42 protein-coding genes and 2 pseudogenes are annotated in these 50,129 nt (G+C 65.2%); 31 read left to right on the top strand and 13 right to left on the bottom strand.

What is annotated here, in order from left to right; genetic code table 11:
• Nucleotides 1-482, top strand: a pseudogene (locus tag RHODMAR_RS27085) (hypothetical protein); the annotation flags it as partial.
• Nucleotides 479-748, top strand: a complete 270-nt coding sequence (locus RHODMAR_RS20105; protein ID WP_042939951.1) for a hypothetical protein — start codon at nt 479-481, stop codon at nt 746-748. The pseudogene RHODMAR_RS27085 and the gene RHODMAR_RS20105, both read left to right, overlap by 4 nt.
• Nucleotides 749-770: 22 nt before the next feature.
• On the opposite strand, the gene RHODMAR_RS20100 is transcribed toward RHODMAR_RS20105, so the two are convergent.
• Nucleotides 771-1,631 (bottom strand): dienelactone hydrolase family protein, encoded by an 861-nt coding sequence (locus RHODMAR_RS20100; protein ID WP_042939960.1) that lies wholly within the window; start codon nt 1,629-1,631, stop codon nt 771-773.
• Between the two features lie 100 nt (nt 1,632-1,731).
• Between RHODMAR_RS20100 and glmS the strand changes: the two genes are divergently transcribed.
• From glmS to tsaD, 8 genes and pseudogenes are all read left to right on the top strand, one after another.
• The gene (gene glmS / locus RHODMAR_RS20095; protein WP_008718169.1) at nt 1,732-3,594 is read left to right on the top strand and encodes a glutamine--fructose-6-phosphate transaminase (isomerizing); all 1,863 of its coding nucleotides are present in this window, start codon (nt 1,732-1,734) and stop codon (nt 3,592-3,594) included.
• Between the two features lie 132 nt (nt 3,595-3,726).
• Nucleotides 3,727-5,168: pseudogene (locus RHODMAR_RS20090) on the top strand (NAD(P)H-hydrate dehydratase).
• Nucleotides 5,169-5,259: 91 nt separating this feature from the next.
• Nucleotides 5,260-6,432 (top strand): alanine racemase, encoded by a 1,173-nt coding sequence (gene alr, locus RHODMAR_RS28735; protein WP_232433725.1) that lies wholly within the window; start codon nt 5,260-5,262, stop codon nt 6,430-6,432.
• A gap of 3 nt (nt 6,433-6,435) precedes the next feature.
• Complete coding sequence (locus RHODMAR_RS28730; protein ID WP_008718164.1) at nt 6,436-7,455, top strand: alpha/beta fold hydrolase; 1,020 nt, start codon at nt 6,436-6,438, stop codon at nt 7,453-7,455.
• On the top strand, nt 7,448-7,945 hold the full coding sequence (gene tsaE, locus RHODMAR_RS20075) for a tRNA (adenosine(37)-N6)-threonylcarbamoyltransferase complex ATPase subunit type 1 TsaE (protein WP_008718161.1): 498 nt from the start codon (nt 7,448-7,450) through the stop codon (nt 7,943-7,945). The genes RHODMAR_RS28730 and tsaE overlap by 8 nt, the downstream gene beginning before the upstream one ends.
• 63 nt (nt 7,946-8,008) lie before the next feature.
• Nucleotides 8,009-8,689 (top strand): tRNA (adenosine(37)-N6)-threonylcarbamoyltransferase complex dimerization subunit type 1 TsaB, encoded by a 681-nt coding sequence (gene tsaB, locus RHODMAR_RS20070; protein WP_042939950.1) that lies wholly within the window; start codon nt 8,009-8,011, stop codon nt 8,687-8,689.
• Entirely contained in the window at nt 8,686-9,177 is a 492-nt protein-coding gene (gene rimI, locus RHODMAR_RS20065; protein ID WP_008718155.1) for a ribosomal protein S18-alanine N-acetyltransferase, read from the top strand. The genes tsaB and rimI overlap by 4 nt, the downstream gene beginning before the upstream one ends.
• Nucleotides 9,174-10,211, top strand: a complete 1,038-nt coding sequence (gene tsaD, locus RHODMAR_RS20060; protein ID WP_008718153.1) for a tRNA (adenosine(37)-N6)-threonylcarbamoyltransferase complex transferase subunit TsaD — start codon at nt 9,174-9,176, stop codon at nt 10,209-10,211. Before rimI ends, tsaD begins: the two co-directional genes overlap by 4 nt.
• Here tsaD and RHODMAR_RS27080 read toward each other — a convergent pair.
• On the bottom strand, nt 10,196-11,851 hold the full coding sequence (locus RHODMAR_RS27080) for an Hsp70 family protein (RefSeq protein WP_157226151.1): 1,656 nt from the start codon (nt 11,849-11,851) through the stop codon (nt 10,196-10,198). The genes tsaD and RHODMAR_RS27080 overlap by 16 nt on opposite strands.
• Nucleotides 11,852-12,416: 565 nt before the next feature.
• On the opposite strand from RHODMAR_RS27080, the gene groES reads away from it, so the two are divergent.
• Both groES and groL read left to right on the top strand, forming a co-directional pair.
• Nucleotides 12,417-12,716 (top strand): co-chaperone GroES, encoded by a 300-nt coding sequence (groES, locus tag RHODMAR_RS20050; protein ID WP_008718149.1) that lies wholly within the window; start codon nt 12,417-12,419, stop codon nt 12,714-12,716.
• A gap of 97 nt (nt 12,717-12,813) precedes the next feature.
• Nucleotides 12,814-14,427, top strand: coding sequence for a chaperonin GroEL (gene groL, locus RHODMAR_RS20045; RefSeq protein WP_008718147.1), 1,614 nt, complete (start codon nt 12,814-12,816; stop codon nt 14,425-14,427).
• Nucleotides 14,428-14,496: 69 nt separating this feature from the next.
• Here groL and RHODMAR_RS20040 read toward each other — a convergent pair whose 3' ends face one another.
• On the bottom strand, nt 14,497-14,790 hold the full coding sequence (locus RHODMAR_RS20040; protein ID WP_008718144.1) for a WhiB family transcriptional regulator: 294 nt from the start codon (nt 14,788-14,790) through the stop codon (nt 14,497-14,499).
• A gap of 753 nt (nt 14,791-15,543) precedes the next feature.
• Here RHODMAR_RS20040 and RHODMAR_RS20035 point away from each other — a divergent pair.
• The 3 genes from RHODMAR_RS20035 to RHODMAR_RS20025 all read left to right on the top strand — a co-directional run bounded on the left by RHODMAR_RS20035 (nt 15,544) and on the right by RHODMAR_RS20025 (nt 18,098).
• Nucleotides 15,544-16,371 carry a hypothetical protein gene (locus tag RHODMAR_RS20035; protein ID WP_232433723.1) on the top strand — a complete coding sequence of 276 codons (828 nt, stop codon included), beginning with the start codon at nt 15,544-15,546 and terminating at the stop codon, nt 16,369-16,371.
• Nucleotides 16,372-16,507: 136 nt separating this feature from the next.
• Complete coding sequence (locus tag RHODMAR_RS20030; RefSeq protein ID WP_008718139.1) at nt 16,508-17,086, top strand: sigma-70 family RNA polymerase sigma factor; 579 nt, start codon at nt 16,508-16,510, stop codon at nt 17,084-17,086.
• On the top strand, nt 17,079-18,098 hold the full coding sequence (locus tag RHODMAR_RS20025; protein WP_008718138.1) for an anti-sigma-D factor RsdA: 1,020 nt from the start codon (nt 17,079-17,081) through the stop codon (nt 18,096-18,098). The genes RHODMAR_RS20030 and RHODMAR_RS20025 overlap by 8 nt, the downstream gene beginning before the upstream one ends.
• A gap of 111 nt (nt 18,099-18,209) precedes the next feature.
• On the opposite strand, the gene RHODMAR_RS20020 is transcribed toward RHODMAR_RS20025, so the two are convergent.
• On the bottom strand, nt 18,210-18,614 hold the full coding sequence (locus RHODMAR_RS20020) for a DUF5319 domain-containing protein (protein WP_032378069.1): 405 nt from the start codon (nt 18,612-18,614) through the stop codon (nt 18,210-18,212).
• Between the two features lie 300 nt (nt 18,615-18,914).
• Between RHODMAR_RS20020 and guaB the strand changes: the two genes are divergently transcribed.
• From guaB to guaA, 4 genes are all read left to right on the top strand, one after another.
• On the top strand, nt 18,915-20,438 hold the full coding sequence (gene guaB, locus RHODMAR_RS20015) for an IMP dehydrogenase (RefSeq protein WP_008718133.1): 1,524 nt from the start codon (nt 18,915-18,917) through the stop codon (nt 20,436-20,438).
• Between the two features lie 57 nt (nt 20,439-20,495).
• Nucleotides 20,496-21,635, top strand: coding sequence for a GuaB3 family IMP dehydrogenase-related protein (locus RHODMAR_RS20010; RefSeq protein WP_008718131.1), 1,140 nt, complete (start codon nt 20,496-20,498; stop codon nt 21,633-21,635).
• Nucleotides 21,636-21,848: 213 nt separating this feature from the next.
• Complete coding sequence (locus RHODMAR_RS20005; protein WP_008718129.1) at nt 21,849-23,603, top strand: FAD-dependent oxidoreductase; 1,755 nt, start codon at nt 21,849-21,851, stop codon at nt 23,601-23,603.
• A 30-nt stretch (nt 23,604-23,633) separates the two neighbouring features.
• Nucleotides 23,634-25,223: a glutamine-hydrolyzing GMP synthase gene (gene guaA, locus RHODMAR_RS20000; RefSeq protein WP_008718127.1), complete on the top strand. Its 1,590-nt coding sequence runs from the start codon at nt 23,634-23,636 to the stop codon at nt 25,221-25,223.
• A 5-nt stretch (nt 25,224-25,228) separates the two neighbouring features.
• On the opposite strand, the gene RHODMAR_RS19995 is transcribed toward guaA, so the two are convergent.
• Together RHODMAR_RS19995 and RHODMAR_RS19990 are read right to left on the bottom strand one after the other, a co-directional pair.
• A complete protein-coding gene (locus RHODMAR_RS19995; RefSeq protein ID WP_442970079.1) occupies nt 25,229-25,489 on the bottom strand; it encodes a hypothetical protein in 261 nt (86 codons plus the stop codon).
• Nucleotides 25,486-26,856, bottom strand: coding sequence for a PspC domain-containing protein (locus RHODMAR_RS19990; protein ID WP_042939949.1), 1,371 nt, complete (start codon nt 26,854-26,856; stop codon nt 25,486-25,488). Before RHODMAR_RS19990 ends, RHODMAR_RS19995 begins: the two co-directional genes overlap by 4 nt.
• A gap of 166 nt (nt 26,857-27,022) precedes the next feature.
• Here RHODMAR_RS19990 and RHODMAR_RS19985 point away from each other — a divergent pair, with 166 nt between their 5' ends.
• Genes RHODMAR_RS19985 through RHODMAR_RS19975 form a run of 3 tightly spaced genes read left to right on the top strand, consistent with a single transcriptional unit; the run spans nt 27,023 to nt 30,136 of the window.
• The gene (locus RHODMAR_RS19985; protein ID WP_008718122.1) at nt 27,023-28,432 is read left to right on the top strand and encodes a sensor histidine kinase; all 1,410 of its coding nucleotides are present in this window, start codon (nt 27,023-27,025) and stop codon (nt 28,430-28,432) included.
• Nucleotides 28,429-29,076 carry a response regulator gene (locus RHODMAR_RS19980; protein WP_008718120.1) on the top strand — a complete coding sequence of 216 codons (648 nt, stop codon included), beginning with the start codon at nt 28,429-28,431 and terminating at the stop codon, nt 29,074-29,076. The genes RHODMAR_RS19985 and RHODMAR_RS19980 overlap by 4 nt, the downstream gene beginning before the upstream one ends.
• 52 nt (nt 29,077-29,128) lie before the next feature.
• Nucleotides 29,129-30,136 (top strand): DNA polymerase III subunit beta family protein, encoded by a 1,008-nt coding sequence (locus tag RHODMAR_RS19975; RefSeq protein WP_008718117.1) that lies wholly within the window; start codon nt 29,129-29,131, stop codon nt 30,134-30,136.
• Nucleotides 30,137-30,163: 27 nt separating this feature from the next.
• On the opposite strand, the gene RHODMAR_RS19970 is transcribed toward RHODMAR_RS19975, so the two are convergent.
• The gene (locus RHODMAR_RS19970; protein ID WP_008718114.1) at nt 30,164-31,390 is read right to left on the bottom strand and encodes a serine/threonine-protein kinase; all 1,227 of its coding nucleotides are present in this window, start codon (nt 31,388-31,390) and stop codon (nt 30,164-30,166) included.
• 200 nt (nt 31,391-31,590) lie between these two features.
• Between RHODMAR_RS19970 and RHODMAR_RS19965 the strand changes: the two genes are divergently transcribed.
• The 4 genes from RHODMAR_RS19965 to RHODMAR_RS19950 are packed head-to-tail and all read left to right on the top strand — an operon-like array spanning nt 31,591 to nt 35,315.
• The gene (locus RHODMAR_RS19965; RefSeq protein WP_008718112.1) at nt 31,591-32,436 is read left to right on the top strand and encodes a hypothetical protein; all 846 of its coding nucleotides are present in this window, start codon (nt 31,591-31,593) and stop codon (nt 32,434-32,436) included.
• Complete coding sequence (locus RHODMAR_RS19960) at nt 32,433-34,007, top strand: DNA polymerase Y family protein (RefSeq protein WP_008718110.1); 1,575 nt, start codon at nt 32,433-32,435, stop codon at nt 34,005-34,007. The genes RHODMAR_RS19965 and RHODMAR_RS19960 overlap by 4 nt, the downstream gene beginning before the upstream one ends.
• A gap of 22 nt (nt 34,008-34,029) precedes the next feature.
• Entirely contained in the window at nt 34,030-34,794 is a 765-nt protein-coding gene (locus RHODMAR_RS19955; protein WP_042939947.1) for an alpha/beta fold hydrolase, read from the top strand.
• Nucleotides 34,795-34,805: 11 nt separating this feature from the next.
• The gene (locus RHODMAR_RS19950; RefSeq protein ID WP_008718107.1) at nt 34,806-35,315 is read left to right on the top strand and encodes a hypothetical protein; all 510 of its coding nucleotides are present in this window, start codon (nt 34,806-34,808) and stop codon (nt 35,313-35,315) included.
• Between the two features lie 20 nt (nt 35,316-35,335).
• Here RHODMAR_RS19950 and RHODMAR_RS19945 read toward each other — a convergent pair whose 3' ends face one another.
• A complete protein-coding gene (locus tag RHODMAR_RS19945) occupies nt 35,336-36,295 on the bottom strand; it encodes an ArsR/SmtB family transcription factor (protein WP_042939954.1) in 960 nt (319 codons plus the stop codon).
• A 55-nt stretch (nt 36,296-36,350) separates the two neighbouring features.
• Here RHODMAR_RS19945 and RHODMAR_RS19940 point away from each other — a divergent pair, with 55 nt between their 5' ends.
• The gene (locus RHODMAR_RS19940; RefSeq protein ID WP_008718101.1) at nt 36,351-37,115 is read left to right on the top strand and encodes a class I SAM-dependent methyltransferase; all 765 of its coding nucleotides are present in this window, start codon (nt 36,351-36,353) and stop codon (nt 37,113-37,115) included.
• 146 nt (nt 37,116-37,261) lie between these two features.
• Here the strand turns inward: RHODMAR_RS19940 and RHODMAR_RS19935 are convergent, their stop codons facing one another.
• Nucleotides 37,262-39,262 carry an SDR family oxidoreductase gene (locus RHODMAR_RS19935; protein WP_008718099.1) on the bottom strand — a complete coding sequence of 667 codons (2,001 nt, stop codon included), beginning with the start codon at nt 39,260-39,262 and terminating at the stop codon, nt 37,262-37,264.
• Nucleotides 39,263-39,296: 34 nt separating this feature from the next.
• Complete coding sequence (locus tag RHODMAR_RS19930) at nt 39,297-41,426, bottom strand: MMPL family transporter (RefSeq protein WP_008718096.1); 2,130 nt, start codon at nt 41,424-41,426, stop codon at nt 39,297-39,299.
• 144 nt (nt 41,427-41,570) lie between these two features.
• Between RHODMAR_RS19930 and RHODMAR_RS19925 the strand changes: the two genes are divergently transcribed.
• Both RHODMAR_RS19925 and RHODMAR_RS19920 read left to right on the top strand, forming a co-directional pair.
• A complete protein-coding gene (locus RHODMAR_RS19925; protein WP_008718095.1) occupies nt 41,571-44,846 on the top strand; it encodes an error-prone DNA polymerase in 3,276 nt (1,091 codons plus the stop codon).
• A gap of 35 nt (nt 44,847-44,881) precedes the next feature.
• Entirely contained in the window at nt 44,882-45,388 is a 507-nt protein-coding gene (locus tag RHODMAR_RS19920; protein WP_008718092.1) for a metallophosphoesterase family protein, read from the top strand.
• Nucleotides 45,389-45,397: 9 nt separating this feature from the next.
• On the opposite strand, the gene RHODMAR_RS19915 is transcribed toward RHODMAR_RS19920, so the two are convergent.
• Entirely contained in the window at nt 45,398-46,123 is a 726-nt protein-coding gene (locus RHODMAR_RS19915) for an SDR family NAD(P)-dependent oxidoreductase (RefSeq protein WP_042939946.1), read from the bottom strand.
• Between the two features lie 75 nt (nt 46,124-46,198).
• Between RHODMAR_RS19915 and RHODMAR_RS19910 the strand changes: the two genes are divergently transcribed.
• A complete protein-coding gene (locus RHODMAR_RS19910; RefSeq protein ID WP_008718088.1) occupies nt 46,199-47,038 on the top strand; it encodes a helix-turn-helix transcriptional regulator in 840 nt (279 codons plus the stop codon).
• A 111-nt stretch (nt 47,039-47,149) separates the two neighbouring features.
• A complete protein-coding gene (locus RHODMAR_RS19905; protein WP_008718085.1) occupies nt 47,150-48,079 on the top strand; it encodes an SDR family oxidoreductase in 930 nt (309 codons plus the stop codon).
• Nucleotides 48,080-48,120: 41 nt separating this feature from the next.
• Here the strand turns inward: RHODMAR_RS19905 and RHODMAR_RS19900 are convergent, their stop codons facing one another.
• Nucleotides 48,121-49,089, bottom strand: a complete 969-nt coding sequence (locus tag RHODMAR_RS19900; RefSeq protein WP_008718083.1) for a HAMP domain-containing protein — start codon at nt 49,087-49,089, stop codon at nt 48,121-48,123.
• Between the two features lie 107 nt (nt 49,090-49,196).
• Nucleotides 49,197-50,129, bottom strand: a 933-nt coding sequence (locus RHODMAR_RS27075) for an HNH endonuclease signature motif containing protein (protein ID WP_008718082.1), incomplete at its 5' end; no start/stop codon positions are given.

Genomic DNA, 50,129 nt, shown 5'->3' with positions numbered 1-50,129 from the left:
TTCGCTCGTTCGAGCTCCGAATCGGTCCGTTCGGCCTGCCCGAGATCGTCGAGATTCCCGATGCTGCTGACAGCTTCGAAACACAGCATGCGGACGCACCGCAGGCACCGACGTCTGCCGCCGCTGTGCCGGTAGAGGACGTGCCGGTCGAACCCGTGCCTGAGCCCGAGACGGCACAGGAAGGCGACTCGGATCCAGCGGCCGAGTCGGCATCGACCGAACGTGCACCGACCGAATCGGCACCGGGCAGTGTGACGACCGATGCGGTGGTGGATGCACAGGAGCAGTGCCTGGCCGATTCAGCAGGGGAGGCGCGGCCCGTCGAAGCTGTCTCGGTTGAGGAGCCTGCCGAGGACGAACCGCCTGCAGGCGGGCATCCGGTATCCGCAGATCGCCACCTACCCGAAGATCAGCCCAACCCGGATGCGCCGCGACCCGAGCCGGGTACCGGTGCCGGGCTGAGCGAAGCGGGGACACTGTGAGCATCGACAGCGGTTGGCGACGAGAGCTGCACCGGATACGCGACGATCATCGACGTGCGATGGCGCGCGCGGCCGACATGGTCGGCCGGGCCCAGACTCCCACAGCTGTTGTGGACCGACGCACATCCGGCACCGCGAACCGACCCGATGGCGAGGGCGGTCCGATTCGCGGCTCGGTGCTACAGCCTGCTCACCTGGACCGGCGAGAGCCCACACAGCAGGTGGAGACCGAACCCGAAGACCGGCCGCGATCGTGGCTGGTCTGACGCCGGACGGCGTCGAGCAGGGTCAGCCGCGGCCGAGCATGGCCTTGATCGACGCGGTCGCCTTCGGTTTGGGCTGCGCGTCGAGTGGGGCGTGGGGATCGACCGCTCTGGTGCCGTCGATCTCTCCGGTCGATCCGGCCAGCTCCTCGTAGTCGGAGTCACCGGTCAGGTGGAACAGCAGGAACGCGGTGAGTACGGCTCGCGCGCGCTGCTGCGTCTTGCGATCGGGTTTGTTGATGCCGAGTCTGCTGAGGATTCGCCTGCCCTCGACGAATCCGTCCGCGGTAGAGCCGTCGACTCGGCGCAGGATCGATGGTCCGTGCCAGGCTTGCGCAAGAGCGAGCGAGTTGTCGGTGAGCGAATCGGCGTTCGAGTTGTCGCCGACGACGAGCCCGGGCGCGGTCAGACCGGCAGCGGCGTCCTCGGACGAGGGTGCTGTCGGGGCCGGGAACAGCGCGGCGACGGCCTTGATGTCCGATCGTCCGGATGCAGCGAGAACAGCGGTGCCGGCACCCATTGCATGACCGGCTGTGGCGAGTTTGTCCGGATGCACGCTGATGTTGCCTGGGCCGAGCCGCACGCCGGTCATGATGTCGAGCACAGTCCCGAGATCGGTGGCGAGTCCGCGATGCGAGGGAACGAGGCCGCGTTCGGAATCCGGCGCTGCAACGACCATGCCCCAGGACGCCAAGTGCTTCAGAGTGTCGGTGTAGTTGCCGGGTCGCAGCATCCAGCCGTGTGCGAAGGCCACGCCGGGCAGGCCGAAGCCCTCGGCGGGGGTGTACACGACGCCGGGTTGCCCGGCGAGGGCCAGGTTGCCTCGGAGCACCTTGTGCGGGCCACGCTTGGAGAGAGCAGATGCCAGCTTCTTCGGTTTCGCCACGGGAGATGACGCTACCGAACGCCGGCGACTCAGGGGGACACCGGACACGTCCACCCGAGCGAATGGGTCGTGCGGGTCGTGCCGAGTACCCTGAATCACCATGTGCGGAATCGTGGGTTACGTCGGCCACCGCCCAGCTCTGGGTGTGGTGGTCGAAGCGCTTCGGCGTATGGAATATCGGGGCTACGACTCTGCGGGGATCGCGATTCTCGATGGAGCGGGAGCGAGTGCGGTCGAGCGCAAAGCGGGCCGGCTGGCGAATCTGGAAGCCGAGCTGGACGACATCGGCACCGACACGTTCGTCGGCACCACCGGAATGGGCCACACCCGGTGGGCGACGCACGGGCGGCCTACCGATCGCAACGCCCATCCCCATCAGGATGCGTCGGGCACGGTCGCGGTGGTGCACAACGGCATCATCGAGAACTTCGGTCCGCTGCGCGCCGAACTCGAAGCAGCCGGTATCGAGTTCCTGTCCGATACCGACACCGAGGTCGCAGTGCACATGGTCTCGCGTGCCTACTCCGACGGCCCGACGGCGGGCGACTTCGTAGCCAGCGCGAAAGCAGTTCTGCGTCGACTCGAAGGCGCATTCACCCTGGTGTTCACCCATTCCGATCACGCGGACACGATCGTCGCGGCGCGCCGCTCGACGCCACTGGTGCTCGGGGTCGGTGACGGTGAGATGTTCCTGGGATCCGATGTTGCCGCGTTCATCGAGCACACCCGCGACGCCGTCGAGCTCGGCCAGGATCAGGTCGTGGTGATCACCGCCGACGGATACGACATCACCGACTTCGACGGTAACGAGGCGAAGGGGCGTCCGTTCCGAATCGACTGGGATCTGGCAGCCGCCGAGAAGGGCGGCCACGACTACTTCATGCTCAAGGAGATCCAGGAGCAACCCGCCGCCGTGGCGGACACGCTGCTCGGTCACTTCGCCAACGGTCGAATCGTGCTCGACGAGCAGCGTCTGTCCGATCAGGAACTGCGCGATGTGGACAAGGTGTTCGTCGTGGCCTGCGGCAGCGCATATCACTCGGGTCTGCTCGCGAAGTACGCGATCGAGCATTGGACCAGGCTCCCCGTCGAGGTGGAATTGGCCAGCGAGTTCCGCTATCGCGACCCGGTTCTGGATCGATCGACCCTGGTCGTCGCCATCTCCCAGTCCGGCGAGACCGCCGACACACTCGAGGCCGTGCGGCACGCCAAGGATCAGAAGGCGCGCGTTCTGGCCGTGTGCAACACCAACGGCTCGCAGATTCCTCGCGAAGCCGACGCCGTTCTCTACACCCGGGCAGGTCCGGAAATCGGGGTGGCCTCGACCAAGGCTTTTCTCGCCCAGGTGACTGCGAACTACCTGGTCGGTCTTGCGTTGGCGCAGGCCCGAGGCACCAAGTATCCCGACGAGGTCGCCCGTGAATTCGCCGAACTCGAGGCCATGCCCGAGTTGGTGCAACGGGTTCTCGAGACAGTCGAGCCGGTTCGAGCGCTCGCACGCGAGCTCTCGACGGCCACGACCATTCTGTTCCTCGGCCGCCACGTCGGGTATCCGGTCGCGCTCGAAGGCGCGCTCAAGCTCAAGGAACTCGCCTACATGCATGCAGAAGGATTTGCGGCGGGCGAGCTCAAGCACGGACCTATCGCGCTCATCGAGGACGGTGTGCCGGTGATCATCGTGATGCCGTCGCCGAAGGGTCGCGCGGTGCTGCATTCGAAGATGCTGAGCAACATTCGTGAGATCCAGGCGCGCGGTGCGCGAACGGTCGTCATCGCCGAGGAAGGCGACGAGGCAGTGCGTCCCTTCGCAGACGATCTGATCGAGATTCCGGCCGCGTCCACGCTGTTGCAGCCGCTGTTGTCCACGATCCCGCTGCAGGTGTTCGCGGCCGAGGTCGCCCAGGCGCGTGGCTACGACGTGGACAAGCCGCGCAACCTGGCCAAGTCCGTCACCGTCGAGTAGCGCGCGGACATTCGACGACTACTGCACCCTTCATCGCGGATGGAGGGTGCAGTAGTCGTTGTGCGCAGAGTCGGTCGAAGATCTCCACGTAGGCTCGGGGTCCACCTCAGCAGGAAACGAGAGGACGTAGGCATGCGCGGCTACTACACCCCGGAGCAGATTCGGAATGCGGAAGCGCCGCTGCTGGACTCCTTGCCGAACGGGGTGCTCATGCGCCGCGCCGCGTACGGCTTGGCCGCCATCGTGGCGGGCGAGCTGGCTGCGCGCACGGGTGGCGTAGCGGGGCGGCAAGTGACGATCCTGGTGGGCACGGGTGACAACGGCGGCGACGGCCTCTGGGCGGGGACGTATCTGCGTCGTCGGGGAGTGTCGGTGTCTGCGCTTCTACTCGACCCGGAGCGGGCTCATGCCGAAGGGCTCGAGGCCCTGCGCGCGTCGGGCGGGCGGGTGGTGACACGGTGCGGACCGGCCGACATCGTCGTCGACGCCATCGTGGGAATTTCCGGCACGGGTCCGCTGCGGCCCGATGCCGCCGCGATCGTCCGGCAGATCACCGCGCCGATCGTGGCGGTGGATGTGCCCAGTGGAGTCGACGCCGAGACTGGGGCCGCGCCGGGTCCGGCGGTGACGGCCGACGTGACGGTCACGTTCGGTGCCCGCAAACCAGTTCACGTTCTCGCCGTGCCTCGTTGTGGCCGAGTCGAACTGGTCGATATCGGGCTCGAGCTCTCGGCTCCGGCGATGATGTCGTGGGAGCCGGCCGACGTAGGTCGGGTCTGGCCGATCCCTACTGCCTCGGACGACAAGTACTCGCAGGGAGTCATCGGTGTCCTGGCCGGTAGCTCGACGTTCCCCGGTGCCGCTCTGCTCTGTGTCGGAGCTGCGGTTGCGGCCACCTCCGGAATGGTCCGCTATGTGGGAAGCGCAGGTGCAGAGGTTGTTTCGCACCACCCGGAAGTGGTGGTCGCCCCGGATCTCGAATCGGCAGGGAGAGTTCAGGCCTGGGTGGTCGGTCCAGGCTTCGGCACCGACGAGGACTCGGCAGACATCGTGCGGAGGGTCCTGGAAACGGATCTGCCGGTCGTCGTGGACGCGGACGCACTGACGGTCCTCGCACGCAACGAACACTGGGTCGCCGGGCGTACGGCACCGACTCTGCTGACCCCGCACGCCGGCGAATTCGCACGCCTGACCGGATCGGACCCCGGCCGCGACCGCGTGGGAGCGGTTCGAGATCTCGCCGAACGATGGGGGGTGACCGTGCTGCTCAAGGGCCGCGCAACGATCATCGCCGATGCCGACCGCACCACCTTCGTCAGTGACGCGGGGGATCGGCCGCATCGACCGCCGGGTCCGGTGATGTTCTTTCGGGCATCCTCGGGGCCTTGCTCGCCTCGGGAATGTCACCGTCGAACGCGGCCGCCTGTGGGGCGAGGGTGCACGCACTGGCCGCCGCCCGAGCCGCGCACGGGCTCGGCGGGGAATTCGCGGCACCCATTTCGGCGAGCCCGCTGTGTGCGTCCATCCCGGACGCGATCCGCACTGTGCGCTCACTCACAGACGGGCAGCGATAGTTTCGGACTTCACTCGAGGCGTCGGGGTGTGTCACGAGTTGTGCCACCCTGATCCGTCGTATGCCCGGCTCGGATGGCACTATCGAATGTTGTGAGTATCGGCTGTGGTGACGAGAGGATCGATTCGGGTGCGGTAGCGTCCGTCGATCTTGACGCAGTGGCCCACAACGTTCGCGAGTTGCAGCAGTTCGCCGGCGACGCCGCCGTGATGGCGGTTGTCAAAGCCGATGGATACAACCACGGCGGCGTCGAGGTCGCGCGTGCCGCGATCGCGGCAGGAGCGCACGAGCTCGGTGTCACCACCATCGGTGAGGCCCTCGAACTTCGCGCAGCGGGGATCACCGTCCCCATGCTGGCGTGGCTGCACCGAACGGATTCGGACTTCGCTGCTGCCATCGACGAGCAGGTGGGAATCGCAGTATCCACAGCCGGTCAGCTCGACGCCGTGGTGGAGGCCGCACGCCGCGTCGGGCGAACCGCCGATCTCTCGCTCAAGATCGATACCGGTCTCAATCGCAACGGCGTCGCGGAAGCCGACCTCGATGCAGTCCTCGACGCGACGGCAGCTGCCGTCGCGTCCGGCAGTGTTCGGCTGACCGGCATGTTCTCGCACCTGGCCTGTGCCGATGAACCCGAACACCCCGCCAACGATGCGCAGGCCGAGCGGCTTCGCGATGCAGTCGGTCGCGCCGCCCGCCGCGGAACGCCTCCCGGTGTCGTCCACCTGTCCAACTCCGCGGCCACGCTGACCAGGCCCGACCTCGGTTTCGACATGGTTCGTCCGGGTATCGCTCTCTATGGCATGTCACCGATACCCGACCTGGGAACGTTCGGATTGCGTCCGGTGATGACATTGTCTGCTCAGGTGGCGAACATCAAGAAGGTGAGCGAAGGTGAGTCGGTGTCCTACGGTTACACCTGGACCGCCCCTGCCGACACCGTGGTCGCTCTCATCGCTCTCGGATATGCCGACGGTGTGGTCCGCCGACTCGGCGGGCGATTCGAGGTGACGATCGCAGGCCGACGCTATCCATCAGTGGGCCGAGTGTGCATGGATCAATTCGTCGTCGATCTCGGCGGTGACTCCTCGGGTGTCGCGGTCGGCGACGAAGCACTACTGTTCGGGCCGGGGGACAGGGGAGAGGCGAACGCTCAGGATTGGGCGGATGCGCTCGAGACCATCAGCTACGAGGTCGTCACCGGCATTCGTGGACGTGTTCGACGACGCTTCGTCGGCGCGCGCTCAGGGGAGGCGGCACACTAGATCATGCTTGGATTGCTGGAGAGTATTGCAATTGTGACGCGTGAAACGCTGTTCCGGTCCAACAAGGACCCGCTGGCCACCGAGAATCTCGACCTCATGGACGCCGACCGCGGCAGCATCGTCACCGCGGACGACGGTGTGCCGCTGGCCGTACGCGAGGTCGGCCCGTCGGACGCCGACCTGACCGTGATCTTCGTGCACGGGTACTGCCTGCGCACGTCGTCCTGGCATTTTCAGCGTCGCTCACTCGAACAACAGTGGGGTTCGACGGTGCGCATGGTGTTCTACGACCAGCGCGGGCACGGACGCTCGGGTGTGCCGAGCCCGGAGAGCTGCACCATCGGCCAACTCGGCCTCGATCTGGACGCAGTGATTCGATCGGTGGTACCGAAGGGGCGCATCGTGTTGGTCGGGCACTCGATGGGTGGGATGTCGATTCTGTCCATGGCGCGGCAACGAGCGGACGTGCTGCGCGATCGCGTGATCGGTGCCGTGCTGATCTCGACGACCGCTGCGGGTCTGGCTCGGTCCGGCGTGGGTCGGAGTCTGCAGAACCCGGTGGTCGATGCGTTCCGGCTCGCGGTACGCACTTCTCCCGGTGTCGTGCAATTCGGCCGCGGCGCGGTGCGCGCGATCATCTCGCCTGTACTGCGCGCGGCTTCCTACGGCACCAGGGTCTCGCCTCGATTGGTCGAGTTCTCCCAGTCGATGATCGACGACACGTCCGTCGTCACCATCGTCAACTTTCTCGAGACACTCGAGTTGCACGACGAGTCCGAGGCGCTGCTGGAATTCGAGAACATTCCGGTGTCGGTGGTGTGCGGCGACGAGGATTGGATCATTCCGTTCACCAGTTCGGATGCGTTGGCTCAGGCCTTGCCTCGGTCGGAGATGGTGCGGGTCCGTCAGGGCGGGCATCTGGTCCAGCTCGAATTCCCGGAGCAGGTCAACGGCGCAATCGTGCGGCTGGTGGCTCGGGCCTCGGAAGCCGCGGGCAAGAAGCGCCGGTGGGGCGTTGTCTGACGAGCGGCTGACCTTGCCGTTGAATGCAGACCTGGCCACCGCCGCAGACACCGCTGCGTTCGGTGCGCGACTGGCGGATGTTCTGGTCGCCGGCGACCTGGTGATTCTCGACGGTCCGTTGGGGGCCGGTAAGACGGCCATGACCAAAGGCATTGCAGCCGGCCTCGGTGTACAGGGGCGGGTGACCTCGCCCACATTCGTCATTGCCCGTGAGCATAGGCCCGGACCACGGCCGCATGGGTTGCCGCCGGTTGCGCTGGTCCACGTCGATGCCTATCGACTCGGATCGACCGGACAGTCGGCACTCGACGAACTCGATGCCCTCGACCTCGACACCGACCTCACCGACGCCGTCGTCGTCGTCGAGTGGGGCGAGGGACTGGTGGAGAAGCTGACGGATCGGCATGTGTCTGTTCGGTTGACGCGAGACCCGGATTCCGATGTTCGACGCGTGATCGCGCGTCGGGTCGGCAGCGGTTCTTCCCCGTAGGACATGCGCTGATCCGGTACCGGGTGCACGGACCTATCGCTGTCGACGGTAATCTGAAACATCGTGCTTGTACTTGCCGTCGACACCTCGACCCCCGCTGTCACCGCAGGTCTTGTGCGCCTGACCGAGTCGACCGACGCCACCCCCGGCTCCGTTACCACGACTCTCGCGACGAGGGTTCGGGTGGATGCGCGCTCCCACGCGGAGATTTTGACCCCGAACATTCTCGAGTGCCTCGACGAAGCCGGCATCACCGCCGCCGATCTCGACGCGGTCGTCGTCGGTATCGGGCCCGGCCCGTACACCGGGTTGCGGGTGGGAATGGCGACTGCGGCGGCGTTCGGCGACGCACTCGGCTTGCCGGTGTACGGCGTCTGCAGCCTCGACGCCATCTCGGCCGATGTGTCCGAACCCGGGTCCCTGCTGGTGGTGACCGATGCTCGTCGACGCGAAATCTACTGGGCACGTTATGAAGCTGGAGTTCGCGTCGCCGGTCCCGATGTGATCGCTCCGGCCGAGCTGGGCCATGGCGGGGTCGATGTGGTCGCCGGGTCCGGTCCGCATGCGGCGGCGTTCGGGCTTCCGGTTCGCGATGTGCAGGCACCGTCTCCGGCAGGCTTGGTCACGGTCGCCGCCGCCGATATCGAGAGCCGAGTCGTTCCCGGTCCGCTCGTCCCGCTCTACCTGCGCCGTCCCGACGCCAAAACGCTCGACGAGCGTGCGGCAGCGAAGGCTCGGCCGTGACACTGTCGATCGAGCCCATGACGGTGCAGGACGCTCCTCGGTGTGCCTACCTCGAGACGGTGCTCTTCGAGGGCGACGACCCGTGGTCCGAGGGTGCATTTGTCGCGGAACTGGCTGCGCCCCATAATCATTACGTCACAGCACGTGAGAACGGCGAGGTGATCGGCTATGCGGGGGTTGCTCTGCTCGGTCAGCCGAGCCGCGGTGCGTTCGTGGTCGGTGAGTCCGAGGTACACACCATCGGCGTCGATCCGGCACATCACCGAAGAGGCATCGGGGGCGCACTGCTCGGCGAACTACTGCGGGTAGCCGACGAGCATGGTGGCCCGGTCTTTCTCGAGGTCCGCACCGACAACGATCCTGCCATCGAGTTGTACCGACGCGAGGGGTTCGAGATCGTGGGTACCAGGGCCAAGTACTACCAGCCGAGCGGAGCCGATGCCTTCACCATGCGTCGGCCGGAGAAGACGGAAGGATCAGCTCGATGATCGTCATGGGTATCGAAAGTTCCTGCGACGAAACGGGAGTCGGGATCGTCCGGTGGGCCGATGCGGGGCACTGCGAGCTGTTGGCGGACGAGGTGGCCTCGAGTGTCGACGAGCACGCCCGCTACGGTGGAGTGGTACCCGAGGTGGCGTCACGGGCGCACCTCGAAGCCATTGTGCCGACGATGCGGCGCGCGCTGGCGACCGCAGACATCGACCGACCAGACGCCGTCGCAGTGACGATCGGGCCCGGGTTGGCAGGCGCGTTGCTGGTCGGGGTTGCCGCTGCCAAGGCGTACGCCGCAGCGTGGGGCGTGCCCTTCTATGCGGTGAACCATCTCGGTGGCCACGTCGCGGTCGACACACTCGAGCACGGTCCGATGCCGTCGTGCGTGGCGCTACTGGTTTCCGGCGGGCACACTCATCTGCTGCATGTGGACGATCTTTCACGTCCCATCGCCGAGCTCGGTACCACGGTCGACGACGCCGCCGGAGAGGCTTTCGACAAGGTAGCGCGATTGCTCGGATTGGGCTATCCCGGCGGTCCAGCTCTGGATGCGGCTGCGCGCGAAGGTGATCCGACCGCGATCGCGTTTCCCCGGGGCATGACCGGACCGCGAGATGCGCGCTACGACTTCTCGTTCTCGGGAGTCAAGACCGCGGTCGCTCGGTTCGTCGAGGCCAGGCAACGTGCCGGAGATCCTATTCCCGTCGCGGATATCGCCGCATCGTTCCAGGAGTCCGTCGCCGACGTGTTGACGATGAAAGCAGTCCGCGCGGCAACCGACGTCGACGTCGACACGATCGTTCTCGGCGGGGGTGCCACCGCCAACTCTCGCATCCGATCACTGATCGAAAGTCGTTGTGCCGAGCAGGGTTTGAACCTGAGAATCCCGAAGCCGCGACTGTGTACCGACAACGGCGTGATGATCGCGGCCTTGGGTGCGCATCTCGTCGCAGGCGGGGCACCGCCGTCCGCGCTCACCGCAGTGACCGATCCCGGCCTGTCGGTGGCGACCAGTCAGGTGCCGGGCTGAGCGCCCTGAGTATCCGACGCGGAGGGCTCGGGCGGGCGCGGGGTCGCCGAATCGCTGGACGTTCGCGGCTCGCTCGTCACACCGGATGCCTCGGGCGCTGCAACCGGTGGTGACCATACCGTGGGCGGCGCAGTCAGTTCCGGCGTCGGATCCGATGCGGTCTCGGTGGTGGGCACAGTGATCGATTCCGTCGGAACCTGGGTGAACTCGGGGGTCGCCTCCGGTGTGGATTCCGGCGTCGGCGCGGGGCCGGCCGGACTCGATTCGCCCGGCTCCGACGTCTCGCTCGGTGCGGCGGACGGAACCGGAATCGTGGTGACGGCGGGTGAAGGCTCGACCGATGCGTCGCTGGTGGCCTCGGGGGAGGGGCGATCCGGAGTGGAGCCGGCCGGCCATTCGATCGCTGGAAGATCCGGTCCGGGGCGCAGAGTCGGAGTAGTGGTGGGCGGTGCGGCGGTGGTGAATTGCGCCGAGGACCCGGTGGAGTCGATCGTGGTCCGGGTCGGATCGAATCGCTCCCCGGGGGTGCTGCCTCGGGTCGGCCGATCGGTGTCGATCGAATAACCGTCGGCTATCGGCCCGCCGCCGCCGGATTCGGCAGCGGATTGGGCGGCGGATTGGGCGGCACTTCCGGCCGGCGAGACGCTGGGGTCGTCGCCGGGGTTCATCGCCTGCACGCCGTAGGCGAGAACCAGACCGCCTGCGACGACGGCTGCGGCGATCGCACCGGAGTACCGACTCATCCTGCCGCCGGCGTTGCGAGCAGCCGCCACGAGTTGAAATTCGCTACCGACGATCGATGCGGCAACCGTGGCCGCGCCGATGGCGAGAACGGCGTCGGGTTCTGGTAGCCGAATCACGGGGGCATGGAAGATGTCGGTGAGGGTGGTAGCGAGCAACGGAACGTGCGCGCCGCCACCGATCAACACGATGGCCTGGGGCTCGTAGGCACTGTCGTCGAACACTTCACGTACGAATTCGGCGGCCGAGTCGAAGATCGGGGACGCTGCGGTATCGAAGGCGTCACGAGTGACCGTCAGCGGTATGCCGCTGTAGCGCTCGATCTGGACCTCGTCCGCGCGGGAGAGCTGTTCCTTGATCGATCGGTACCGAGCCGATCCGATTCCGCGGTCGTCCCGGATGTCGTCCCGAAGATTGTCACGGGTCATGTCCTGCACGAGATTCTTGACGAGTGCGTTCAGTGTGTCACCGCCGGCAGCGTCCGAGCGGCCGTGCGAGAGCACCGTTCCCGCGGCCCGGTCGGTGGCGGTGACCGATAGACCCGACGCCCCGAGGTCGACGAAAGAAATCGTGTCGTATCCGTCGATCAGGCCCGTGGTCGCCAGGTGCGCCGTCGCGGCCGCGGATTCGGGCACCAGACGAACGTCGCGGGTGGTGTGCGCGAGCGCTGCTCGGATGCCCGCGGCGTGTTCCTCGGTGCGATAGGTAACGGCGATCACGTCGGGGGATCGATGGCCGGGGATGAGCGAGGCCATGAGTTCGATGGCAGAGGTGACCAGTACGCCCATGTCGGTATTGGCTTGGCGATCGGCCGAGACGGTGCGGTACTCGACTTCGCGACTACCGTCGCTGTCGACCGAGACGAGGGCTGCGCACACGACCTCGGATCCAGTGGACACGCCCACTCCTACCCGCACTGTGCACCTCCACCCTGTGTGTCTGCCGTCGTTCTTGTCCTCCGTGAATCAACTGCCTCGGCTGCTATGTCGGGGCACAGTTGTAGATCGTTATCATTCGGACATCTCCGTTATCGTAACGTTACTTAGGGGTTCGATGCGAGCTCGATATTCCGTTCGGTCGGTTATCGGGTCGGCGGTCACAGTGTTCTACCTGGCGTTTTTGCGGAACGAAAGGTTTCGGAAAAAGCAGGAAAGTGGGTTTCGGTATTCGGCGATTCGGGCTCGAATTCGGGCAATTCGCACCGGCGGACATTGCAGTGGTGGGCGACCCGTAGCCGCCGCACGTCGGTGCGCGCGCGCCGCAATCCGGACCTGGCGAACCCAGCCCTTGAGTGCTGGCACTCTCGTGTATAGAGTGCTAGTTGGCACCGAGTGAAGTCCCGGCACCCGCGACGACGGGAACGAGCTCCTGCCGTGTTTGTCAGGACCGCACGAGAAGTACTTACACACAGCTGCCCGGGGATCCGACCCCGGGCGCGTACCCCATAACTTTGGAGGGCTCAACGTGGCGAGCGTGAAAATCAAGCCGCTCGAGGACAAGATCCTCGTCCAGGCCAACGAGGCCGAGACGACGACCGCCTCCGGTCTGGTCATCCCCGACACAGCCAAGGAGAAGCCCCAGGAGGGCACCGTCGTCGCCGTGGGCGAAGGCCGTGTCACCGAGAAGGGCAACCGCATCCCGGTCGACGTCAAAGAGGGTGACACCGTCATCTACAGCAAGTACGGCGGCACCGAGATCAAGTACGCCGGCGAGGAGTACCTGATTCTGTCGGCACGCGACGTGCTGGCCGTCATCGCCAAGTAGGCAACAACGCATGCCGCCCCGGTCGCCGATTTCGTATCGGTCCCGGGGCGGTGTGCGTTCGATCGAGTTTCTTTACTCGAAGGAGTAACACCGAAACATGGCAAAGCAAATCCAATTCAACGAGGAAGCTCGCCGCGCACTCGAGCGTGGCGTCGACAAGCTCGCCGATGCAGTCAAGGTCACGCTCGGGCCGCGAGGACGCCACGTCGTCCTGTCCAAGGCATTCGGCGGTCCGACGGTCACCAACGACGGTGTGTCCATCGCGCGTGAGATCGATCTGGAAGATCCGTTCGAGAACCTCGGCGCGCAGCTGGTCAAGAGCGTTGCCACCAAGACCAATGACGTCGCAGGCGACGGAACCACCACCGCGACGGTTCTCGCGCAGGCTCTGGTCCGTGGCGGTCTGAAGAACATCGCAGCGGGTGCGAACCCGATTGCGCTCGGTACCGGCATCTCCAAGGCCGCCGACAAGGTCGCCGAGGCTCTGCTCGCGGCCGCCACTCCGGTCGAGGGCAAGCAGGCCATCGCCCAGGTCGCCACCGTGTCCTCGCGCGACCCCGAGATCGGCGAGCTCGTCGGCGAGGCGCTCACCCGCGTCGGCGCAGACGGCGTCGTCACTGTCGAAGAGTCCTCGACTCTGCTCACCGAACTCGCGGTCACCGAGGGCGTGCAGTTCGACAAGGGCTACCTCTCCCCGTACTTCGTCACCGACGTCGACACCCAAGAGGCCGTTCTCGAGGACGCATACATTCTGCTCTACCGCGAGAAGATCACGTCGCTTCCGGATTTCCTTCCCCTGTTGGAGAAGGTTGCCGAGAGCGGCAAGCCGTTGCTCATCCTCGCCGAGGACACCGAGGGCGAAGTTCTCTCGACGCTGGTCGTCAACTCCATCCGCAAGACGATCAAGGCCGTCGCCGTCAAGGCGCCGTTCTTCGGAGATCGACGCAAGGCGTTCCTGGACGACCTCGCGGTCGTGACGGCCGGTCAGGTCATCACCGCCGACGTCGGGCTGAGCCTGAAGGAAGCCAACCTCGAGCTGCTCGGCCGCGCACGTCGCGTCGTCGTCACCAAGGACGACACGACCATCGTCGACGGTGCGGGCACGCAGGACGACATCGACGCGCGCGTCGGTCAACTCCGCCGCGAGATCGAGAACACCGAGTCCGAGTGGGACCGCGAGAAGCTCGAAGAGCGTCTGGCGAAGCTCTCGGGCGGCATCGCGGTCATCAAGGTCGGCGCTGCCACCGAGACCGAGCTCAAGGAACGCAAGTTCCGCGTCGACGATGCCGTGGCGGCAGCCAAGGCCGCAATCGAAGAGGGAATCGTTCCCGGCGGCGGTTCGGCTCTGACTCAGGCTGCGTTGGCTCTGGCCGACGATCTCGGTCTGACCGGGGACGAAGCCACCGGAGTGGCCGTGGTGCGCACTGCACTCAATGCGCCGCTGTTCTGGATCGCCTCCAATGCGGGCATCGACGGTTCCGTGGTTGTCAGCAAGGTAGCCGAATTGCCGAAGGGGCACGGATTCAATGCCGCGACCTTGACGTACGGTGACCTGCTGGCCGACGGCGTCGTCGATCCGGTGAAGGTGACTCGCTCCGCTGTGGTCAATGCCGCATCGGTTGCTCGGATGATCCTGACGACCGAGAGCGCGATCGTGGAGAAGCCGGAAGAGGCCCCCGAGCCTTCTGCCGGGCACGGACACGCTCACTGACGTTCGGTAGTAGAAGACAGAAGCCCCCAACCCGTTCGGGTTGGGGGCTTCGTCGTGTGTTCCGGGGAGCTATACCGCGATGCGACGGCGGTTGTGCCGGACGTGCAGTTCTCGTTCGGTCTCGGACATCCCGCCCCAGATGCCGTACGGCTCGCTGACGTTCAGGGCGTGCGTGCGGCATTGTGCGAGAACTGGGCAGCTGCGGCACATTTCCTTGGCGCGCATCTCGCGCTGTGCTCGGGCCCGGCCTCGCTCGCCATCCGGGTGGAAGAACATGGACGAGTCGACGCCACGGCACAGGCCGTGCATCTGCCAGTCCCAGATGTCGGCATTCGGCCCAGGGAGGTGGTTCGGCTGCGGCATGAGAACTCCTAGGGTGGTGTGGCTTCTCGGATTCGTGATCCGAATGCCGACAACGTTATGTGGATCGACGAAATCGAGTCAATAGTTCTCTTTCGTGGGCAAATGCATAGTTATGGGGCGAAGAATTAACACGGTCGATATTTACTTCGACCTGATCGCGTGCGTCTCGTTCCTGTTGAAGAATCCGTCGAGGCAGGGGACCATGGAGAGGGCGTAGGCCTTTCCTGTCTCGCTGTGGAGCGGCCCTCCGGTGATCGCCGGCCTCCGGAGTCCTCGATCTCGACTGGCCGATCCAGACTGCTGGAGCAGGCGTCCATGCTGGTCCGCGGCGTCACGGTGATCCCGAGGAAGAGTCGGTCGATACTTTCTGGTTCGGCGTCGTGTCGCTCGTCCGACACCGCGAGCGGTCTCCGTCAGCGCACCCGCGAACCACTCGGTGCGGGTCTGGGCATCACGCGACGGTCGCAGTTGTGTCTGTTCACGGTTCGGTGCTTTACGGAGGCGATTAACCTATTCGCCACACAGCGTTCAGATTTTCGTCTCCAAAACGGCCTTCGTTTACATTGTTAATTCCTTGAAAACTGCATTTCGCGGCTGGACTGGAAGCGTGCATCCGGCACCGGCGACCGATCGGTGAAATCCCGAACAATTGATTCCTTGTGATCCCGGTTCTCGTGCAACTGTGGAATTCGCCCGCGTCCGTCACCGGCGGCAGCAGTCGGACGCGGCCGGCGCAGGCCCTACCCTTGCGTCGTGCCATCAGACCAGAGCTCGCTGTTCCCCCCGCTGCAGTCCGAGCTCCTCGACATCGCCTTCGGCGCGAAACCCGGCTGCTTCCCGCTTCCGACGGCCACCGATCCATCCGGAAGCTGGCATCGCAGTGTCGCGTTGGCAGGCCAGGGTCGGTACAGCGCAGCGGACATCGAGCTGCGGCGGTGCCCACCCCGCAGTCCGGAACTCGCGTCGCTGCACGCCTCGACCAGAGCTTCCTGGCTCCGCCAGCTGGGCAGGCACGAGAGAGCGCGCCGTTTCGACGGCCGGGCGGTGTTCCTCGTCGGCCTGGTGGGGTCGCCGCGGTCGAGGGACTCGGTCGAGGCCCGCAGTGACGCGTTGACCGGCCTGGCTGCAGATGCGCTTGGTAGTGGCCGGTTCCGGCTGGCGCAGACGCTGCTGGAGCGCGGCGCCGAGCAGTGGCAGAGTCCGGCCGGTCGCGACCTGTGGCGTCCGCCGCTGCGAGCAGCGTGGGTGGCTGCCGAACTGGCGATGATGCGCGGTGACGGCCACACGGCCGTCCGACACGCCGAATCCGCGCGAGCTCTTGCCGACGATGCCGATTCGTTACGCCACAGCATCAAGACCGACCTGGTGTTCGCGGCGGCACTGAGCTGCGCGGGCGAGACCACCCGTGCTCATGACGCGGCTATCGAGGTGGCCTGCGCTGCAGCGATACACGATTTACTGCCGCTGAGGTGGGCCGCGACGATGCTGTGCGAGGGAACCGGAGGCGTCGACGCAGGGATGGTCGCGTCCGCCGACTTGGCCGCCGCGATCGGTCGTCGGGGTGGTTCGTCGGTCGACTGACCAGGACCGCCATCGGACACGGACCGAGCGGTTCGGTTGCTGGGGGGTGGTGTCGCTATCCTTGGTCTCGTTCCACCACCACGTGGAAGCGCTCCCTGGCGGGTGCGCACCTGTAACGCGGGGAAATTTGCTGACGATGAACACAACGGGTGAGGAGTTGGACTCTTTCGTCGTTGCCGCAGCGCAAGGCGATCGACTGGCTCTGTCCCGGGTCTTGGAGTTCATCCGGCCACTTGTCGTCCGGTACTGCCGGGCGCGAGTCGGTTCGGCTGAGCGTGGTCAGTTATCGGCTGACGACGTGGCGCAGGAGGTCTGTTTGGCAGTCATGACCGCCTTGCCGCGTTACCAGGATCAAGGTCGTCCGTTCATGGCGTTCGTGTACGGCATCGCAGCTCACAAGGTCGCCGATGCTCATCGCAGCGCCTCGCGTAACAAATCGGACCCGGCCGCCGAAGTACCAGATGTCGTGTCGATGGAACACGGACCGGAGCAACGTGCTCTCGAATCCGAGTCGAGTCGACAGATGACTGCACTGCTGGACACCTTGCCCGCCAAGCACCGCGAAATATTGGTGCTCCGACTCATCGTCGGGTTGTCGGCCGAGGAGACAGCGGCAGCGGTCGGCAGCACTGCAGGCGCTATCCGCGTGGCTCAGCACCGAGCTATCGCAAAACTGAAGAACGAAGTTGTGAGAGCAGGTGAAATGTATGGCTAGGGACAATGGTGATGGTGGCACCGGTGAGACACCGCGTCGCGGAATCTCACGTATCGGTGAGCACGTGAGCTCCACTGAACCGAAGCGGAACGATCCCTACGCCGACATCGGTGCAGACGGTGGTCCCGTGGACCTCTCCGCCGTACGTCGTGACGATGCATTCATCGACGCGATCAGCGGTGACGGACCAATCGCTACCGATGACGCGGACGAGTATCAACTCGCCCTTCTGCTGGCCAGTTGGCGAGCAGATGTGATGTCGCCGGCTATGCCCGCCGGCCCCTCCCTCGAAGTTGTGGTCGCCTCGGTCGAACGCGAGAAGCTCGCCGCCGACATGGCCCGGTCGAGTTCGGCCGGTAACGGCGGACGGATGCGACTGCTGCGTCCGATCGCCGGTGCCGCCGCCGCTATCGCCGTCGTGATGGGTGGCCTGTTGGTCATCTCCTACAACTCGACACCCGACGATCCGCTGTGGAGCGTCAAGTCCGTCGTCTTCTCCGACCAGGCCGATTCGACTGTCGCGCAGATAGATACGACGTCGAAGCTCCGTGAGGCGGAGAATCTGCTGTCGTCGGGAAATGCCGACGCCGCTCGGTCTGTGCTCGACGGCGCATCGGACCGCAGCTCGGGGGTGCTCGACGACGGCGAGCGCGCTGAGCTCGATCAATGGCTGGCTCGTCTGCAGCAGGAGTTGCAAGCATTGACCGTGCCCGCGCCGGTGCCGCCCGCGGAACCGGTTCCGAGTGTGCCGGATCCGGTTACCGGCCCCGACGTCTCCGTGCCTCCCGCCACGGTGGTCACGACAGTGCCCGACACCAGTGCCGTACCGGTGTCTCCGAGTCCGGTCACGTCGACGCCGGAAAGCCCGAGTGCCACGACGACTCCGAGTCGGACGACCACGGCTGCCACGCCGACTGTGCTCGTCGGTCCGGATCAACCGACCGCCACTGCCGGTGGCAGTACCTCGTCCGGCATTCGTGATCGCACGTCCGTCCCGGCCGGCGGTAGTTGAGTTCAGTTTTCGGACATCATCAGCGTCCGTACAGACAGCGAAGAAGCCCGACACGATGAAAGTGTCGGGCTTCTTCGCTGTCCTAGTTCTTCGTTGCGGTAGTTCCGAAGCTCAGCTGTCGAATCCGTCGCCGTGCAAGGCGTCGTTCATCGATGCGTCCGCGAACCCGCGGCAGTAGTCCCAGGTGACATAGGCGTCGGGAACGGGGTCGTACGCCGGCTCGTGCGGCCGGACAGTTCCGTCGACCAGAAGCTGCAACAGGTTTGCTCGCAGCATGTCCCAGTCGTGGTAGTGATCTTGCTGGCAGTCCTCGCAGCACACGACCAAGCCGCGAATGCCGCGGTGGCCGAGCAGTGCTTCGTAGACAGCAAGATCGGCCAGGTCCTCTTCGACAGCCAGTCGCTCCTGGGGATCGAGAGGCTGGCCCGGCTCGATGGCGTCGAGAGCAGCCGACGGGTCGGCTGGGTCTCCGGCGAAGGGATCCGGGGGTAAACCGGGAGGCAGTTGATCGCGCACGCCTCCACGGTACGCAGGATTGGTGGGTCTGCGCCAGCCGTTCGAAAGCGACATGCCGGACGCAGTTGCTACCTGCACTCGATCCGGGGCCGGTTTTCGGTGCCGCCGGCAGCCCGTAGTGGGAGGCGTTCGCACTGGTTGTGCGCTAGCCGATACCATGGTTCACGGCGCTGAACAGATGAGTGCAAGTGCCGAAACTCCATCCGTTCTTCAATCCCGCACTGCGGCGCGCCTGCGAGCTCTCACCGGCTCGCACGCCGCGCCCAGGTGCAACCAGGCTCTAGGGAGGGCCAGATTCGCATGAGTAGTCCCGGAGCCCACGTCCGCACAGGCGGCGACGATCCCAACAAGGTCGCGATGCTCGGCCTCACGTTCGACGACGTCCTGCTGCTGCCGGCCGCTTCGGATCTGATACCCAGCGCGGTCGACACGTCCAGTCAGATCACTCGCGAGATCCGATTGCGGGTGCCACTGGTCAGCTCGGCCATGGACACCGTGACCGAGGCACGGATGGCCATCGCGATGGCCCGTGCCGGCGGCATGGGTGTGTTGCACCGCAACCTGTCGCTGCAGGATCAAGCGTCGCAGGTGGAGACCGTCAAACGCTCCGAAGCCGGGATGGTCACCGATCCGGTCACCTGCAAGCCCACCGATTCGCTGGCCGAGGTCGACGCCATGTGCGCGCGCTTCCGCATCTCGGGGCTGCCGGTCACCGACGAGACCGGCGCGCTCGTGGGCATCATCACCAACCGCGACATGCGCTTCGAGGTCGATCAGAACCGTCGCGTGGCCGATGTCATGACCAAGGCGCCGTTGATCACTGCGCAGGAAGGCGTCACTGCCGAAGCAGCCCTCGGCTTGCTGCGTCGCCACAAGATCGAGAAGCTCCCGATCGTGGACGGCAAGGGCGCGCTCACCGGTCTGATCACCGTCAAGGACTTCGTCAAGACCGAGCAGCATCCCGATGCCACCAAGGACCGGGACGGGCGGCTGCTCGTCGGTGCCGCAGTGGGTGTCGGGCAGGATGCCTGGGCACGGTCGATGGCGCTGTCCGATGCGGGCGTCGACGTCATCATCGTCGACACCGCACACGGTCACAATTCGCAGGTGCTCGAGATGGTCAGCAAGCTCAAGGCCGAGGTCGGTGACCGTGTGCAGGTGGTCGGCGGCAACGTCGCCACCCGCGCTGGTGCGCTCGCTCTCGTCGAGGCAGGCGCGGACGCGGTCAAGGTGGGCGTCGGACCGGGATCCATCTGCACCACCCGAGTGGTTGCCGGCGTCGGCGCTCCGCAGATCACCGCCATCCTCGAAGCCGTCGCCGCGTGCAAGCCGCACGGCGTTCCGGTCATCGCCGACGGTGGTCTGCAGTTCTCCGGCGACATCGCCAAGGCGCTCGCTGCCGGCGCGTCGACCGCCATGCTCGGATCGTTGTTGGCCGGAACCGCCGAATCCCCCGGTGAGCTGATCCTGGTCGGTGGCAAGCAGTTCAAGAGCTACCGCGGCATGGGTTCGCTCGGAGCGATGCAGGGACGTGGCGGAGCGCAGTCGTTCTCCAAGGACCGTTACTTCCAGGACGATGTGCTGGCCGAGGACAAGCTGGTGCCCGAGGGCATCGAAGGCCGCGTCCCCTACCGGGGCCCGTTGAGTCAGGTCATCCACCAGCTCACCGGTGGTCTGCGGGCCGCTATGGGGTACACCGGGTCCACCTCGATCGAGGACCTGCAGAACGCTCAGTTCGTGCAGATCACTGCGGCCGGTCTCAAGGAGAGCCACCCGCACGACGTCACGATGACTGCGGAAGCCCCGAACTACACCACCCGATAGTCGGTTCGGCCTCATCTCGGCCGACTCGATTCGCTCTCGAAGTAGAAAGGTGCGCGCGTGCGCGACCTCGTTGAAATCGGCATGGGCAGAGAAGCTCGCCGGACCTACCAACTGGACGACGTCGACATCGTGCCGTCCCGTCGGACACGGTCGTCGAAAGAGGTGTCGACGGCGTGGCAGCTCGATGCCTACCGGTTCGACATTCCGGTGCTCGCCCATCCGACCGATGCCCTGGTATCGCCCGAATTCGCGATCGAACTCGGTCGCCAGGGTGGGTTGGGTGTGATCAACGGTGAAGGATTGTGGGCCCGTCACGCCGATGTGCAGGCCAAGTTGGAGCAGCTCATCCACATCGCCGAGACCGATCTCGATCCGGACGCGCCGATCGCTTTTCTGCAGAAACTGCATTCCGCGCCGTTGCAGCCCGATCTGTTGGCCGCTGCGGTCGGCCAGGTGCGCGACTCCGGTGTGACCGTCGCCGTGCGGGTGAGCCCGCAGAGCGCCCGTGCGTTGACGCCTGCGCTGGTTGCGTCGGGCCTGGATCTGCTGGTCATCCAAGGCACCATCATCTCCGCCGAGCATGTGGCACACGGTGCCGACGAGCCGCTCAACCTCAAGACGTTCATTGCCGAACTCGACGTGCCGGTGATCGCCGGCGGCGTCAGCGATCACCTCACCGCGTTGCATCTGATGCGTACCGGCGCGGCAGGCGTCATCGTCGGTTACGGCTCGGTCGAGGGCGGCACGACCACCGGTGAGGTGCTCGGCATCGGCGTGCCGATGGCCACCGCCATCGCCGACGCCGCCGCGGCTCGTCGGGACTACCTGGACGAGACCGGTGGACGCTACGTGCACGTCATCGCCGACGGCGACATCACCACCTCCGGTGCGTTGGCGAAGGCCATCGCGTGCGGAGCCGATGCGGCGGTTCTCGGTGCTCCGCTGGCCGTTGCCGCAGAGGCACCGGGCGGCGGTTGGTACTGGCCGTCCGCCGCAGCTCATCCGTCGATGCCGCGTGGTGCGTTGTTGCCGATGTCGGCGGGGGAGCGTCCGAGCCTCGATCAGGTGCTGCACGGACCGTCGCGCGAACCGTACGGCTCGATCAATCTCGTCGGCGGACTTCGTCGATCGATGGCGAAGTCGGGCTACTCCGATCTCAAGGAATTCCAGAAGGTGGGCCTGAACGTCAGAGCTTGAACGAAAACTTGGGCTCGATTCGACATCTGGTCCTGATCGTCGCACTCACCAGGGCGCGCACTCCCGTACTTCGGGGGTGCGCGCCCTGGTGTATGTGCACGTAAGCCGACCCTGGGTTGGTGATACTTCTCGTTACGGCTAGAATCGCTTGTGGCGGTAGTCACATCGCGGTGTGCATACTGTTCGACAGCAACGGATGTAGCGGAGGTCACCATGGGTTCAGCTGTTCGCGCCACGGATTACGACGTGTTGATCGTCGGGTCGGGCTTCGGCGGAAGCGTCACCGCGCTTCGGCTGGTGGAGAAGGGGTACCGCGTCGGGATATTGGAAGCAGGACAGCGCTTCGAAGACAAGGACTTCGCCAAGAACAGTTGGGATCTCAAGCGCTTCCTCTGGGCACCGAAGCTGGGCCTGTACGGCATCCAGCGCGTGCACCTGTTGCGCGACTGCCTCATCCTCGCCGGAGCCGGAGTGGGAGGTGGCTCGCTCAACTACGCGAACACCCTCTACAAGCCTCAGGCACCGTTCTTCGAGGACAAGCAGTGGGCGCACATCACCGACTGGAGCGGCGAGCTCTCCCCGTTCTACGACCAGGCCACCCGTATGCTCGGTGTCGTACGCAATCCGCACATGACCCCGGCCGACGAGGTGATGAAGTCGGTTGCCGAGGACATGGGCGTCGCCGACACCTTCATCCAGACACCGGTGGGCGTTTTCTTCGGAGAAGAACCCGGCAAGACCGTCCCGGACCCGTACTTCGGCGGCGCCGGCCCCGATCGCACCGGATGCATCGAGTGCGGTGAATGTATGACCGGATGCCGCCACGGTGCGAAGAACACCCTGCTCAAGAACTACCTCGGTCTGGCCGAACGTGCGGGAGCCGAGATCGTGCCCATGACGACGGTGACCGGCCTTCGGCCGCGGGCCGACGGAACCTGGGACGTCGACACGGAGCGCACCGGTGCTCGGCTGCGCAAGGGGCGCAAGACCTACAGTTCCGCCGAAGTCGTTCTCGCTGCCGGGACCTGGGGTACCCAGAACCTGTTGCACAAGATGAAGGACACCGGCGCTCTGCCTCGTCTGTCGGACACTCTCGGCGAGCTGACCCGCACCAACTCCGAGTCGATCGTCGGAGCCGCGAAGCTCGAGGTCGATCCCGACATGGATCTCACCCGCGGAGTGGCCATCACCTCGTCGTTCCACCCCAGCCCCAACACGCACATCGAACCGTGCCGTTACGGCAAGGGATCGAACGCGATGGGGATGCTGCAGACCCTGATGACCGACGGCGGCGGACGAATTCCGCGGTGGCTGAAGTTCTTCTTCGCGTTGATCGCGCACCCGGTCCAGTTCGTTCGCGTCGTCAACGTGCGGCGCTGGAGCGAGCGCACCATCATCGCGCTGGTGATGCAGAACCTCGACAATTCGATCACCACGTTCACCAAGAAGGGCCCCTTCGGCCGCAAGATTTCCAGCAGACAGGGCCACGGCGTGCCCAATCCGACGTGGATACCCGAGGGCAACGACGCCACTCGACGCATCGCCAAGAAGATCGGCGGCGTGGCGGGCGGCACCTGGGGCGAGCTGTTCAACATCCCACTCACCGCGCATTTCCTCGGCGGCTGTGCCATCTCCTCGGATTCCGACCACGGCGTCATCGATCCGTACCACCGCGTCCACGGTTACCCGACGCTCAGTGTCGTCGACGGCGCAGCCGTGTCGGCCAACCTCGGGGTCAACCCGTCGCTGACGATCAGCGCTCAGGCCGAGCGCTCGGCAGCGCTGTGGCCGAACAAGGGCGAGCTGGATCTCCGTCCGGCACAGGGGCTCCCGTATCAGCGCCTGGACCCCATCGCGCCCAACTCGCCGGTGGTGCCGGTGGACGCACCGGGTGGCCTGAGATTGCCTATCGTCGAGATTCGGTCCGGCTCCTCGGCGGTGCCCGTCGCGCATTCGGGTGTTGCATGAGCGGTCGAGTGGTCCCATTAGACTGACCCGGTGACCGACTCCTCTGCACACGATCCCGCACACGCACGCCCGGTTCTCGTCGTCGATTTCGGAGCCCAGTACGCGCAGTTGATCGCCCGCCGTGTGCGCGAGGCCAACGTGTACTCCGAGGTGATTTCGCATACCGCGACCGCCGAGGAGATCGCGGCGAAGGATCCGGTCGCGCTGGTGCTGTCCGGTGGACCCTCGAGTGTCTACGCAGACGGTGCACCCGAACTCGACTCCGCGCTCCTCGACCTCGGCATCCCCGTGTTCGGCATCTGCTACGGATTCCAGGCCATGGCGCAGGCTCTCGGCGGAACCGTCGAGCACACCGGAACGCGGGAGTACGGTCGCACCCAGCTCAGTGTCGACGGCGGTCGTCTGCACGACGGTCTGCCTGCGACACAGCCGGTCTGGATGAGTCACGGCGACGCCGTCACCGCTGCCCCCGAGGGCTTCACCGTCACCGCGACCAGTGCCGGTGCACCGGTCGCCGCCTTCGAGAACGAGGGCAAGCGAATGGCCGGGGTGCAGTACCACCCCGAGGTTCTGCACTCTCCGCACGGCCAGCAGGTGCTCAGCCGGTTCCTGCACGAGACGGCAGGTATCGCCCCGGACTGGACCGCCGCCAACATCGCCGATGCTTTGGTCGACGCAGTGCAGGAGCAGGTAGGACCGACGGGTAAGGCGATCTGTGGTTTGTCCGGCGGCGTCGACTCCGCGGTGGCGGCGGCCTTGGTGCAGCGGGCCATCGGCGATCGTCTGACCTGTGTCTTCGTCGATCATGGATTGCTGCGCGCCGGCGAGCGGGAGCAGGTGCAGCAGGATTTCGTGGCCGCTACCGGTGCCAAGCTCGTCACGGTCGATGCCGTCGACACCTTCCTCGGTGCACTCGAGGGTGTCTCCGATCCGGAGGAGAAGCGCAAGATCATCGGCCGCGAGTTCATCCGTAGCTTCGAAGGTGCCGTCGCCGAGGTGCTGGGCGAGAATGCCGAGCACGGCGACGCTGTCGAGTTCCTGGTGCAGGGCACGTTGTATCCGGATGTCGTCGAGTCCGGCGGCGGGTCCGGAACCGCGAACATCAAGAGCCACCACAACGTCGGCGGGCTACCGGACGATCTGCAGTTCGCCCTGGTCGAGCCGCTCCGCGCCCTGTTCAAGGACGAGGTGCGTGCGGTCGGTCGTGAGTTGGGCCTGCCCGAGGACATCGTCGGCAGGCAGCCGTTCCCCGGTCCCGGGCTCGCGATCCGCATCGTCGGTGAGATCACTCGTGATCGCCTGAGCACTCTGCGTCACGCCGATTCCATTGTCCGAGAAGAGCTTACGGTCGCCGGATTGGACCAGCAGATCTGGCAATGTCCGGTTGTGCTGCTGGCCGACGTGCGAAGCGTCGGAGTGCAGGGGGACGGCCGCACCTACGGACACCCGATCGTGCTGCGTCCGGTGTCGAGTGAGGACGCGATGACCGCGGACTGGACCCGTCTGCCGTACGACGTGCTCGAAACGATCTCGACTCGGGTGACCAACGAGGTTCCGGAGGTCAACCGAGTCGTTCTCGACGTGACGAGCAAGCCGCCGGGCACCATCGAGTGGGAGTGAGGGTCTCAGCTCTTTCTGCTGGGGCCCAATAGAAGCGCGACTCCGACGACCACCGCAGCGATCACGAACAGCCAACGAAACTGGACGTCTGCCAGGGCAGTGATCGCGTCCCGGCCGATGATGGCCGCGACCGAGACGACCAGGAAGACCAGTCCGGCGAGAAGCAGTAGTGCCGAGGGGCCGCGTCGGCTCGAGTTGTGCTCGCCGGTGTCGGAATCGCTGTCGGTGTCGTCGTGGCCGATGCGGTCGGTCTTGTTCTTCTTCACGGGTTCACCTTCAGTTCGCCGACGGTCAGATCGCCCACGATCGTCAATGTCGGGGTGTCGGTGCCCGTTCCCGGGCCGAACCGGGTATCGGTGGGGCATGAACCTGAAAAGGCCTCGCACTCCACGGTCACGTTCATCGAATCGGGCACCGTCACGACGGCCTGACCGAACGCCACATCGATGTCGACGCGTCGGTCTTCGATGAGGTCGAGCCCCGTGAGGTCGAGATCCAACTCACCGAAGCCGACGCTGTACGACGAATCGAGGTCGGCAACGGTGAGCGGGGCGACGCGTTGGGTTCCCGACGTGCTGTTGTCCAAGTCCATCGGCCCGACCGCCGACGCCAGGACGACGAATCCGGCCAGGGGTGCGGCGACCACCAGCAACCCGTAGCCCTTGCGCAAGAACGCGCCCAGGACGAGACCCACCGCGATCACTGCCAGAGCGACTGCTCCGACGCGGCCGGCGGTGGCCCAGTCTCCGCCGCTTGCGGCTCCGATCGTCGCAGTGACGGCGGCAGCGAGTAACGCCAAGCCGAGAAAGCTTGCCGTCCATCGTGACCGGCGCTGCCGTTCGATCGCCGCAGGAAGAAATGTGCCTGCCGGTTCGGGAAGATCCCAGGCGAACGGTGCCACACCGAGCGGGTCCCACGACGGGGGAGTCACGGAGGGTATTTCGCTCGGCTTCTCGGCGGATGCGGTCGATTTGCTCAGGTTGACGGTCTGCGCGTCGGCGGAATCTCCGGTGCCGGTGTGTTCGTCGGGCTTCGGTGTCGGAACATAGCTCTTCGGCAGAGTCGTGTACGGGGTGTAGCGCTCGTGCTGAAACTGCGGCGGCCGATACTGCGCGGCCGTCCATTGCTCGGCCGAGGTGCCGGTCGGACCGAAAGGCTTGGGTGCGTAGCGGTTTCGGGAGAACTCTGCCGTCCGCATGTACGGCGGCGGCTCCGGGCAACGTTGGTGCAGCAGCCACAATCCACCGAGCATCGCCACCAGAGAAATCAGCCCCGAACCGCCGAGTCCGACGCCTACCGGGCCGATGGTCGACAGCGCAATGAGCAACGCCACCGCCACAACCACCGTCTTGGTCGTCGAGTCGGAGCTGTTGCCACGACCGACCAGTGACTCCGCGCCCGACGCCGTGTCACCGGCGCGGTTGAGCACCAGCCACGCGGCGAGATACAGCACGATTCCGGTACCGCCGAACAAAGTGGAGACGACGAACGCGATCCGAATCAGAACGGGGTCGACGTCGTAGCGATAGCCGATACCGGCTGCAACGCCCGCCACATGCCCGCGTTGCGGCAAGCGGTGCGGACGGGTGCGCCACATCTGCTGAAGTTGATCCGAGACGGTCACGTTGCTCATGACAACAATCGTGGCCGCTACGAGCACGAAACACATCAGGGATACCCCTGATCTTGAACCCCGACATCATCTTGAACCGCGACATCGGGCCCACCTCGACGGACTCGCGAAACATCAGGGCGAACCCTGATGCGACAACCACCACATCCGTGCCAGGATCGAAGGCGTGCACCCTGTCGACAATCCACCCGTTGACGCCGCCCGCACCACACCACCCACAGCCGGCGACGCCCCGGCCACCTATGTCACCTCGACACCCCCCGCTCCTGCTCTTTCGGGCGCTCCTGCAGGCTCCGCGCCTGTACCTTCGGGCGCTCCTGCAGGCTCCGCGCCTGCCCCCTTTCGACGCCGCGGCGGCGGACGCATCGTCGGCGGCGTCGCAGGTGGGCTCGCCGACCATCTCGGCCTCGACGTGTTCAAAATTCGAGTGGCATTCGCACTGCTTGCCGCGTCCGCCGGTGCCGGCATCGCCGCATACGGCTTGATCTGGATGTTCACGCCCGCGGGCGAGGACACCGCGCACCCGAGTGCCGCCGAACGCCAGCGAGCGCTCGGACTCGCGGCCATCGGCCTCGGCCTTGCAGTGGGACTGGCATGGCTGCTCAGTGGTACCGCTGCATCGGTCATCGTGCCCGTCATCGTCGTAGTCGTCGGTGCCGCCCTGGTGTGGCGCGAGTTCGACTCCGAGGGGCCGCGTACGGCTCTGGGGCTGCCCAAGCGTCCGACCGTCTTGAGCTGGGCGAGGGTTGTCGGCGGAGCAACGTTGATCGTCCTCGGTTTGGGGGTGGTGGTACTCGCGCGCGTGGATCTGGCCGCATTGCGTTCGTCGTTGCTGGCGGTGGTGGTCACCCTCATCGGCGTCGGCTTGTTGACGGTTCCCATCTGGTTGCGGATGTGGCGTGCGCTCGGTGCCGAGCGGTCTGCGCGTATTCGTAACGACGAACGTGAGGAAATCGCCTCGCACCTGCACGATTCGGTGCTGCAGACGCTGGCCCTGATCCAGAAACAGTCCGACCGGCCGCAGGAGGTCATGCGATTGGCGCGCGGGCAGGAGCGAGAACTACGTAAATGGCTGTTCGACGGCGGCGATACCGACAACTCCAGTTTGGCCGACGCGCTCAAGACCATCTCGGGCGAGATCGAGGATCAACACGGCGTGACCGTCCGGCCCATCACCGTCGGCGACGTGCACCTGCTGCCCGACGACGCGGAATCGGGGATGTCGAGGGAAAGCTTCACGGCGCTGCTGGGAGCCACGCGAGAGGCGCTGGTCAATGCGGCGAAGCACTCCGGTGAGACCAATATCGACCTGTTCGCCGAAACCGAAGCGGAACAGGTCAGTATCTTCGTCCGCGATCGCGGAACCGGATTCGACGAATCCGAGGTACCCGAGGATCGACAGGGCCTGGCGAAGTCGGTCCGGGGACGCATCGAACGCCGCGGTGGCACGGTGCAGGTACGGTCGACCGTCGGCAAAGGCACCGAAATACGAATTTTCATGCCACGCAACGGAAACACCGTCACCACCGAGTCTTCCGAACAGTCCGAATCCAACCAGCAGGAGCAGCCGACGTGACCGACCCCTTCCGCGTTTTCCTGGTCGACGATCACGCGGTGTTCCGCTCGGGCGTGCGAGCCGAACTCGGCCGCGAAGCGGACATCGAGGTGGTCGGGGAAGCGGGCGGCGTCGCCGAAGCGGTATCGGGAATCGACTCGACGAAGCCCGATGTGGTGTTGCTCGACGTGCATATGCCCGACGGGGGTGGGGTGGCCGTGCTGAACCGGATCTCCGAAGGCCCTGTCTGCCTTGCCTTGAGCGTGTCCGATGCCGCCGAGGACGTCATCGCCGTCATCCGCGCAGGGGCGAGGGGCTATGTCACCAAGACGATTTCCGGTGCGGAACTCGCCGACGGTGTTCGCCGCGTCGCCGGGGGAGACGCGGTGTTCAGTCCGCGTCTGGCCGGGTTCGTCCTCGATTCGTTCACCGGTCGCAGTGCCGTTCCCGAGCCGCCGCTGGATCCGGAACTGGATTCGCTCACGCCCCGTGAACTGGAGGTGTTGCGGTTGCTGGCCCGCGGCTACACCTATCGCGAGATCGCTGAGGATCTGTTCATCTCGGTCAAGACCGTCGAGACGCACGCGTCGAACGTTCTCCGAAAGACCCAGCAGTCCAACCGGAACGCGCTCACCCGATGGGCACACAAGCGTCGGATCGACTAGGGGCCAGTGTCACTCTTGACCTTCGACCAACCCGAAGCCTCAGGATTTCACCATGACTGATTCGGCCGAAGAATTCCTGACCATCGGTGTGTTCGCTCGCTCGAGCGGGCTGACCCCCAGCGCTCTGCGGTTCTACGACGACTGCGCCCTGCTCGTCCCCGCCTCCATCGACGCCAAGTCCGGTTATCGCTACTACACAAGAGCCCAACTGAAGCGGGCGAACATCATCCGACAACTGCGCGAGATCGGGATGCCGCTCGACAAGGTGGCCGCCACACTCGCCGGCGACGGAGCGACAGCGGTCGAGATCGTCGATCGACACGTCGAACAGCTGGCCGCGCATGCCCGGGCAGCAGCCGAGGCTGCGGTGTCGATCCGCCGGTTGTTCGACGAAAAGTACTGCACGGCAACAGTATCTGCTGCAGAGTTCACAGCGGCCGTCCGTCAGGTCGCGTCGGCAGCCGGGACCACCGACGACTTCCCGGTGCTGCGTGGCGTACTGGTCGAGGTCGACGGAGGCGTCGTCACGCTGACCGCGACGGATAGGTATCGACTGTCCACGCGCAGTCTCGTCGCGCAGTGCTCGCCCGGTGTCTTCTGGTCGAGAATTGCTCGAGCCGATTCCCTCGGGGCTGTATCACCTTCGGGCGATCTGGTGCTGAAAGCAACCGACGATGCGATGGTGCTCGACTGCGATGGCGTCGAACATTCGGTGAGCCGCGTCGACGGCGAGTTTCCCGACTGGCGCGCGATGATCGACGGTTTGGCTCCGACCGTGACAAGGGTTGTGCTGCATCGAGATGTCGTTCCGCTCGGTGGCGGCATCCTTCGGATCGATGCAGGCCCGAACGGCATGTCTGTCGATGGTGTTGCGGTACCCGCACGGGTGACCGGATCGGAGACGACGGTCTTCTTCGACGCGGCCGTTCTGCAGGCAGCCGTCGCATCGGCTGTCGGACCGGACCTGATGCTCGATATTGCTGCACCGGATCACCCGATGCTGGTGCGCTCCGCGGTCGATGGTGCCCTGACGACACTGGTGATGCCGGTTCTGGGCTGAACCGCGAGGCGACGAACGCCGGGGTCACTACAGCAGGGTGATCACCAGAATCGCAACGATCACGACGGCGAGTACGAGTCCCGCGAGGATGACGGTCGACGGAATCGACGTACGGTCGCCGACGGCGTCCTCGATACGCATCAGCACATCCTCGACCGGGTTCTTCCTCTTCCTGGGTAGGTCGAACGGTGGCGGCGAGTAGGTCGACGGAACCGGATTGGCAGGGCTCGTACCGGGTTGTACGGCGGGCAGACCTGCGACGGTGCTGCCGAATTCTCTCGACGGACGGCGAGATTCGGAGACCGGTGTCGATCGCCTCGCCCATGCCGGAACCACTCCGTCCTCAGAGGTCAGGGGTGCGCCCCGGAGTTGAGCTATGGTGCCGCGCTTGCTGATCGCGGCCAGGATGATCTCGTCGCGGGCCTGCGCCATGGTGGGACGCCGGGCCGGATCGGGTTCGAGCATGTGCAGCAGTGGGCCCGTGAGGTCCCGGCTGCGGGTGGGAGCGATGATCTGCCCCTTGGCAACTCGGTGCAGCAGTGCGATCGAATCGTGATCGATGTCGAACGGCGGCCTGCCTTCCATGGCGGTGTACAGCGTTGCACCGAGGGAGAACACGTCGCTGGCTGCGGTGGGATCCTGTCCGCGTGCGACCTCGGGTGCGAAATATGCCGGCGTTCCGGTGATCACGCTGTCGTCGGATTCTTCGATGTCTCCCTTGGCGCGAGAGATACCGAAATCGCTGATCTTGACGATGCCCAGATCCTTACCGCGATCGGCGATCAGGATGTTGCCCGGCTTGATGTCGCGGTGCACGATTCCTGCCTCGTGCGCCTCGGTCAGCGCATCGGCGATCTGCGCCCCGATCTGGGCGACCTCGAACGGCGGTAGCGAATCGGTGATGCCCAGCGCCTGCGCGAGACTGCGTGAGGACAGGTACTCCATGACCAGCCACGGTTCACCGTCGACGAGAGCGACGTCGTGCATCGCGATGGCGTGGGGGCTGGAGAGTCGGGCAGCGATGCGACCCTCACGCATGGCACGGTTGCGTACCTCGACGGCCTGCTGTGGGCTCAGTGCGGTGGTGGACGTGACTTGCTTGACGGCCACCTCGCGGTGCAGAAGTGTGTCGGTGGCGAGCCATACTGCGCCCATGCCGCCGCCGCCGAGTTTGCCGGCAAGGCGGTATCTGCCGGCCAGGAGGTAGTCGGGCCCGACACCCCGTCGAACACGCTGCTGATCGGTCACGCCCATAGGTTAGTTGACGATGGCGGGGTGTGCCCGCAGCCGTGAATCGGAGGCCTCCACCAGGGCCGACGGCATCACCTTGACGAGTTGCCGTCCGAGCGGCTTTACTGGGTGCAGATCGAAACTGTGTTCGAATACGCCACTTCCCGCGTTCGACGAACACCGAATGTTTCGGCTCGATTTCTTACGCCGTGAAGGGGAGTGACATGTCTGTATCCGGTGCAACCGCATCCGTGTCTGCTGTTTCGCCGGATGCGCTCGACGGGTTGTCGCTCCCGGAGCGCGTGGCGTTGCTGCGTAGTCGGATGGCCGCCGTGCCTTCCCGTGGTGAAACGGCGTCGGTGCGCATCGAGAATTCCGACCCCGTTCCCATCCGTTCCGACCTCGAAGATTCCGAGCCGTCGACATCGTCGGTGAGTGCGGTCCGTCAGCGGCCCGTTCTTCCGGTGCCGTCCGCGCTGATCGATGTGCTGCCGCACGGCGGACTGGTGCGTGGAACGGTGGCCTCGGTATCCGGTGCCGGCTCGCTTCTGATCGGTTTGGTGGCCGCGGTGACCGGTGCCGGTGGGCATGTCGCCGTCGTCGGTCAGCCCCGTTTCGGACTTCTTGCCGCGGTGGAGATGGGCGCACAGCTGAGCAAGCTGGCACTGATTCCCGATCCGGGTCCCGACCCGGTGGAGGTGGCGGCAATTCTGCTCGATGGCGTCGATCTCGTCGTTCTCGGTCTCGGTGGTCTGTCGGTATCGCCCACTCGCGCCAGAGCCGTGGTGGCCAGGGCGCGCAGCAAGGGTTCGACGCTGCTGGCGACCGATGGTCACTGGGACGGAGCAGAACTACGACTCGACGCATCGGTGCACGGTTACGACGGCCTCGGGACGGGCCGGGAGCTGGGGCGCGGCCGGCTACGCGGCGTCCGACTGTCGGTGTGTGCTCGCGGCAAGGCGATGCGCCCCCGCACTGTTCGACTCGACCTGCGCGCGGAGAACGGCCGCATCGAATGGCATGCAGAACCGCACGAGCAGAATCCACTGTCGATCGCGGTCTCGACATGAGTGCCGTCTCTTCCAGCCGTGTCCTAGCACTGTGGTGTCCCGATTGGCCTGCCGTCGCAGCAGCTGCTCAGGCCGATCTTCCCGCGACGCATCCGGTGGTCGTCACCTCGGCCAATCGAGTGATCGCGTGCTCGGCGACGGCCCGCGCGTCGGGTATCAAGCGTGGCCTACGCCGTCGTGAAGCGCAGGCACGGTGCCCGGATGTGCATGTCGCTCTCGCCGATACCGATCGTGATGCACGACTGTTCGAGCCCGTGGTCTCCGCCGTCGCAGCCATCGCACCGGGAGTCGAAGTGTTGCGGCCGGGTTTGTTGGTGCTCGCTGCCCGCGGTGTCGGCCGGTATTTCGGTACCGAGCATCGGGCCGCGGAACGGTTGATCGACCAAGCGTCGGCGGCCGGTGTGGAATGTCAGATCGGTATCGCCGACGAGTTGTCCACTGCGGTCGTCGCCGCGCGGTATGCGCAGGTGGTGCCGCGCGGTGGTGGTGCAGGCTTTCTCGCGCCGTTGCCGGTGGCAGAACTCTCGGCCGAGCCGAGCATGTCCGCTGCCGACCGCGGTGATCTGGTGGACCTGTTGCGGCGCTTGGGTTTACGAACCATCGGCGATTTTGCTGCGCTGTCCCCGGGGGATGTGGCGTCGCGCTTCGGTACCGACGCGGTGTTGGCGCATCGCAGTGCCCGAGGCGAGCCCGAACGTCCGCCGTCGGCTCGGGCTCTACCGCCCGACCTCGATGTGGAGTATCTGTGCGATCCGCCGATCGATCGAGTCGACGCCGCTGCATTCGCCGGGCGCGGGTTGGCCGATCAGTTGCACACCAAGCTCGCCGCCGCTGCCGTTGCGTGTACTCGTCTGCTGGTGCATGCCAGCACCGGGAACGGTGAGAATCTCTCGCGGATCTGGCGCTGCGCCGAGCCGTTGACGCCGGAGGGAACAGCCGATCGTGTGCGGTGGCAACTCGACGGCTGGATCACCGGACGCAGCGAGAACAAGCCGACATCCGCGATCACCGTTCTGCGGCTCGAACCGATCGAAGTGGTGGCAGCGGGAGAGCTGCAGCTGGGGCTGTGGGGCAGTGTGGGCGACGACGACGAGAGGGCGCGTCGGGCGTTGGTACGCGTTCAGGGTCTACTCGGTGGCGAATCGGTGCTGGGCGGTGTTCTCAGCGGTGGACGCGGGCCGGCCGAGCGGATCACCCTGCGTCCGCTCGGCGACGAATTGGTGCCGATGTCCGATCCATCCCACCCCTGGCCGGGACGGTTACCCGAGCCTGCTCCGGCGGCAGTGATAGAAACCCGCCCGACGGTGTCGTTGCTGAATCGGGCGGGTACGGGAGTCGGCGTCACCGACCGCGGTGTCTTCGACGCGTCACCGTCGCGACTGCGCTGGGGAACCAAGGAATGGGAGCTGACAGGCCTGGGCGGTCCGTGGCCGGTGGACGAGCGGTGGTGGGACAGCGGCCATGCGTCGACGGGTCCGACGGCGCGTGCCCAGGTGGTGCTCGACGATGAAAGGGCGTTGCTGCTGGTGTTCGACGAGGGGCGATGGCGGGTGGAGGGAATCTACGAATAGCGGCACCGCTACCGTCGGGGGAATGCAGATGATGTCGGAGACAGTCGACCTCGATGGCGTCGACATCGCCTATCACTCGTTCGCCCCGCTGGAACACCCGAGTGCGACGCAGGTGCCGGTGATGCTGGTGCACGGCATGGGCGGAGACAGCGGTACCTGGGCCAGGTTCGCCCGAGCACTGACCGCACACGGCCGCCGCGTGATCACCGTCGATTTGCGCGGGCACGGTAAGAGCGCTCACACGCCAACCTACGAGTTCGACTCCTTCGGAGGCGATCTGCTCGGGCTCGTCGACCACCTCGGGCTCACCGAGGTCGATCTCGTCGGGCATTCCCTGGGCGGATATGCAGTCTCACTCGTCGCGCAGCGCCGCCCGACGCTCGTTCGCCGTCTGGTGCTCGAAGAACTTCCGATACCGATCCGGCCGGGGGACGCACCGCCGACACTGACCGGCAGGATGCCATCGGTCACCGAACTCTGGCACGCCGCGACCAGCGTTGTTCTTCATCCCCGAGCGGTCCTCGCATTCGACCGCTCGATGACGGCCAGTGCCCTCGAACAGTTCCGTCGGGCCAATCCGCAGTGGTGGAAGTCGTTGGCAGACATCACTGCCCCGACATTGGTGCTCCGTGGCGGTCCCGGCGGAATGGTCGATCCGCATCGGCTCGACGCGATGGTCGCCGAGATTTCGACCTGCCGGGTAGAGACATTTCGTACCGGGCACAGCATCCATCGCGACGGATATTCGGCATTCGAGACCATAGTTCTTCCGTTCCTGACCCACTAGTGTCTTCAGGCATGTCACTGAGCGCGCTCGATCGCAGAATGCTCGGCTGGTCGGCACTGTTCGTCGTCTCGCAGGCCAACATTGCCCGGCTGCTCGGCCGCGCGGCACCGAATGTGCTTGCGGTGCAGACGGCCTGGTCCGCGCAGCGCTACCGTCAGATCCTCGCGAGCATGGACGACGCCGAGACCGCCCGGTTCCGCAGCCACTACCTTCCCGACTTCGTCCATCCCGCGATCTATGCCATCGCATTACGTGCGGGCGCACGGAGCCTGGCCGCCACCACGCCACTGAGCCCTACGGTCACGACGGCACTGGCCGTCGCGCCCATTGCCTCCGCGGCAGGCGACTACATCGAGAACATCGTCGGACTGGTGCTGCTGGACAACCGAGAACGGATCACCGACACCGTCGTTCGCGCCACCACTGTGGTCAGTACCACCAAATGGGTGCTGGCCATCGGCTCGTTCGCGTACCTGACTCAGGGATTCCTGCGAGTCTGGGGGAGAGCTCTGCAGCGCTGAGTCCCCGGTACCTGCCGGCTCTACCGCTGCAGTCCGACCAACTCGTCCCCGAGGGACGTGCGTACGTACAGCACCGACCGTCCCTGTCTGACGCGCCGCACCACCGCTCCCTCCCGCAGAACGCGAAGATGCTGACTGGCCGCACTGGGGGAGACGCCAAGCGCGGTCGCAAGTTCGACGGTGGTGGACGGCACGTCCAGCACGGTGAGAATCGTTGCGCGTTGGGGACCGAGAAGATTTCTCAGCGCGAGGCTGGGGGTTGTGTGTGCGCTGTTCCACACTGCGCCTCGCCCACGGGCCGGATACACCAGGGACGGATCGCGATTCGGGCTGGTCTGGGTGATCGCGCCGTGGACGAAGACAGACGGAATCAGCGGAAGTCCGCGTCCGTCGACATCGACCCACACCTGATCCTCCAGCCGATCGACCCACAGGACGCCGTCGTCCCATCGAACTCGAGAATCGAGGTGCTCGAACATCTTTCGCGCCCCGAAATGCGAGAGCTGCTGTGCTCGGTAGTCCACGTCGCCGTCGAGTACCGCTCGAATGCGGCCCCAGTCGGGTTCGAGACACGTTGCCCAATAGCGAGAGAGCGCCTGAACGACACGAGTGCGCACGGTGCGGGCCGGGCCGATGAGGACCGCAGGAATCTCCGTGGAGAAGGCAGCGGCGACATCGCGTCGCATCTCCGCTGCCGGTGTGGCTCCGACAACGGCGATCTCGTCGGCGAAGGCAAGCGATTCGGTGGGCGGTCTAGGGGCGAGAAAATCCGGGATCCGCCCGTCGGGAGAGACCAACGCAGTCAGCATCTCGATGTCACAGCCCTGCCATGCCGGCCGGACGCGTCGGCGCCAGGGTTCGTGCAGATGATGCCGCTCAGGGGAGGTCCACGCGCGCAGGCTCAGGACCGTCTCGAACAGCGGCGAGACGGTCAGCGACGTATCCGCCAGGTCGGCGGCTCTGAGGTGAAGGGCGAGCATGTAGTCCCACACTAAATGGTGGTGGCCGGTAGACGTACTCGATGTACTTGACTGCATGCCCATCGATTTCGCAGATCCATCCAACGGCGACACCTATTCCGGCCGTGAGGCCGACTCCTCCTGGTTTGCTGCTGTCACCGGTATCGTCGATCCGGTCGGCGCGCACGTCGTCGATCTCGGATGTGGTGGTGGTACCTATTCGCGTGCATGGCATTCGCTGGGAGCACAGGTGACGGCGATCGATTCGAGCGAACCGATCCTGGAGTCCGCTCGGCGGAACTCACCCGAGGGCATCTCTTTCGAGGTTGCGCCCGCCGAGCTCACCGGCCTGCCCGACGGTCGAGCAGACGCCGTGTTCGCTCGCGCTCTCGTCCACCATCTGCCCGACGTATCCGGTGTCGCTGCCGAGGCGTTTCGGCTGCTGCGGCCGGGCGGCACTGTGATCGTTCAGGACCGGACGAGCGAGGACGCGACACTCGCAGGCTCCTCGTCCAACCCCCGCGGTTTTTTCTTCGACGCCTTTCCCCGACTGGCGGAAATCGAGCATCGGCGACGCCATCACGTCGACGACGTACGGGCTGCGCTCACTCGCACAGGATTCGCCGACGTTGCAACGCAAACACTCTGGGAAACTCGTCGCCGCTACGGAGATCGCGAGCAGTATCTGGGAGAGATAACCGGCAGGATCGGACGTTCGATCCTGCACGAATTATCCGACAGCGAACTCTCCGAGTTGGTCGAGTATCTGCGCGGTTGCCTGGACCCGGCTGAGTTGATCGAACGCGATCGCTGGACCCTGTGGACTGCAATAGCCCCATAGCGGGGGTGCTGCGTAGGAACCACTGCCGTGAGTGTCCACTGTTTGCGACCACATACGGGATCGCGGTCGCGGGTGGACGTTGGGACACTGGCGGTACCTGGGCCGGGGTCGGCAAACCCTGAGCGCCCGCAATCAGTGACCACACGTCACCAACTGGTGCCGGGTACCAATCTGCCGACGCGGCGGATCACTTTGCCGATGCGTGCACTCGGTGTCTTCGGGTCGTACGGACGGACTCGATAGGGCACCTTGCCGTTCTCGGCGGGCACCGACACCTCGCCCTTGGCAGCAGCGGATTCGGCAAACTTTCGGTAGTGCTGATGCATCGTTCGGTCTTTGCCCTTCGGGCTGAAAATGGCTCCGAACTGACCGAGTGTTCCCAGCGGCGTGTCGATGCGCTTCGGCTTGTCGCTCAGCGCGCGCATCACCATCGCTGCGGCCTTCTCCGGTGAGAACACCGGGCCGACATTCTTGTCACCCGTCGGGGTGATCATCGGTGTGTCCACCAGGGGCATGTGAATGGTCGTGTAGGTAATTCCGTCCGAGAGTGTCTCTGCAGCAGCAACATCGGTGAACCCGTCCAGCGCGGCCTTGCTTGCCACGTAGGCGGAGAAGCGAGGAGGATGTCCCAGTACCGCAGCGCTGGAGATGTTGACAACGTGCCCGAAGCTGCGTTCGCGCATGTGCGGCAACAGCGCCAGCACCAATCTGATGGCCCCGAAGTAGTTGACGGCCATGGTGCGCTCGTAATCGTGCAACCGATCGGTGGACCGATAGAGCGAGCGGCGGATGGATCGGCCTGCGCTGTTCACCAGCATGTCGACGTGACCGTGTTCGCTCAGCACGGCTTTCACGGTGTGGTCCACCGACTCGCTGTCGGTCACGTCGCACGGGTAACCGTATGCGGTGCCTCCGGATTCACGAATCGACTCGACCACGTCGTTCAATTGATCCTGACCGCGTGCGAGGAGAATGACCACAGCGCCCTTGCGTGCGGCCGCCTCGGCACTGGCTCGGCCGATGCCGGAGGAGCCGCCGGTGACGATGATGTGACGGCCGAACAGTGGCCCGCGCGGGTCGTTCCTGCGGTTGCGCTTGGGATCGAAATTCTCCCGCCAGTACGTCCACACGCGATCGGCATACGTGCGCAGTGGAGGTGGTGTGATCGAGCTGCCCTGCAACGCTTTCTGGGTCGCGGCCGACTCGAATACGGTGGGCAGGGTCAGGTGCTCGAGCATGACCGGAGGCACGCCGACATCGCGAAGAGCGGCGTTGCGTTGCTTCAGTAGGGCCTTGGACTTGGGGGAGACGACCGGAGCAACCAGTGCACCGGGCACGTCGACGATCTTCGCGCGAGAACCGGCTGCCGACGAGAATGCGGAGTACACCTCGGCCATCGACTGTGGAGTCGGGTTCACCAGATGGAACACGCTGTGGGGGGCAGTGTCTCGATGAACGAGTTCGACGATGGCGTCGGCCACGTAGTCCACCGGGACGAGGTTGGTAGCGCCCATCTTCGGGACCGTGATCGGGAGGAGCGAGGGCAGCTTTGCCAGTTCGGCGAAGAACGGAAAGAAGTAGTACGGGCCGTCGATCTTGTCGATGGCCCCGGTCTCGGAGTGTCCGATGATCGCGGCGGGTCGGTAGACACGCCAGTCGGCGGTGCTGTCACGGACCAGTTTCTCGGACTCGAATTTGGTGCGGTGATAGGCCGTCGGAAATCCCTGTCCGAGGTCGAAATCGTTCTCGGAGAACGTTCCTCGATGGTCACCCGCAACGGCGATCGACGAGATGTGATGCAGGCGGGCACCGGTCTTCTCGGCAAGGTCGATCACCGAGGCGGTGCCGGCGACGTTGGTCGGTGTTTGCTCGTCACCCGCGGTCAGGTCGTAGATGGCACCGAGGTGGAGGATGTGGTCTATGTCGGACGGGAGCTCCGTCAGTCCTAGCTCGGGCTCGGTGAGGTCGCCGATCAGGGGGTGAATGCGATCGCCGCCGTCGAGTTCGTTCGCCAGCCGTTCGAGGCGGGCCACCGACTGTGAGCGCACCAGGACATGGATCATGGTGCTCGCATCGCGCTCGAGCAACCGGGGCAGGACGTTCTTCCCGAGAAACCCGGTACCGCCGGTTACGATAAAGTTCGCCATGCGAGCCGACCTTACTCCGAAGTAAGTTCCGGGGCTAGTGCCCGATACCTGCTTTTTCGTGCACTTTCTTCATCCATACAGGTGCCCACCAATTGGCCTCGCCCATGAGTTTGACCAGGGACGGGACCAGCAGCATGCGGATGATGGTGGCGTCGATGATCAGGGCCAGAATCACTCCGACGCCGAGGAACTTCATGATCGACAGACCCGAGATGGTGAAGGCCCCGGTCACGACGATCAGAATCAATGCCGCTGCAGTCACGATACGTCCGGTGCGTTGCGCGCCGAAGACCACGGCTTCCTCTGTGGTGGCACCTGCCGAGCGAGCCTCGACCATGCGCGACATCAGGAACACTTCGTAATCGGTGGACAAGCCGAAGATAACGGCGAGAATGAGTACGACGAACGTCGATTCCAGCGGACCGGGCGTCACTCCGAGCAGGCTTGCTCCGTGGCCGTCCTGGAACACCCAGGTCAGTGCGCCGAAAGTGGCGGCCAAGCTCAGGCCGGCCATCAGTACTGCTTTGATCGGCAGTACGACCGAACCGAACGCGAGGAACAGCAGTACCAGCGTCGAGACGACCATGATCGCGATCATCACCGGTAGCCATTTCGCGATTGCTGCGTTGCCGTCGTCGATGTTGGCGCGTGAACCGCCGACGAGAATCTCGGTGCCGTCCGGCGGCGTGATCGAGCGCAGTGCAGCCACTGCGTCGGATTGGGATTCGGCCTCGCTCAGACCTCCGGATGGTTCACCGTAGGACGCCTGCAACGTCACGAAGTCGTCTTTGGAGCCGACGAATTCGGCGCGGGCGATACCGGGGGTGGATTCCACAGCGGAAGTGAGTGTTGCAATGGGTGCGCCCTGGGGCTTGACGCCGTCCAGGCCGCGCAGAACCACACTGGCACCCTCGCCGGTCGACTCGAAGTCGGTGCCGAGGGTCTCGAACGCCATGCGCGCTGGGTTGTCCTTCGGTAGCGCGGTGTAGTCGACCTCTCCGAGCGAGATCTTCAGGATCGGGGAGGCGACGATCAGCAGGCCGGCGACGATGACGGTAGCGACGATCCCCGGGTGCTTCATCACGCGGGTGACGACCCCACCCCAGAACTTCTGTGCGCGTGCATCGCTGCGATCGGACGCCGAGCGTGACCATGTCCACGAGTTGATGCGAGTACCGAGAATCGCGAGCAGTGCGGGAACCGCGGTCAGTGACAGGACGGCAGCGCTCGCCACCGCGGCCATGGCTCCGAAACCGAGAGATCTGATCACCGCCTGTGGGAAGACGAGCATGCCCGCGAATGCGCAGACCAACAACAGCCCCGAGAAGACGACGGTTTTTCCTGCAGTGGCCACGGTCCGGACAGTCGCGTCGATGGGCGTCGACCCGCTGCGTAGCTCCTCGCGGAAGCGGCTGACGATGAACAGTCCGTAGTCGATCGCCAGGCCGAGTCCCAGCAACGATGCGACGTTGATCGAGAACGAGTTGACATCGGTGAACTCGGTCAGCAGACGCAGGATTGCCAGGGAGCTGAGCACACTCAGAATGCCGACGAACACCGGGACCGCTGCGGCGATCACGCCCCCGAAGATGAAGACCAGTAGCAGCAAAGTGATGGGGACGGCGATGATCTCGGAACGGACCAGGTCACGTTCGAGGGTTTCGCTGAGCGAGACTCCCACCACCGACGCACCGGCGAATTGCGACTCGATACCGGGCACGGCGAGTTGGGGAGGGAGTTCGCCGAACGTGTTGAACGTGACCCCCGAGTTCGCTCCGAGGGAGACCGTCGCCAGTGCTTTGGTTCGGTCTTTCGAGACCAGAAACTCTTTGCTGACCGGGTCTGCGGTCCAGTAGGAACTGACGTTGCCGAGGGTGTACCGACTACTGAACTCGTCGAGTGTCGCCTGTACCTGTGGCCCGATGTCGTCGATCGACTCGCCCTCGGGCGCGGTGTAGATCGCGACGATGTCCGGGGTCGGTTGGCCGATGCCCTGCACCAACCGTGCCACCTCGGACGATTCGCTGCCGGCGTCGGCGTAGCCGCCCTCGCTCAGCTTGGAGAACACGCTCAATCCCACTGCACCACCGACAGCAACGATGGCGACGACGACTGCGAGCACCCATCGTTTGTGCGATACGACGAACGAGGCCCAACGGGTCACGACGGTGCTCCGGCTCTGTGAAAGGGATATGTGGCGACTCGACTGTAGTTGATCGATGTCGGACCCTCGTGTTTTCATTAGAACAAGTGTTCGATGAACTGATGTCGGCAAACGGTAGCGACGATACGGTGTGGGGAGGGCTCGATGGGATGGAACGACGGACCACCCACCTGGTCGGAGATGGAACGCGTCCTGTCCGGACGTCCCAAACCGGTAGCCCAGGGCGACGGCGGCGACAGCCCGGCCTGGTCACGAAAGAGGGACGTCTACGACCGCTCCGTCGACAAGCCTGTGCAGTCGGTGACGCCGTACGCAGAATTGCATGCGCACTCGGCGTTCAGCTTTCTCGACGGTGCCTCGCAGCCCGAGGAGATGGTCGAGGAAGCGGTACGCCTGGGCCTCGAATCCATTGCCATCACCGATCACGACGGCTTCTACGGGGTGGTGCGTTTCGCCGAGGCGGCCCGAGCCCTCGGTATCGGAACCGTGTTCGGTGCCGAACTCTCTCTCGACACCGATCGATCCAGGGCCGGGGCGACCGATCCCGACGGCACTCACCTCCTGGTGCTTGCTCGCGGTCAGGAAGGGTATCGACGGCTCTCACGTCGGATCGCGGCCGCGCACCTGGCCGGTGGGGTCAAAGGTAAGCCGCAGTACGACATCGACGAACTCACCGATGCAGCGGGCGGGCACTGGCAGATTCTCACCGGTTGTCGGAAGGGACATGTTCGGCAGGCACTCTCGCGCGGGGGTCCGGAGGCAGCCGAGGCTGCGCTGCGCTCTCTCGTCGACCGATTCGGACCCGATTGCGTCACCGTCGAACTCACCCGTCACGGCATCGCGGACGACGACGAGCGCAACGACGCGCTGGCGACCCTGGCACGCAAGTACAGCCTTCCGATGATCGCCACCACGGCCGCGCACTACGCCAGTCCGCGCAGCAGAAGATTGGCCATGGCAATGGCTGCGGTGCGTGCGCGGAGCAGCTTGGACGAGGCCGCCGGTTGGCTGGCACCGACGGGCGGCGCACATCTTCGGTCCGGCGCGGAGATGGCCGAACTGTTCGAGCACTACCCGGGTGCAGTGCGCGGTGCCGTCGAACTCGGTCGCCAATGCTCGTTCGATCTGACGTTGATCGCGCCGCGCCTGCCACCGTTCGAGGTGCCCGACGGCTATACCGAGATCAGTTATCTGCGGCGGCTCACGCTCGAAGGTGCGGCCCGCCGGTACGGCCCGCAGTCGGCAAACCCGGCGGCGTACTCGCAGCTCGAATACGAACTCGACATCATCGGGCGGCTCGAGTTCCCCGGTTACTTCCTGGTGGTCCACGACATCGTTCACTTCTGCAAGACACACGACATCCTCTGTCAAGGAAGAGGTTCGGCGGCGAACTCTGCTGTCTGCTACGCCATCGGCATCACCAACGTCGACCCGGTGGCCAACAAGCTGCTGTTCGAGCGGTTCCTTGCACCCGAACGCGATGGACCGCCCGACATCGATATCGACATCGAATCGGATCGACGAGAAGAGGCGATCCAGCACGTCTACGCCAAGTACGGCCGCACCCATGCTGCTCAGGTGGCCAATGTCATCACCTATCGCGGCAAGTCGTCGGTGCGAGACATGGCCCGGGCCCTCGGCTTCTCTCAGGGCCAACAGGACGCGTGGAGCAAGCAGATCACCCGCTGGTCCGGAATCGGTGATCAGGAAGGCGACGGCATTCCCGAGTCCGTTCTCGAACTTGCGCGTCAGATCGAGGGCTTTCCACGTCACCTCGGTATCCACTCCGGCGGCATGGTGATCTGTGATCGACCGATCGCCGACGTCTGCCCGGTGGAATGGGCGACGATGGAGAATCGCAGTGTGCTGCAGTGGGACAAGGACGACTGTGCCGCAGTGGGTTTGGTGAAGTTCGACATGCTCGGTCTCGGCATGCTCTCGGCGTTGCACTACATGATGGATCTGATCGCCGAGCACAAGGGCATCGACATCGACCTCGCCTCGATCGACCTGTCCGAGCCGCAGGTGTACGAGATGCTTCAGCGAGCCGATTCGGTGGGCGTGTTCCAGGTGGAGTCCCGCGCGCAGATGGCCACTCTGCCGCGGCTCAAGCCGCGCAACTTCTACGATCTGGTCGTCGAAGTCGCGCTGATTCGTCCCGGTCCGATCCAAGGCGGTTCGGTGCATCCGTACATCAAGCGTCGCAACGGACTCGAACCGGTGACCTTCGATCATCCGTCGTTGAAGAAGGCGCTCGATCGAACTCTCGGAGTGCCGCTCTTCCAGGAACAGCTGATGCAGATGGCCATCGATGTCGCCGGTTTCAGTGCCGCCGACGCCGACCAATTACGCCGTGCCATGGGATCGAAACGCTCACCGGAGAAGATGGAACTGCTGCGTGGCCGGTTCTACGACGGGATGCGCGATCTCCACGGCATCACCGGTGCGGCCGCGGACCGCATCTACGAAAAGCTCTCGGCGTTCGCCAATTTCGGCTTTCCCGAAAGCCATTCGCAGAGTTTCGCATCACTGGTCTTCTACTCGTCGTGGTTCAAGTTGCACCATCCGGCTGCCTTCTGCGCAGGGCTGCTACGCGCCCAACCGATGGGCTTCTACTCGCCGCAATCCCTGGTCGCCGATGCCAGGCGGCACGGTGTGCTGGTCCACGGTGCCGATGTGAACGCCAGTCTCGGCCATGCGAATCTCGAGGGAAACGGCCTCGAGATTCGCATGGGGTTGGCCGATGTGAAGTTCATCGGTACGGCACTGGCTCAGAACATCGTCGACGCGCGAGATGCGCACGGGCCCTACGCCTCGTTTCTGGATCTGACGGGTCGCGTCGAACTGTCGGTGGCACAGGCGGAAGCACTGGCCACGGCCGGCGCACTCGGATGCTTCGGTATCACTCGCCGAGAGGCGCTGTGGGCTGCAGGCGCGGCGGCGGGGGAGCGTCCTGGTCTGCTCCCCGGCATCGGCGCATCGACGAAAGCGCCTGCGCTGCCGGGTATGACAGACCTCGATCTGGCGTCGGCCGACGTGTGGGCAACCGGCGTCTCACCGAACTCCTATCCCACTCAGTTCTTTCGAGATCGGCTCGATTCGCTCGGTGTGGTTCCCGCGAACCGGCTGCTGCAGGTTCCCGACGGCGACCGGGTTCTCGTCGGCGGAGCGGTGACGCATCGCCAGCGGCCGGCCACCGCCGGAGGTGTCACGTTCATCAACCTCGAGGACGAAACAGGGATGGTCAACGTCGTGTGCTCGGTCGGATTGTGGGCCAAGTACCGCAAGCTGGCGATCACCGCTCCGGCGTTGTTGATTCGAGGCAAAGTACAGAACGCCGAGGGGGCGGTGACGGTGGTGGCAGACCATCTACAGCTGATGGATCTCCGAGTCATATCCAGGTCGAGGGACTTTCGTTGACCGAACCCTGTTTCTCGCGGTGCACAATCGAAGGCGTGAAGCTACTGCTGATTGCCGACACTCATCTCCCGAAGCGAGCTCGTGCGCTACCCGACCAGGTGTGGGCGGCCGTCGACGATGCAGATGTCGTGATCCATGCGGGCGACTGGGTGGATCTCGCATCGTTCGAGGCGCTCTCGCAGCGATCGCGTCGTTTGGTTGCATGCTGGGGGAACAACGACGGCGACGAATTGCGGGCGCTGATGCCCGAACGTGCCGACGTCGTTCTCGGCGGAGTGCGGTTCACCGTGGTGCACGAGACCGGTGCCGCGACAGGTCGAGAACGACGGATGGCGGCGGCATACCCAGAGACGGATGTGCTCGTGTTCGGTCACAGTCACATACCGTGGGATACGTTCGCGGACAACGGGCTACGGCTGATCAACCCAGGATCCCCGACGGATCGCCGTCGACAACCCTTCTGCACGTACATGACGGGCGTCGCCGAGGACGGCAGCCTGAGAGACGTCGAGTTGCATCGCATCGCACCTCGGCAACGGTGACCGTGTCGCTCACATACCTCCGGCCACTCTGACGACGGTTCCGGTGGCGTAGCGCGCATCCTCGGACAGTAGCCACGACACCGCGCCGGCTACCTCGTCCGGAACACCGGGGCGGCCGAGGGGAATGCTCGACGCCATCTTCTGTGGCCGCTGTCGATCGCGGTGAAAATCGGTCTCGATCACTCCCGGGGCCACTGCGTTGACACGAATGTTCTGCCCAGCAACTTCTTTGGCCAATCCGACCGTCAACGTATCGACCGCGGCCTTCGCTGCCGCGTAGTGCACGTACATTCCGGGACTGCCCAAGGTTGCGGCAGCGGAGGACACGTTGACGATCGAACCACCCGATTCGGCCATCGCCGCGACAGCATATTTGCAACAGGTGATCACCCCGACCAGGTTGACGTCGAGGTCCGCTCGGATGGTCTCGATGTCGTTGTCCACCAACATCCCGACGGCGCGTGCCGAACCGGCGTTGTTGACCAATCCGGTGACGGTGCCGATCTGGGCCGCCGCGGCGAACATGTCGATCACTGCTCGCTCGTCGGTGGTGTCGGCTCGCACGGCAATCACCGTTCGCCCGGGTGCAGACAATTGTTCTGCCACTGCTTCCGCGGTGGCAGCATCGGAGCGGTAACCGATCACAACATCGTGGCCGTCGGACACCAGCCGTCGCGAGACCGCAGCCCCGATCCCGCGACTTCCGCCGGTGACGATCGTCAATGGAGCGCTCATCGTTCGACAATAGCGAGTAGCAAGAAGGCACAATGGCGGCGGAAGTAACCGAGTTCGGTCGGGAGGAGGTCCCCAGTGATCGATCGTTCGGAAATGGCAGTGTTTCTCCGGCAGCGACGCGAGTCGCTGCAACCCGAGGACGTCGGCCTCCCCAGAGGGCAGCGGAGGCGGACACAGGGCCTTCGGCGTGAAGAGGTCGCCGAACTGTGCCACATGTCGACCGACTACTACGCGCGGCTCGAACGTGGATCCGGCCCTGCCCCGTCAGCGCAGATGATCGCCTCGATCGCGCAGGGCCTGCACCTGTCGCTGCACGAGCGAGATCATGTGTTTCGGCTCGCCGGCCACAGTCCTCCGCCCCGTGGGGCGTCGAGCGACCACATCAGCCCCGGTTTGCTGCGCATCATGGATCGCCTGCACGACACTCCTGCCGAGATCGTGTCCGAACTCGGTGAAACGCTGCGTCAAACACCGTTGGGAGCGGCACTGACCGGCGACGCATCGTTGCGCTCCGGGTTGGATCGGAGCTTGGGATATCGCTGGTTCACCGACCCCGCAGCCCAACTGTCGTACCCGCCAGAAGAGCGTGCTGTGCTCTCTCGGGTGTATACCTCGGGACTCCGTGAGATCGTCACCCTTCGCGGACCGGACTCGAAAGCGGCGCACCTGTCCGCCGAATTGCGGATGGTCAGCGAGGAATTCCGTGCCCTGTGGGACAAGCGCGAAGTGGGCGTTCATCCACCCGAGTCCAAACGCTTCCTGCACCCAACGGTAGGGATGCTGCATCTGCACTGCCAGACGCTTCTCGACCCCGAGCAAGCACACCGCCTGCTGGTGTACACGGCAATTCCGGGCAGCGAGAGCTACGCCAAGCTGGAACTGCTGTCGGTCGTCGGTGCGCAGCTACTGTCCTGACTCCTGCGGGAGTCGCGCTTATCAGTGGATCGGCAAGTCCTGGATCAGCTCGGCAGGTTCGTCGAACATGGGTTCTGTACGCACGAACTCACCGGAACCGAGGAGCTTGACATGGGCCGCATTGCAGATCTATCCATACCCGATCAGACCGGGAAGCTGGCGGTCGTCACGGGAGCCAGCGACGGGATCGGTGCAGTCATCGCGACCCGGCTCGCGCGCTCCGGAGCCGAGGTCGTGATGCCGGTGCGCTCTGCCGCCAAGGGCGAGCGTGTCGCCGAGTCTATTCGGTCCGCGGTGCCGGGCGCGAAGGTGACCACCAGGTTGTTGGACCTGTCGTCACTGAATTCCGTTGCAGCGCTGGTGAACGATTTCGTCTCGGACGGCCGGGCGATCGACGTACTCGTCAACAACGCGGGGGTCATGCAGCCACCCGAGCGTCAGGTCACCCAGGACAACTTCGAGCTGCAGTTCGGTACCAACCACCTCGGTCATTTCGCGCTCACCCTCGGTCTGCTGCCGCTACTTCGGGCCGGTAGTGCTCGAGTAACTCATCAGACGAGCATCGCGGCGCGATCGGGGGCCATCAACTGGGACGACCTGAACTGGGAGCGCTCCTACGCCGTCATGAAGGCCTACGGTCAGTCGAAGCTCGCGGTAGCGTTGTTCGCCCGCGAACTCGACGCCCGAAGCAGGGCCGGCGGATGGGGGATCACCAGCAACATCGCTCATCCCGGAATTTCGCCGACGAATCTCCTGGCAGCCCAACCAGGTCTGGGCCGTCCGAAAGACTCTGCGGGCCGTCGGCTGATCGGCCTGCTCGCCCGCGTCGGCATTGCGGGCACCGTGGACAGTGCTGCGGAGCCAGGAGTGATCGCAGCCGTGGGGAACGCCTCGCGAGGAGATCAGTTCATCGGCCCCAGCCGGTTGATCGGCGGGCCGCCCGCCCAGGTCGAGTTGTGGAAGCCGCTGCGCAGCACGGACGCTGCACGCCGAATGTGGGAAGCGTCAGAGGAGCTGACCGGTGTCAGACTCTCGTCCTGAGCCGATGCAACCGAAAGTCCTTGGCTGTGCCTCGAAAATCATCACCGAGGTGCCGGTGCCGGTGCCGGTGCCGGTGTCGGTGCCGGTTCCCGGGCTTGGTCGACCAGGTCGTGTACCAATCCGATGATGACGTCCATCTGGGCGATGACGTCGACGCGCAAGAGGTTTTGCTGTTCTTCGGGCATGTCGGGTGAGTCCGGAAGATCGAGGGACATCAGCAGGTCGATGTTCGTGCGCAACGCCGTCAGGGGCTCCATCAGTTCTGCGCCGGCGTCCACGATCAGCTGTCCCTGCCTGGCTCGCGATCGAGACAGGGACGCCAACATCTCGTTGAAGCTGTTGGCGAGTGACGCCAATTCGTCGTCACCGTTGACGTCGATCGGCTCGAAATCTCCGGTTCTGGCAACTCGTTCGGTGCCGGCACGGAGGCGTCGGACAGGTCTGAGCCCGGTTCGGGCAACGGCGGCACCGGCGACACCGGCCAGCGCGACGAGAAATCCCCCGACGAGAACGAGAGCCAGCGTGAGTTTGGCGAGCAACCGCGACGCTCCACTGAGCGATTCGGCCACCATGATGGTGCCGCCGGAGTCGGTGCGTTCGGCGGAGATGTAGTAGCCACGTACCTCGCGTAGCGACCGATCCGCGCTGCCGTCTACTACCGATTTCTCAGGGGCGTCCAGAACGCCGTCGGAGTTGGTGAAGGGATCGGTGCCGTTCGAGGAGGTCATCAACGCTCCGCCGATCGATACCAGCGCGACTTTTGCCGAGGTTCCCTCCGTTGCGAACCCGAACAGATAGGGCGAAGCACCCGACGCTGCGCTGGCCATGAGTGCGTCGCTGTTTCGGCTGACGCGGTCGATGATCTGCGAACGCAGGGCCTGCTCTGCAACCAGGTAGATCGCAAGGGCGCTCACAGCCACTGCGAGGGCCGCCACACTCATCGTCAACACTCGTATACGCCCGTGCAACGTCAGCGCCTTCGGGCGCCGGGCCGCACGTGCATTGTTCATATCTCGAGTATGCCGGTCCAGCAGTGCGGTCGGCTTTGCAGGCCTCCGTCATCGCGAGTAGCTGGGGGTAGCTGGAGTCGGCCGCAGCGGTCTGAGTGAACGACGGTTCAAAACGGCGGCAAGTCAGGGTCGCTGTTGTTCGTCACGGCCGGTGCTGGGTTGGGCTCCGACGTCGGTTCCTCAGTGTCGGGTGGGTTGGGGTAGGCGATGATGCCGGATCGTCGGGGTTGGGTGGGGATGTGTGGTCTGAGGTCGTTGCCGAGGATGGGGACGCTGGTTCCGTTGGTGGGCAGCGTGATTCGGGTGGTGTTGGAGGTCGATCGCCAGAGGATCGCGCCGCCGGGGAGCATGGTGGCTTTCCAGTAGCCGGCGGTTTTGACGGTGTGGTGGTACTCGCAGAGGCATTGGAGGTTGCCCAGGGTGCTCCAGCCGCCGCCGAGGGGGTTGGAGTGGTCGAAGGCGACTATGTGGTCGAGTTGGCAGCGTGCGGCGGGTCGGCGGCAGCCGGGGAAGCGGCAGTGTCGGTCGCGTAGTCGGACGGCGGCGGCGGTGAGGGCGTCGGGGCGGTAGGTGAGGGCTCGGTCGGTGAGTGGGTCGCGTTCGACGGATTTTCCGAGGGTGGGGTCGGCGGCGATGGCGGCTTCGAGGGCGGCGGCCAGGGATGCGGTGCCGAGGTAGATGCCTGAGGGGGTGTGGATGGTCCGGTTGGTCGGCTGACCTGCGGTGGGCAGGTCGAGGGCAGAGCTGTGCCGTGTGCCCCGGCCGACGGGTGTGTGGGTGCAGAACAGGGCTGCGGCGGAGGTCAGTGATTGCAGGCGCCGTTGAGGTGAGTCGTCACCTGAGGTCCCCGCAGCTGGGCGTGGGCTTGAATCCGGACGGTTGGCTGATGTCGGTGGGGATTCGCCAGCGGTATCCGATGACGGTGCGGGGGTCGGTGCAGCGGCGGTGGAGGCCGCTGTGCCCGTGGCGGTTCCCGTTCCCGTCGCCGCCGTGCGCTCCGGCGCCGGCTCCGGCTCCGTCGCCGCCGTGCGCTCCGGCGC

Origin of the sequence: Rhodococcus sp. AW25M09, assembly GCF_000333955.1 — a bacterium.
GTDB lineage: Bacteria > Actinomycetota > Actinomycetes > Mycobacteriales > Mycobacteriaceae > Rhodococcoides.
The sequence above is the reverse complement of the archived record's forward strand: the minus strand, read 5'-3'. Positions and strand labels throughout refer to the sequence as shown.

Excerpts from the sequence above, each read along its gene's own strand:
- RHODMAR_RS19970 (WP_008718114.1), bottom strand. The coding sequence starts at position 31,390 with ATGGGCGTGACCGATCAGCAGCGTGTTCGACGGGGTGTCGGGCCCGAC.
- tsaD (WP_008718153.1), top strand. The coding sequence starts at position 9,174 with ATGATCGTCATGGGTATCGAAAGTTCCTGCGACGAAACGGGAGTCGGG.
- RHODMAR_RS20030 (WP_008718139.1), top strand. The coding sequence starts at position 16,508 with ATGAACACAACGGGTGAGGAGTTGGACTCTTTCGTCGTTGCCGCAGCG.
- RHODMAR_RS19950 (WP_008718107.1), top strand. The coding sequence starts at position 34,806 with ATGTCACTGAGCGCGCTCGATCGCAGAATGCTCGGCTGGTCGGCACTG.
- RHODMAR_RS19905 (WP_008718085.1), top strand. The coding sequence starts at position 47,150 with ATGGGCCGCATTGCAGATCTATCCATACCCGATCAGACCGGGAAGCTG.
- RHODMAR_RS19915 (WP_042939946.1), bottom strand. The coding sequence starts at position 46,123 with ATGAGCGCTCCATTGACGATCGTCACCGGCGGAAGTCGCGGGATCGGG.
- RHODMAR_RS20025 (WP_008718138.1), top strand. The coding sequence starts at position 17,079 with ATGGCTAGGGACAATGGTGATGGTGGCACCGGTGAGACACCGCGTCGC.
- glmS (WP_008718169.1), top strand. The coding sequence starts at position 1,732 with ATGTGCGGAATCGTGGGTTACGTCGGCCACCGCCCAGCTCTGGGTGTG.
- RHODMAR_RS20040 (WP_008718144.1), bottom strand. The coding sequence starts at position 14,790 with ATGCCGCAGCCGAACCACCTCCCTGGGCCGAATGCCGACATCTGGGAC.
- RHODMAR_RS19935 (WP_008718099.1), bottom strand. The coding sequence starts at position 39,262 with ATGGCGAACTTTATCGTAACCGGCGGTACCGGGTTTCTCGGGAAGAAC.
- RHODMAR_RS20005 (WP_008718129.1), top strand. The coding sequence starts at position 21,849 with ATGGGTTCAGCTGTTCGCGCCACGGATTACGACGTGTTGATCGTCGGG.
- guaB (WP_008718133.1), top strand. The coding sequence starts at position 18,915 with ATGAGTAGTCCCGGAGCCCACGTCCGCACAGGCGGCGACGATCCCAAC.
- RHODMAR_RS19955 (WP_042939947.1), top strand. The coding sequence starts at position 34,030 with ATGCAGATGATGTCGGAGACAGTCGACCTCGATGGCGTCGACATCGCC.
- RHODMAR_RS19940 (WP_008718101.1), top strand. The coding sequence starts at position 36,351 with ATGCCCATCGATTTCGCAGATCCATCCAACGGCGACACCTATTCCGGC.
- RHODMAR_RS19945 (WP_042939954.1), bottom strand. The coding sequence starts at position 36,295 with ATGCTCGCCCTTCACCTCAGAGCCGCCGACCTGGCGGATACGTCGCTG.
- RHODMAR_RS28730 (WP_008718164.1), top strand. The coding sequence starts at position 6,436 with ATGCTTGGATTGCTGGAGAGTATTGCAATTGTGACGCGTGAAACGCTG.
- RHODMAR_RS19925 (WP_008718095.1), top strand. The coding sequence starts at position 41,571 with ATGGGATGGAACGACGGACCACCCACCTGGTCGGAGATGGAACGCGTC.
- RHODMAR_RS19975 (WP_008718117.1), top strand. The coding sequence starts at position 29,129 with ATGACTGATTCGGCCGAAGAATTCCTGACCATCGGTGTGTTCGCTCGC.
- RHODMAR_RS19965 (WP_008718112.1), top strand. The coding sequence starts at position 31,591 with ATGTCTGTATCCGGTGCAACCGCATCCGTGTCTGCTGTTTCGCCGGAT.
- RHODMAR_RS19990 (WP_042939949.1), bottom strand. The coding sequence starts at position 26,856 with ATGAGCAACGTGACCGTCTCGGATCAACTTCAGCAGATGTGGCGCACC.
- RHODMAR_RS19960 (WP_008718110.1), top strand. The coding sequence starts at position 32,433 with ATGAGTGCCGTCTCTTCCAGCCGTGTCCTAGCACTGTGGTGTCCCGAT.
- groL (WP_008718147.1), top strand. The coding sequence starts at position 12,814 with ATGGCAAAGCAAATCCAATTCAACGAGGAAGCTCGCCGCGCACTCGAG.
- RHODMAR_RS19900 (WP_008718083.1), bottom strand. The coding sequence starts at position 49,089 with ATGAACAATGCACGTGCGGCCCGGCGCCCGAAGGCGCTGACGTTGCAC.